At 61.0% G+C, this 44,065-nt stretch carries 38 protein-coding genes, 1 other RNA gene and 7 pseudogenes; 30 read left to right on the forward strand and 16 right to left on the reverse strand.

Annotation, left to right across the window (positions count from 1 at the left end; translation table 11 throughout):
• From HLUSI_RS29605 to HLUSI_RS0118930, 3 genes are all read left to right on the forward strand, one after another.
• Positions 1-357: TOBE domain-containing protein (locus HLUSI_RS29605; protein WP_040503676.1), on the forward strand; the 357-nt coding region annotated here is incomplete at its 5' end.
• A gap of 20 nt (positions 358-377) precedes the next feature.
• The gene (locus HLUSI_RS0118925; RefSeq protein WP_238534040.1) at positions 378-1,268 is read left to right on the forward strand and encodes an ABC transporter permease; all 891 of its coding nucleotides are present in this window, start codon (positions 378-380) and stop codon (positions 1,266-1,268) included.
• The gene (locus HLUSI_RS0118930; protein WP_016835444.1) at positions 1,258-2,076 is read left to right on the forward strand and encodes an ABC transporter permease; all 819 of its coding nucleotides are present in this window, start codon (positions 1,258-1,260) and stop codon (positions 2,074-2,076) included. Before HLUSI_RS0118925 ends, HLUSI_RS0118930 begins: the two co-directional genes overlap by 11 nt.
• Positions 2,077-2,134: 58 nt before the next feature.
• Here the strand turns inward: HLUSI_RS0118930 and HLUSI_RS0118935 are convergent, their stop codons facing one another.
• Positions 2,135-3,562 (reverse strand): ATP-binding protein, encoded by a 1,428-nt coding sequence (locus tag HLUSI_RS0118935; RefSeq protein WP_016835445.1) that lies wholly within the window; start codon positions 3,560-3,562, stop codon positions 2,135-2,137.
• Between the two features lie 2 nt (positions 3,563-3,564).
• Positions 3,565-4,254 (reverse strand): response regulator transcription factor, encoded by a 690-nt coding sequence (locus HLUSI_RS0118940; protein WP_029363764.1) that lies wholly within the window; start codon positions 4,252-4,254, stop codon positions 3,565-3,567.
• A 92-nt stretch (positions 4,255-4,346) separates the two neighbouring features.
• On the opposite strand from HLUSI_RS0118940, the gene HLUSI_RS0118945 reads away from it, so the two are divergent.
• Together HLUSI_RS0118945 and HLUSI_RS0118950 are read left to right on the forward strand one after the other, a co-directional pair.
• Positions 4,347-4,637: a hypothetical protein gene (locus tag HLUSI_RS0118945; RefSeq protein WP_157137918.1), complete on the forward strand. Its 291-nt coding sequence runs from the start codon at positions 4,347-4,349 to the stop codon at positions 4,635-4,637.
• A gap of 18 nt (positions 4,638-4,655) precedes the next feature.
• Entirely contained in the window at positions 4,656-6,242 is a 1,587-nt protein-coding gene (locus HLUSI_RS0118950; RefSeq protein WP_016835448.1) for a tetratricopeptide repeat protein, read from the forward strand.
• A gap of 36 nt (positions 6,243-6,278) precedes the next feature.
• On the opposite strand, the gene smpB is transcribed toward HLUSI_RS0118950, so the two are convergent.
• Complete coding sequence (gene smpB, locus HLUSI_RS0118955) at positions 6,279-6,728, reverse strand: SsrA-binding protein SmpB (RefSeq protein WP_016835449.1); 450 nt, start codon at positions 6,726-6,728, stop codon at positions 6,279-6,281.
• Positions 6,729-6,796: 68 nt separating this feature from the next.
• Between smpB and HLUSI_RS0118960 the strand changes: the two genes are divergently transcribed.
• The 5 genes from HLUSI_RS0118960 (at position 6,797) to guaA (ending at position 10,947) form a co-directional block, all read left to right on the forward strand.
• Positions 6,797-7,228, forward strand: coding sequence for a type II toxin-antitoxin system RatA family toxin (locus tag HLUSI_RS0118960; protein ID WP_016835450.1), 432 nt, complete (start codon positions 6,797-6,799; stop codon positions 7,226-7,228).
• Positions 7,221-7,526, forward strand: coding sequence for an RnfH family protein (locus tag HLUSI_RS0118965; protein WP_013234182.1), 306 nt, complete (start codon positions 7,221-7,223; stop codon positions 7,524-7,526). Before HLUSI_RS0118960 ends, HLUSI_RS0118965 begins: the two co-directional genes overlap by 8 nt.
• A gap of 130 nt (positions 7,527-7,656) precedes the next feature.
• On the forward strand, positions 7,657-9,117 hold the full coding sequence (gene guaB, locus HLUSI_RS0118970; protein WP_016835451.1) for an IMP dehydrogenase: 1,461 nt from the start codon (positions 7,657-7,659) through the stop codon (positions 9,115-9,117).
• Between the two features lie 62 nt (positions 9,118-9,179).
• Positions 9,180-9,265, forward strand: a non-coding RNA gene (locus tag HLUSI_RS31880) — sX9 sRNA.
• 101 nt (positions 9,266-9,366) lie between these two features.
• Complete coding sequence (gene guaA / locus HLUSI_RS0118975; RefSeq protein ID WP_016835452.1) at positions 9,367-10,947, forward strand: glutamine-hydrolyzing GMP synthase; 1,581 nt, start codon at positions 9,367-9,369, stop codon at positions 10,945-10,947.
• Between the two features lie 221 nt (positions 10,948-11,168).
• Here the strand turns inward: guaA and HLUSI_RS0118980 are convergent, their stop codons facing one another.
• Positions 11,169-12,053, reverse strand: a complete 885-nt coding sequence (locus tag HLUSI_RS0118980; protein WP_016835453.1) for a LysR family transcriptional regulator — start codon at positions 12,051-12,053, stop codon at positions 11,169-11,171.
• Between the two features lie 100 nt (positions 12,054-12,153).
• Between HLUSI_RS0118980 and HLUSI_RS0118985 the strand changes: the two genes are divergently transcribed.
• The 9 genes and pseudogenes from HLUSI_RS0118985 to HLUSI_RS29625 all read left to right on the forward strand — a co-directional run.
• On the forward strand, positions 12,154-13,089 hold the full coding sequence (locus HLUSI_RS0118985) for an NAD-dependent epimerase/dehydratase family protein (RefSeq protein WP_016835454.1): 936 nt from the start codon (positions 12,154-12,156) through the stop codon (positions 13,087-13,089).
• Positions 13,086-13,826, forward strand: a complete 741-nt coding sequence (locus tag HLUSI_RS0118990; RefSeq protein ID WP_016835455.1) for an SDR family NAD(P)-dependent oxidoreductase — start codon at positions 13,086-13,088, stop codon at positions 13,824-13,826. Before HLUSI_RS0118985 ends, HLUSI_RS0118990 begins: the two co-directional genes overlap by 4 nt.
• A 204-nt stretch (positions 13,827-14,030) precedes the next feature.
• On the forward strand, positions 14,031-16,235 hold the full coding sequence (locus tag HLUSI_RS0118995; RefSeq protein WP_016835456.1) for an OsmC domain/YcaO domain-containing protein: 2,205 nt from the start codon (positions 14,031-14,033) through the stop codon (positions 16,233-16,235).
• Positions 16,236-16,247: 12 nt separating this feature from the next.
• Positions 16,248-16,856, forward strand: coding sequence for a 2'-5' RNA ligase family protein (locus HLUSI_RS29610; protein ID WP_016835457.1), 609 nt, complete (start codon positions 16,248-16,250; stop codon positions 16,854-16,856).
• Between the two features lie 154 nt (positions 16,857-17,010).
• A complete protein-coding gene (gene queE, locus HLUSI_RS0119005) occupies positions 17,011-17,646 on the forward strand; it encodes a 7-carboxy-7-deazaguanine synthase (protein WP_016835458.1) in 636 nt (211 codons plus the stop codon).
• 93 nt (positions 17,647-17,739) lie between these two features.
• Positions 17,740-18,186 (forward strand): 6-carboxytetrahydropterin synthase QueD, encoded by a 447-nt coding sequence (gene queD, locus HLUSI_RS0119010; protein ID WP_016835459.1) that lies wholly within the window; start codon positions 17,740-17,742, stop codon positions 18,184-18,186.
• 46 nt (positions 18,187-18,232) lie between these two features.
• Positions 18,233-18,762: pseudogene (gene tadA / locus HLUSI_RS29615) on the forward strand (tRNA adenosine(34) deaminase TadA).
• A pseudogene (locus tag HLUSI_RS35000) lies at positions 18,755-18,955 on the forward strand (muramoyltetrapeptide carboxypeptidase); the annotation flags it as partial. The pseudogenes tadA and HLUSI_RS35000, both read left to right, overlap by 8 nt.
• A gap of 188 nt (positions 18,956-19,143) precedes the next feature.
• A pseudogene (locus tag HLUSI_RS29625) lies at positions 19,144-19,872 on the forward strand (LD-carboxypeptidase); the annotation flags it as partial.
• Positions 19,873-19,881: 9 nt separating this feature from the next.
• Here the strand turns inward: HLUSI_RS29625 and HLUSI_RS0119025 are convergent.
• Complete coding sequence (locus tag HLUSI_RS0119025; RefSeq protein WP_016835460.1) at positions 19,882-20,475, reverse strand: DUF1439 domain-containing protein; 594 nt, start codon at positions 20,473-20,475, stop codon at positions 19,882-19,884.
• Positions 20,476-20,698: 223 nt separating this feature from the next.
• Here HLUSI_RS0119025 and HLUSI_RS0119030 point away from each other — a divergent pair, with 223 nt between their 5' ends.
• The 5 genes from HLUSI_RS0119030 (at position 20,699) to HLUSI_RS0119050 (ending at position 26,699) form a co-directional block, all read left to right on the forward strand.
• Positions 20,699-22,297 (forward strand): ABC-F family ATPase, encoded by a 1,599-nt coding sequence (locus HLUSI_RS0119030; protein ID WP_029363766.1) that lies wholly within the window; start codon positions 20,699-20,701, stop codon positions 22,295-22,297.
• 48 nt (positions 22,298-22,345) lie between these two features.
• On the forward strand, positions 22,346-23,485 hold the full coding sequence (nadA, locus tag HLUSI_RS0119035; protein WP_029363767.1) for a quinolinate synthase NadA: 1,140 nt from the start codon (positions 22,346-22,348) through the stop codon (positions 23,483-23,485).
• Entirely contained in the window at positions 23,482-24,369 is an 888-nt protein-coding gene (nadC, locus tag HLUSI_RS0119040; RefSeq protein WP_016835463.1) for a carboxylating nicotinate-nucleotide diphosphorylase, read from the forward strand. The genes nadA and nadC overlap by 4 nt, the downstream gene beginning before the upstream one ends.
• Positions 24,370-24,597: 228 nt before the next feature.
• Positions 24,598-25,893, forward strand: a complete 1,296-nt coding sequence (locus tag HLUSI_RS0119045) for an MASE1 domain-containing protein (protein WP_040503678.1) — start codon at positions 24,598-24,600, stop codon at positions 25,891-25,893.
• Positions 25,890-26,699, forward strand: coding sequence for an alpha/beta hydrolase (locus tag HLUSI_RS0119050; RefSeq protein WP_016835465.1), 810 nt, complete (start codon positions 25,890-25,892; stop codon positions 26,697-26,699). The genes HLUSI_RS0119045 and HLUSI_RS0119050 overlap by 4 nt, the downstream gene beginning before the upstream one ends.
• A gap of 6 nt (positions 26,700-26,705) precedes the next feature.
• Here HLUSI_RS0119050 and HLUSI_RS0119055 read toward each other — a convergent pair whose 3' ends face one another.
• The 7 genes and pseudogenes from HLUSI_RS0119055 to HLUSI_RS0119085 form a co-directional block, all read right to left on the reverse strand.
• Entirely contained in the window at positions 26,706-28,982 is a 2,277-nt protein-coding gene (locus tag HLUSI_RS0119055) for a patatin-like phospholipase family protein (protein ID WP_193365587.1), read from the reverse strand.
• Positions 28,983-29,096: 114 nt separating this feature from the next.
• Positions 29,097-29,375 (reverse strand): putative quinol monooxygenase, encoded by a 279-nt coding sequence (locus HLUSI_RS0119060; protein WP_016835467.1) that lies wholly within the window; start codon positions 29,373-29,375, stop codon positions 29,097-29,099.
• 100 nt (positions 29,376-29,475) lie between these two features.
• Positions 29,476-31,043 (reverse strand): annotated as a pseudogene (gene nadB, locus HLUSI_RS29630) (L-aspartate oxidase).
• Positions 31,044-31,209: 166 nt separating this feature from the next.
• A complete protein-coding gene (purT, locus tag HLUSI_RS0119070; RefSeq protein ID WP_016835468.1) occupies positions 31,210-32,421 on the reverse strand; it encodes a formate-dependent phosphoribosylglycinamide formyltransferase in 1,212 nt (403 codons plus the stop codon).
• A 178-nt stretch (positions 32,422-32,599) separates the two neighbouring features.
• The gene (locus HLUSI_RS0119075) at positions 32,600-32,911 is read right to left on the reverse strand and encodes an AtuA-related protein (protein WP_016835469.1); all 312 of its coding nucleotides are present in this window, start codon (positions 32,909-32,911) and stop codon (positions 32,600-32,602) included.
• 1 nt (position 32,912) lies between these two features.
• Positions 32,913-34,253, reverse strand: a complete 1,341-nt coding sequence (locus tag HLUSI_RS0119080; protein WP_016835470.1) for an acyclic terpene utilization AtuA family protein — start codon at positions 34,251-34,253, stop codon at positions 32,913-32,915.
• Between the two features lie 37 nt (positions 34,254-34,290).
• Positions 34,291-35,607: a CitMHS family transporter gene (locus HLUSI_RS0119085; RefSeq protein WP_016835471.1), complete on the reverse strand. Its 1,317-nt coding sequence runs from the start codon at positions 35,605-35,607 to the stop codon at positions 34,291-34,293.
• A gap of 181 nt (positions 35,608-35,788) precedes the next feature.
• On the opposite strand from HLUSI_RS0119085, the gene HLUSI_RS0119090 reads away from it, so the two are divergent.
• Positions 35,789-36,694: a LysR family transcriptional regulator gene (locus HLUSI_RS0119090; RefSeq protein ID WP_016835472.1), complete on the forward strand. Its 906-nt coding sequence runs from the start codon at positions 35,789-35,791 to the stop codon at positions 36,692-36,694.
• 90 nt (positions 36,695-36,784) lie between these two features.
• Here the strand turns inward: HLUSI_RS0119090 and HLUSI_RS0119095 are convergent, their stop codons facing one another.
• Entirely contained in the window at positions 36,785-38,446 is a 1,662-nt protein-coding gene (locus HLUSI_RS0119095) for an MFS transporter (protein ID WP_016835473.1), read from the reverse strand.
• A gap of 183 nt (positions 38,447-38,629) precedes the next feature.
• Complete coding sequence (locus HLUSI_RS0119100) at positions 38,630-39,247, reverse strand: 3'-5' exonuclease (RefSeq protein WP_016835474.1); 618 nt, start codon at positions 39,245-39,247, stop codon at positions 38,630-38,632.
• A gap of 152 nt (positions 39,248-39,399) precedes the next feature.
• Here HLUSI_RS0119100 and HLUSI_RS0119105 point away from each other — a divergent pair, with 152 nt between their 5' ends.
• From HLUSI_RS0119105 to HLUSI_RS0119125, 5 genes and pseudogenes are all read left to right on the forward strand, one after another.
• Positions 39,400-39,702 (forward strand): Dabb family protein, encoded by a 303-nt coding sequence (locus tag HLUSI_RS0119105; RefSeq protein ID WP_016835475.1) that lies wholly within the window; start codon positions 39,400-39,402, stop codon positions 39,700-39,702.
• 12 nt (positions 39,703-39,714) lie between these two features.
• A complete protein-coding gene (locus HLUSI_RS0119110) occupies positions 39,715-40,152 on the forward strand; it encodes a PaaI family thioesterase (RefSeq protein ID WP_016835476.1) in 438 nt (145 codons plus the stop codon).
• A gap of 48 nt (positions 40,153-40,200) precedes the next feature.
• A pseudogene (locus HLUSI_RS29635) lies at positions 40,201-40,508 on the forward strand (GNAT family N-acetyltransferase).
• A 271-nt stretch (positions 40,509-40,779) separates the two neighbouring features.
• A complete protein-coding gene (locus HLUSI_RS0119120; RefSeq protein WP_016835477.1) occupies positions 40,780-42,072 on the forward strand; it encodes a dicarboxylate/amino acid:cation symporter in 1,293 nt (430 codons plus the stop codon).
• Between the two features lie 61 nt (positions 42,073-42,133).
• Positions 42,134-42,403: pseudogene (locus HLUSI_RS0119125) on the forward strand (cation:dicarboxylate symporter family transporter); the annotation flags it as partial.
• 458 nt (positions 42,404-42,861) lie between these two features.
• On the opposite strand, the pseudogene HLUSI_RS29640 reads toward HLUSI_RS0119125, so the two are convergent.
• Both HLUSI_RS29640 and HLUSI_RS0119140 read right to left on the reverse strand, forming a co-directional pair.
• Positions 42,862-43,603, reverse strand: a pseudogene (locus HLUSI_RS29640) (NRDE family protein).
• Positions 43,594-43,881, reverse strand: coding sequence for a DUF4936 family protein (locus HLUSI_RS0119140; protein WP_016835481.1), 288 nt, complete (start codon positions 43,879-43,881; stop codon positions 43,594-43,596). The pseudogene HLUSI_RS29640 and the gene HLUSI_RS0119140 overlap by 10 nt, the downstream one beginning before the upstream one ends.
• Between the last annotated feature and the right edge of the window lie 184 nt (positions 43,882-44,065).

Raw genomic sequence — 44,065 nt, forward strand, 5'->3', positions numbered from 1 at the left:
GCACATTTTTCCCGCAAAGGCGTGCCGCTGCAACTTGCAAGTTCGCATGCGGCTGGCGGCGATGCCTTGTTCCTGTTGCGACCGGAGCGGATTCGTTTGTCGGCATCGTCGACCGATGCGCAACAGACCAACCCGGCCAACCCGGCCAACAGCGTCGCCGGCGTGGTGCGCGACGCCAGCTATACCGGTGCCGAACTTCACGTGACCGTCACGTTGCCGGGCGGCGGCGAGCTGGTGGTGGAAGCGCCCGAGGCCCACTTCGTCGAGGTGCCGCAAGCCGGCGCGCCCGTACAGCTTGCCTGGAATGCCGACGATCTCGCGGTGCTGCCTGCCGAAAGCAAGGGTGCGCGAATATGAGATTACCTATGCGCTTCCCCGTGAGCCTGACTTTGAGCCGCGTCTCCACCTCAGGCAATTCTCTTTTCTCCTGGCTGCTGCTGGCGCCGGGCATGCTGTTCCTGGCGGCGTTCCTGGTGGTGCCGGGCATCCTGCTGATCGTGCTCAGTTTGCATGACGTCGACGGCATGCTCATGGTATTGCCGACATACAGTTTTTCCCACTACATCGAAGCCTTCACTTCGGCCGGATATATCCGTGCGCTGGGCACCACGCTGTGGGTGGCGGCGCTGACGGCGGTGCTGTGCGTGCTGCTGGCGTATCCGGCCGCCTGGCTGCTGGTGAGTACGCGCAGCCGCGCCTGGCGCACCGTGCTGTACGTGATCCTGATTTCACCTTTGCTGACCAGCGTGGTGATCCGTACGTTCGCGTGGATCGTGCTGCTGGCCCAAAACGGCCTGATCAACGACGTCCTGCGCCGTCTTGGTCTGATCGATGCGCCGCTGGCGTTGCTGTGGAACATGAAGGCGGTCATCGTCGCCTACGTGCAGGTCATGCTGCCGTTCGCGGTGTTGCCGCTGGCGACGTCGCTGGGCGAGATTCCCGCCGCCTTGCCGCGCGCCTCGCAAAGCCTCGGGGCGGGCGCGCGTCATACCTTCCTGCATGTGGTGTTGCCATTGACGATTCCGGGCATGATGAGCGGCGCCATCATCGTGTTCGCACTGGCGGCAGGCAGCTACGTGACGCCGTTGTTGATTGGCGGACGCCTGCAGCCGTTGCTGCCGATCGGGATTTACCAGCAGGCCTTGCAGATCGCCAACCTGCCGCTGGCGGCGGCGCTGTCGCTTACGCTGTTGGTGGTGACAGCGGCGATTGCCGGGCTGATGAGCTACGTTCAAAAACGTTGGGAGCGGCGCGTCTATGGCCACTGATCGCGATTTCACGGCGCCGGTTTCTTCCATCGGATGGCGTTGGCTCGGCAGGGCGGCAGGCGGGCTGGTGTACCTGTTCCTGATCCTGCCGGTGCTGGTGATTTTCCTGTCGGCCTTCAGTCCCGGGGCGTATCCGCAATTTCCGCCTGAGTCGGTGTCGCTGCGCTGGTTCCAGGCCTTCTTCGACAACCGTGCGTGGCTCAAGGCCTTGCAGGTGAGCGCCTGGCTGTTGCTGGTGGTGACGCCGCTGACGACCTTGCTTGGCACCACGGCGGCGTATGCGTTGGCGCGGCTGCAGTTTCGCGGGCGCGACGTGCTGCAGGCGTTCGTGCTGTCGCCGCTGATCATTCCGCAAGTGGTGCTCGGTATCGCCTTGCTGTACGTGCTGACCGGGATGGGCTTGTCGGGTTCGCTGACGGGACTGGCGATCGGCCACATCCTGGTGGCGCTGCCGTACGCCGTGCGCACCGTGAGCGTGAGCCTGGCCAGCATGGACCGCCGGCTGGAGACGGCGTCGATGAATCTTGGCGCGACGCCGGCCTACACCTTCCGTCACGTGACCTTGCCGCTGATCAAGCCGGGCATCGTCGCCGGCGCGGTGTTTGCGGCAGTGACCTCGTTCGGCGAAGTGTCGGTCAGCCTGTTCCTGACCGCACCGGGAACCGTCACGATGCCGGTGCGCATCTTCACCTACATCGATCAGACCTTCGATCCGGTGGTCAATGCGGTGTCAGCGATCTTCATCGTGCTGGCGGTGCTGGCGCTGGTGTTGATCGAACGGACCATCGGCCTGACCAAGGCGATGTAGCAAGCGGATGGATGCAGTCAAGAAAAAGCGCCTGAGGGAAATCCCTCAGGCGTTTTTTTTATGCATCGTCGCCGGATAGTGTTGGCGGTATTTCGGATGAGCTCTCGATGGCGTCATACGGCAGGATGATATCCACGCACAGTCCGCCGTCGACGCGGTTGAAGGCACGGATGCGGCCGCCGTGTGCTTCGATGATGCGGCGCGCGATGGTCAGGCCGAGGCCGTAGCCGTTGCTGTTTTCCCGGGTGCGGCTGCTGCGGAAAAAGGGCTCGAAGATCAGCTGCAATTCTTCTTCCGGCACGCCCGGGCCGTGGTCGATGACCGACACCAGCAGCGACTGCCGGTCCTTGTCGACCTGGGTATTGATGGCGATCGTGGTGTCAACGGCGGTTTGCTTGATGGCGTTGCGCACGACGTTTTCGATGGCGCGGTAGAGCAGCTCGGCGCCGCCCTTGATCACGACGTCGCAGCGGACCATGCCTTCGATATGGCGATCAACCGCTTCCGCTTCGAAGCGGGCGTCGTCGATGATTTCGGTCAACAGGTCTTCCATGCGGATGTGATCTTCCATGGCGCCGGTGACACCTGTTTCCAGCCGCGACAAGGTCAGCAGTTCCCCCACCAGCTTGTCCATGCGCACGCCTTCGCGCTCGATGCGTTCCAGCGTGGCGGCGGTTTTTTCCGGTTGCAGGCGCGCCAGTCCGATCGAGGCCTGCAGGCGTGCGATCGGCGAGCGCAGTTCATGCGAGACGTCGTGCAGCAGGCGGCGCTGGCTATCCATCAAGGCGCGCAGCTTGTCGGTCATGCCGTCGAAGTCGCGGCCGAGGTCGGTCAGTTCGTCGTTGCGCTTGCCCATCTGCGGCGCCAGACGATCGTTCAGATTGCCGGACGAGGCGCGCGCGAAGGCCGACTTGAGCAGACGGATCGGTTGCGAAAAATACCAGGCCAGCAGCATCGCGAAAAACAGGCTGGCGACAGTAGCCACCAGCATCGGCATCATCGGGAAAAAGAACGGCGGCGGTTGCATGCGGCGCGGTCCGCGCTCTTCGTGCGGCGGCGGTCCGCCGAATTCCGGATTGACGGGAGAGGGCAGGAACAGCAGATAGGTATGGCCGTCGGCGGCTTTGACTTCTTCGACCACGCGGCGACGCGTCTCCTGCTTTTCGGCGCCGAGCAGGGTGCGTGCTTCTTCGATCAGGCGCGGATGGACTTCGCGGCCGAGCAGTTCATGCTGTTGTTCATCCACGGCGTAGACGTGATGGCGTTCGGAATTGAGCACTAGTTTACGCAAGGCTTCCGTGCCGCCGTATTGCAGCGTGGCGGCGGCGGAGCGGATCATGAAAGCGGCCGGAGGGCTCTGGTCGAGATCGCTGGTGCGGCGGTCTCGTTCGCGATTCTCCAGCGAGAACATGATGCCGACACCGATCGTCGCGGTCAGTTGCGCCACCATGATGAAGAAGAAGAACTTCCAGAACAGCCGACCCACCGCTATTCCTTGATGAACTGATACCCCAGGCGGTAAACAGTCTGGATGCAGGATTTGTCGCTGCCGAGCGTAGCGATTTTCTGGCGGATGCTGCTCAGGTGAACATCGATATTGCGGTCGAAGCGCGCCAGCGGACGGCCCAGGCCTTGCTCCGAAAGATGCTGCTTGCTGACCGGTTTGCCGGCGTTGCGGGCCAGCACTTCAAGCAGGTTGAATTCGCTGCTGGTCAATTCCAGCGGGCGGCCGGACCAGGTGGCCCGACGTTGCTCGGGCCACATCGACAGCGCGCCCACGGCCAGCGGCGAGTAGGGGCTGTGGTCGGGATTGTCGATCACGGTGCGGCGCAGGATGGCGCGCACGCGGGCGGTCAGTTCGCGCGGCGTGCACGGCTTGGGAACGTAATCGTCGGCGCCCAGCTCGAGGCCGATGATGCGGTCGGTGTCGTCGCCCTTGGCGGTCAGCATGAGCACCGGAAGATTGCTCTTGGCGCGGATGCGGCGCAGGGTTTCCAGTCCGTTCAGGCGCGGCATCATGACGTCGAGGACGACGATGGCGTACTGGCCGGAGAGGGCCTCGACCACGCCGCTTTCGCCGTCGTAGGCGACGCGTACTTCAAACTTCTCCTGCTCGAGGTATTCCTTGAGCATGTCAACGAGTTCAATGTCGTCGTCTATCAGCAATACTTTGGACATCGTCGCTTGTTTCACTTTCTCTGATTTGCGGTGCTTCGGATTGCGCAATCATATGCGCAAAAGACCGCCGCACGGTACTGCGGTAACGATTGGTGGCTGCATCTTTACAATCTTTTACCGCGCTTTTGCCGGGCGTAAATATCGGAGCGGCGGCGAAGATTGCCCTTTTGAAACGCATGGTCGTTTACCGCCGCCCCGCAGCAAAACCCGCGCCGCCGGAATTTACCCGGTTTTACACAAAGAGGTGGCCTTTGTATCAGGCTATAGCCGATACTGCGGCCTTGTTGATACATGCCGCCAACACCTTCGCGGTTTTGGTTGCCGATGCAAATGACGGTAAAAGAGAGGCCGCGGCGCGTGAGGAAATAATGTGCACGACATAGATGAGACGGACTTGAACCATGTTGCATGAAAAACTTTTGCACGACCCGGGTCACCTGCAGCAACTGATGACGTTGTTGACGCAGAGCATTGCGGCCGATCTTGAGGGCCGGCCGGATGAAGCGCTCGACGTCATCGGACAGGCCATCGTGCTCGACCCCGCTTTCGTACCGGCGCTGATGCGTCGCGCCTATCTGTTGATGGCGCAGGAGCGCTATGCAGAGGCGATCGTTGCCTACGACGATTGCCTGCAGCGCTTTCCCGCTCTGGAAGAAGCCGCGCAGTCGCGCCATCGCGCCGTGATCCTGGCGCTGGATCATTGCCGGATCATGCTGGAGGAGCGGCCGCAGGACGCGGGTCTGCTGTGCGGGCAGGCGGCATTGCTGGAGCGGCTCGGGCGTTTCGACGAAGCGCTGGCGAGCCTGGACCGGGCGCTGGGATACGCGCCGACGCATCAGCAGGCGTTGAATCAACGCGGCAACGTGCTGCTGCATCTGAACCGCCATGAAGAAGCGGTGCTGTGCTACGACCGTATCCTGGCACAATCGGCGGTCAACGCGGCGGCGATTTTCAATCGCGGCAACGTGCTGCAAAAGATGAACTGCATCAACCAGGCGCTGTGGTGCTACGAGCAGGCGCTCACCTTGCAACCGAATTTCCCCGAGGCGGAGATGGCGCAGAGTCATTGCCTCCTGCTGCAAGGCGACTTCGCCGGCGGCTGGCAGCATCACGAAGCGCGCTGGCGGACGTCGCAGCTGCGCGACCAGGGCCTGTTCCCGCATGAGCCGGCCTGGCTGGGCGAGCCGTCGCTGGCAGGGCGCAGCATCCTGTTGTGGGCCGAGCAGGGGCTGGGCGACACGATCCAGTTCGCGCGCTACATTCCTCTGGTAGCCGACTTGGCCGCGCAGGTGACGGTCTGCGTACCGGAGAGCTTGCGACGGCTGCTGGCTTCACTGACGGCCTTGCCCAATGTCACGCTGGTCAGCAACGACAAGGCGCTGACGCCGCACGATTTCCATTGCCCGTTGATGAGCTTGCCGCTGGCGCTGAGCTGGACGCTGGCGACGATTCCGGCGGCGGTGCCGTATCTGCATGCCGACATCGAACTCAAACAGCAGTGGTCGGCCGTGCTGGGGCCGGCATCGCCGCGACTGCGTGTCGGCCTGGCCTGGGCCGGACGACAGTACGGCGAACGCAATCACACACGCGATATTCCACTGAGTCATCTGCGCCCGCTGGCAGAGATCGAGGTGGAACTGGTCAGCCTGCAGCAGCAGATTCCCGCCGGCGATCTCGCCGAACTGGCGCAGTGGGCGCGCATGCACCGGCTGGAGGCGGCCATGACGGACATGGCCGAGACCGCGGCGCTGATTGACAACCTGGATCTGGTGATCAGTGCGGATACGGCGGTGATCCATCTGGCCGGCGCGCTGGGCAAGCCGGCCTGGTTGCTGCTGCGCTATGAAAGTGAATGGCGCTGGGGCTGGCAGACCGGCAGCTCGCGCTGGTATCCGACGGTGAAAGTGTTCCGCCAGCAACATCGCGGCGACTGGTCGGGCGTGGTGGAAGAGGTGGCGGAGTGTCTGCGGCTGGCGGCAGGCGGATAAAGAAACGCCGCGCTGATGGCGCGGCGTTGATGTTGTTTAACGGCGGTGGGTTTTCATCGCAGCCTGGATTTCACGCTGGCTGTCGCGTTGCTTCTCGGTCTCGCGCTTGTCGTGCTGCTTCTTGCCCTTGGCCAGGCCGATTTCGCATTTGATGCGGCCTTTGCTGAAATGCAGGTTCAGCGGCATCAGCGTGTAACCCGAACGTTCGACCTTGCCGATCAGTTTGTCGATTTCGGACGCATTGAGCAGCAGCTTGCGGGTGCGCGTGGTTTCCGGATGGACGTGCGTGGATGTGCTGGTCAGGGCGCTGATGTGCGCGCCGAACAAAAAGATCTCGCCGTTGCGGATCGTCACGTAGGCTTCCTTGATCTGCGCCTTGCCGGCGCGGATGGCCTTGACTTCCCAGCCTTCCAGGACGATCCCGGCTTCGAAGCGCTCTTCGACGAAGTAATCGAAAAATGCTTTTTTATTATCAACAATACTCATCTGGTCGGAAAATCCGTGGTCTCGGTTAAAATTTCAACTTTGCGATTTTATCAAACGGACCACCTTTCATGGCAGTCGTACATAAAACAGTCCTGATCAATTACAGCGCCGAGCAGATGTTCAAGCTGGTCGACCGCGTCGAAGACTATCCCGAATTCCTGCCGTGGTGCGGCGGCGTCGACGTTGAAGAACGTCAGGGCGACAAGCTCAAGGCCAAGCTGAAGATCAACTATCACGGCCTCAAGCAATCCTTCACCACCGAAAACACCAACACGCCGCCGGCCAGCATGACCATGCATCTGGTGGAAGGTCCGTTCAAGCATTTCGAAGCGCGCTGGAACTTCAAGGCCTTGCGCGAAGATGCCTGCAAGATCGAATTCGACATGGAATATGAATTTTCCAGCCGCATTCTTGAAGGCGTCATCGGACCGGTCTTCAGCATGATCGCCAACAGCTTCGTCGATTCCTTCTGCAAGCGCGCCGAACAGATATATGGCTGATGTGTCTGTTTTGCAAGTGCAGCTGTGCTACGCAGCGCCCGGCCTGCAGATACTGCGCGACCTGGAAGTCCAGTCGGGCTGCACCATCCAGCAGGCCATCCTGGACAGCGGCCTGCTGCGCCAGCATCCTGCCATCGATTTGTCGGCCTGCAAGGTCGGCATCTTCGGCAAGGTCAAGCCGCTCGAGACCCCCTTGCGCCAGCGCGACCGTATCGAAATCTACCGCCCCCTGATCGCCGATCCCAAACAATCGCGCCGTCGTCGCGCCCAGGGGAAGGAGCCGACCACTCAATCTTGAGTGGGGCGGGGCTTGTCGCGATTTCAATCCATCCAGCGTTTTTGCCACGCCTGGATGGATAAACGCAAGCAGGGCAAGACGCAAGTTCAAGTTTTCTGTATAATTCGCTTTTGCGCCTATAGGAAATGCTATGCGTCTTCTCCAAAAAGCACTCACATTCGATGACGTGCTCCTCGTCCCGGCTTATTCGGACATCCTCCCTAAAGATACTTCCCTTGCCACGCGTCTGACACGCAACATTCGCCTGAACATTCCGCTTATCTCCGCGGCCATGGACACCGTGACTGAAGCGCGCCTGGCAATTGCCATCGCACAAGAGGGCGGCATCGGTATTGTCCACAAGAACCTCACGCCGAAGGAGCAGGCGCGCGAAGTTTCCAAGGTCAAGCGTTTTGAATCCGGCGTAGTGCGCGATCCGATCACGATCCCGCCGACGATGAAGATCCGCGAAGTCATCGCCTTGTCCGAATTGCACGGCATCAGCGGCTTCCCGGTCGTCGAGGGCAGCGCCCTGGTCGGTGTGATCACCAACCGCGACCTGCGCTTTGAAGAAGATCTGGACGCCGAAGTGCGCGCCAAGATGACGCCGCGCGACAAGCTGGTCTACGTCAAGGACGGCGCCGGCCTGGAAGAAGCCAAGCGCCTGATGAACAAGCACCGCCTCGAGCGCGTGATGGTCATCAACGACAACTTCGAATTGCGCGGCCTGATCACCGTCAAGGACATCCAGAAATCCACGGCTCACCCGTTCGCCAGCAAGGACGACCAGGGCAAGCTGCGCGTCGGCGCCGCCGTAGGCGTCGGTCCCGACAATGACGAACGCATCGAATTGCTGGTTGCCGCGGGCGTTGACGTGCTGGTGGTCGATACCGCCCACGGCCACTCGGCCGGCGTGCTGAACCGCGTCAAATGGGTCAAGACCCGTTACCCGCATGTTGACGTGATCGGCGGCAACATTGCCACCGGCGCAGCCGCCAAGGCGCTGGTCGAACACGGCGCGGATGCGGTCAAGGTCGGCATCGGCCCAGGCTCGATCTGCACCACCCGCATCGTTGCAGGCGTCGGCGTGCCGCAGATCTCGGCCATCGCCAACGTCGCCAAAGCACTCGAAGGCACCGGCGTACCGGTCATTGCCGACGGCGGCATCCGCTTCTCGGGGGACGTTTCCAAGGCATTGGCGGCGGGTGCTTCCACCGTCATGATGGGCAGCATGTTCGCCGGCACCGAAGAAGCGCCGGGCGAAGTGATCCTGTTCCAGGGCCGCAGCTACAAATCCTATCGCGGCATGGGCAGCGTCGGCGCCATGACCGACGGTTCGGCTGACCGTTATTTCCAGGACGGCGAAAACAACGCGGAAAAACTGGTGCCGGAAGGCATCGAAGGCCGCGTCGCCTACAAGGGCAGCGTGCTGGCGATCCTGTATCAACTGGTCGGCGGCGTGCGTTCTTCGATGGGGTATTGCGGTTGCGCCACCATCGACGAATTCCGCGAAAAAGCCGAGTTCGTCGAGATTACTTCGGCGGGTATGCGCGAGTCGCATGTCCACGATGTGCAGATCACCAAGGAAGCTCCTAACTACCGCGCCGACTAAGAACCTGTTCGCGCTCTTACTGCGAGGCCATGATCCGGCGTCGGGCGGTGCTCCGAATCCTCATGTACTTAAGTACATTCCGGTTCGTCCGCTCCGTCCGCCACCGGCTGATGGCCTCTCGCTACAGAGCGCAAACAGGTTCTGAGCAAGGTGACGATAGTGAAAAAAGGCCGCGCTCCTTTTCGAGCTGCGGCCTTTTGACTTATTTTTGCCGCTGAAATAATTTCAAACTTGCCTACCATCACAGCCATGCACTCAAAAATTCTGATCATCGATTTCGGTTCCCAGGTCACTCAGCTGATCGCTCGTCGCGTGCGCGAAGCCGGCGTGTTTTCCGAAGTTTTCCCCCACGACGTGAGTGACGAATTCGTCCGCAACTACGGTGCCTCCGGCGTGATCCTGTCAGGCGGCCCGAACAGCGTGACCGAAGGCGATACGCCGCGCGCGCCGTTCGCAGTGTTTGAACTGGGCGTGCCGGTGCTGGGCATTTGCTACGGCATGCAAACCATGGCCGAGCAGCTTGGCGGCAAGGTGGAAAACGGTACGCTGCGCGAATTCGGTTACGCCGAAGTGCGCGCCCATGGCCACACCGCACTGCTGAAGGACATCGCCGACTTCACCACGGCCGAAGGCCACGGCATGCTGAAGGTATGGATGAGCCACGGCGACAAGGTCAACGAAATGCCGCACGGCTTCAAGCTGATGGCCTCGACCGGCAACTGTCCGGTGGCAGGCATGGCTGACGAAGAACGTCGCTTCTATGCGGTGCAATTCCATCCCGAAGTCACGCACACGCTGCAAGGCAAAGCGCTCCTGAGCCGATTCGTAATCGACATCTGCGGCTGCAAGTCGGACTGGAACATGCCCGACTACATCGCCGAAGCCGTCGAGATGATCCGCCAGCAAGTGGGCAGCGATGAAGTCATCCTTGGCCTGTCGGGCGGTGTGGACAGCAGCGTGGCAGCGGCCCTGATCCACCGCGCCATCGGTGACCAACTGACCTGCGTGTTCGTCGACCACGGCCTGCTGCGCCTGGACGAAGGCAAGATGGTCATGGAAATGTTCGGCAAGAATCTCGGCGTCAAGGTCATCCACGTCGATGCGACCGATCAGTTCATGGGCCACCTGGCCGGCGTGACCGATCCGGAAGCCAAGCGCAAGATCATCGGCCGCGAATTCGTCGAAGTCTTCCAGGCCGAATCGGGCAAGCTGAAGAACGCCAAATGGCTGGCGCAAGGCACCATCTATCCGGACGTCATCGAAAGCGCCGGCAAGGGCAAGAAGGGCGCGCACACCATCAAGAGCCACCACAACGTCGGCGGCCTGCCGGAGACGCTGAACCTGAAGCTGCTCGAGCCGCTGCGCGAACTGTTCAAGGATGAAGTGCGCGAACTGGGCGTGGCGCTCGGCCTCCCGCACGAAATGGTCTACCGCCATCCGTTCCCCGGCCCGGGCCTGGGCGTGCGCATCCTCGGCGAAGTGAAAAAGGAATTCGCCGACCTGCTGCGCCGCGCCGATGCGATCTTCATCGAGGAACTGCGCAACACCAAGGATGCCGACGGTCAAAGCTGGTACGAAAAGACCAGCCAGGCATTCGCCGTGTTCCTGCCGGTCAAATCGGTAGGCGTGATGGGCGACGGCCGCACCTACGAATACGTGGTGGCGCTGCGCGCCGTGCAGACGCAGGACTTCATGACCGCACACTGGGCGCATCTGCCGCACGAGCTGCTGGGTCACGTCTCCAACCGCATCATCAACGAAGTGCGCGGCATCAACCGCGTGGTCTACGACATCTCGGGCAAGCCGCCTGCGACGATCGAGTGGGAGTGATTTTACATCAGGCAAGCAGGCGCAATGACAGGCGCTAATACCTCAGAAAGCCCCGTATTTACGGGGCTTTTTTCTTTTTGAGCTGGCGGTAACGGGCCAATAAAAAGCGAACAGCAGTTGGTCAGCAGCTCGCTGCGACAGCGCGCAGCGGTGGCGTTTCCTGGGAAGTCGGGAAACAAAGAGCCAACCCGGTCAGTGAGTCAATAAAAGCCCTTGCAAGGCTAAGTCGATTGGAATCGCTCTAATAACCACCTGCCAGCGGGACCGGGCAGCCGATCACTCAGGTAGGTAGCCTGGAACGGCAACAAGCCTGCCGACGGCCCTTCCAACTCGATGCGTACAAGACGACCTTCCTTTACATCTTCATTGATCAGCCAACGTGGCATGTGACCCCATCCGAGACCTGCACGCAAGAAAGCATGCTTTGCACCAAGATCAGCAAGCCGCCAGATGTTCTTGCCTTGCACGCCGTAGTCCACGCCGCTGGTCAGGGAGGAGCGATCGGTCAGCACCAGCTGTGTTTCGTCCAACAGCTCCCGAAATGCAATGGGGCCTTGTCTGCCGGTCAAGGGCGATCCCGGAGCCACCACCGTCACCATCTCCTCGCTGAATAGTCGTTCAGCTGCAAGCCCCGGTGGCAGGAACGGCAGCGTCCCGGTGATGCCGAGGCTGCACTGACCATTGAGTACAAGCTCCGCAACGCGGCCCAGAGCCTCGACATGGAGCCTGAGCGGAGTGGAACGGAACCGTTCCTTGAAGCTGCCGAGGGCGTCGGTAAGGCACGGGTGCGGAAACATGACATCGACGACGATGGACAGTTCGGACTCCAGCCCGGCGGAGAAGCTGCGTGCCTTGGCTGTCAACGCATCAGCACCCATCACGACGCGGCGCGCATCGGCCAGCAGGTTTGTCCCTTGAGGCGTCAATTTCGGGTAGCGGCCGACCCTCTCGAACAATGCTACGCCGAGCTGCCCCTCCAGGCTGGCGATGGTCTGGCTGACCACCGACTGCGCCCGCCCGATTGCGCGGCCAGCAGCCGAAAAGCTGCCGTGGTCTGCGGCAGCGACGAAAGTCCGCAGGTAATCCAGGGAAATACCGTTCAGCAAAGTATCTACTCCTTGTATGGATGATATCTAATCATATAGGCTTTTCAGAGACATGGATAGGCCCTACGCTACAAACAAAGGAGCAACAAAGGAGCCATTCATGTCACAAAATATCTTCATCATTGGTGCGTCGGGGTTTGTCGGAAGCATGTTGGCAAAGCACTTCCTGGCGGATGGGCAACGAGTGTCGGGACTCGCCCGAACTGATGCCGCAGAAGCTGTCCTGAGAACCGCTGGTACCTCGGTAATTCGCGGCGATCTTGACGCCAACGTCGCACCCGTGCTCGCTGCGGCACGTTCAGCGGATGTGACAATCTACGCCGCGCAAGTTGCCTTCGAGCGCGAGCCGACCATCATCCGGACGCTGTGCGAAGCACTTGCGGGAAGCGGCAAGACGTTCATCTTCCTTTCGGGCAGCGGTGTTTTCATGCAGCGCACGGGCGGCGCGTGGAGTCCGGACAGCTTTGCCGAAGACGACCCCTTTGTGCCGGAGCCACTGGCACTTCCTCGGGTGGAGGCAGAGGCCATCGTCCGCGCTGCTGCCGAGCATGGCTTGCGAAGCATGGTGATCCGGCCCCCGGTGATTTGGGGACCGGGCGACAAAGGACCTTTAGCGAGCGTGTACCGCTCCGTTGCGGTCACCGGCGCCGCCTGCTACGTCGGCTCCGGACTTGCCGCCTATTCCAACGTGCACAGCGCCGATCTGGCGCAGCTATTTTCTCTCGGCGTCGAACGCGGGCGGGCTGGCGCGCTGTACCACGCCGCTGCCGGGGAAATCCCATACCGCTGGATTGCCGAGGCCGTGGCGCGCGACTTAGGCGTCAAAACGCGCAGCCTGACGATGGACGAGGCCTCCGGGGTATTCGGCCCATTCGGGGCGCTACTGCTGTCGGCATGCAGCCGCTCGCGCGATCCGCGGACACGATCCGATCTGGGCTGGCAGCCTACCCAATTCGATTTTCTGTCACAGGTGGGCGAGCCACGGCTGCGTGCGCTCGCAAACCATAATCAATTCAACCAAGGAGCAAATCCATGAAGACACATGAAAACAAGGTCGCTATCATCACTGGTGGCAAGCAGGGCATCGGACACGGCATCGCCAAACTTTTGGCCCGGCGTGGGGCGAAAGTCGTCCTCGTCAATCGCCAGGATGCGGCGGAGGAAGCGGCCCGGATCGGCAATGGCGCGATTGCCATCGCCGCTGACGTGACGAGTGAGGCCGACTGGGCGCGGGTCGCCGCCGAGGTGGAGCAGAAATTCGGTCGTGCCGACATCCTCGTGCATGCGGCCGGTATTTACCCGATCACCGGACTCGACCAGATGACGCAGGACGAATGGCGCCGCGTCATGGCTGTGAACCTCGATGCGCATGTGATCGGCGCCCGGGCGATCGTGCCGCTGATGCGCAAGGCCGGTGGCGGGGCGATCGTCGCCGTGGGTTCCGACGCCGTCGGCATGGTGACACCGCCCGGAATGGGCTTCTCCCATTACATCACGTCGAAGATGGGCGTGGTCGGTCTCGTCCGCGCTCTCGCCAATGAGCTTGCGGCCGACAACATCATCGTCAACGCCGTCCATCCTGGCATCACCGACACGGAAGGCGCGAGCGGCATGCCGAACGAGCAGAAGGCGCAGGTCTACATGATGCAGGCGATCAAGCGTCTCGGCACGCCGGCCGACATCGCCGGACCGGTCGCCTTCCTCACCAGTGAGGACGCGCGTTTCGTGACGGGGCAGACGCTGGTGGTTGACGGTGGACTGATGCGGCTCTGAAAAGGGAAGGTGATTGCCTAAAACATTGCAACTCGCGACTTGGGCCGGACCGGTGAGCGATGACGCATGGGAGTGCTCCGAGAGACCCGCGCGGACTTATTCTTCCATCGCGTTCGCTTTCGGATGCGCCCCTGGCACCGGTCCGATCCAGGATGACGGATAATAGCGGCCACATCTTTTAGGCATCATTTTTGGAATTCCCCCATGGAAATTAAAGTCAACTTCCTCGACAAGCTGCGTCTCGAAGCCAAATTCGATGATTTCACGGTCATCGCCGACCAGCCTATCCGCTACAAGGGCGATGGCTCGGCGCCCGGACCCTTCGATTATTTCCTGGCATCGTCGGCCTTGTGCGCAGCTTATTTCGTGAAGTTGTATTGCAACACGCGCAACATCTCCACCGAAAATATCCGTCTGTCGCAGAACAATATCGTCGATCCGGAAAACCGCTATCAGCAGATTTTCAAAATCCAGGTCGAGTTGCCGGCGGATATCGAGGAAACCGATCGTCGCGGCATCCTGCGCTCCATCGAGCGCTGTACGGTGAAAAAAGTGGTGCAGGCCGGCCCCGAATTCATCATCGAAGAGGTCGAGAGCCTGGATGCCGATGCACAGTCCTTGCTGACCCTGAAGCCGGATTCGGACGCCAGCACCTTTATCCTGGGCAAGGATTTGCCGCTGGAGCAGACCATCGCCAACATGTCCGGCATTCTGGCCGGCCTGGGCATCAAGATTGAAATCGCTTCGTGGCGCAATATCATTCCCAACGTGTGGTCGCTGCATATCCGCGATGCGCATTCGCCGATGTGCTTCACCAACGGCAAGGGCGCGACCAAGGAGAGCGCGCTGGCTTCGGCGCTGGGTGAATACATCGAGCGGCTCAACAACAATCATTTCTACGCCGGTGCATTCTGGGGCGAAGACATCGCCGAAGCGGCGTTTGTCCATTACCCGAACGAGCGCTGGTTCCAGCCCGGCCGCAAGGATGCGCTGCCGAAAGAAATCCTGGATCCGTACTGCCTGGAAATCTACAATCCCGACGGCGAGCTGCGTGCTTCGCATCTGGTCGATACCAACTCCGGCAACGTAAAGCGGGGCATCTGTTCGCTGCCGTACGTGCGGCAGTCGGACGGCGAGACGGTGTATTTCCCGTCCAACCTGATTGAAAACCTGTTCGTCAGCAATGGCATGAGCGCCGGCAACACGCTGGCCGAAGCACAGGTGCAATGTCTGTCCGAAATTTTCGAGCGTGCGGTCAAGCGCGAAATCCTGGAAGGCGAGATCACCTTGCCGGACGTGCCGCAGGAAGTGCTGGCGAAATATCCCGGCATCCTGGCCGGCATCAAAGGCTTGGAAGAGCAGGGCTTTCCGGTGCTGGTGAAGGATGCGTCGCTGGGCGGGATTTACCCGGTGATGTGCGTCACCCTGATGAACCCGCGCACGGGCGGCGTCTTTGCCTCGTTCGGCGCACACCCGAGCTTTGAAGTCGCGCTGGAACGCAGTCTCACGGAGTTGTTGCAAGGTCGCAGCTTTGAAGGCCTGAACGATTTGCCTGCGCCGACCTTCGAGAGCAACGCGGTGACCGAGCCGAACAACTTCGTTGAGCACTTCATCGATTCCAGCGGCATCGTGTCGTGGCGCTTTTTCAGTTCGAAAGCGAACTACGAATTTGTCGAGTGGGATTTTTCAGGCCAGGGTGAAAATTCAAATGCCGAAGAAGCCGCGACCTTGTTCGGCATTCTGAAAGAGATGGGCAAGGAAGCATACGTGGCCGTGTACGACCAGCTGGGCGCCATGGCCTGCCGGATTCTGGTGCCAGGATATTCAGAAGTCTATCCGGTGGAAGATCTGATCTGGGACAACACCAACAAGGCGCTGTTGTTCCGCGCCGATGTGCTGAACCTGCATCGCCTGGATGATGCCGCGCTGGAAGCGCTGCTTGAGCGTCTGGAAAACAGCGAGCTCGATGAATACTCCGATATCGCCACGCTGATCGGCATCGAATTCGACGAGAACACAGTCTGGGGGCAACTGACGGTGCTCGAACTGAAGCTGCTGATCCAGCTTGCCCTGCAGCAATTCGAGGAGGCGCAGGATCTGGTCGGCGCCTTCCTGCAATACAACGACAACACGGTCGAGCGCGGCTTGTTTTACCAGGCCTTGAAGGTGGTGCTGGAAGTGCAGCTTGATGACGACCTGGAACTGGACGATTACGTGCTCAACTTCCGCCGCATGTTCGGCGACGCCCGCATGGACGCGGTCATGGGCTCGGTGGACGGCAGTGTGCGCTTCTTCGGCTTGACGCCGACGAGCATGAAGCTGGAAGGCCTTGACAGGCACCAGCGCCTGATCGACAGCTACAAGAAGCTGCACAAGGCGCGCGCCAACGCCGCGGCTGCAGCAAGCTAAGGTAGCGGGGCCATGGCTGAACAGGATCTGTTTGGAGAGGTACCGGCACCGGCCGCGCGACCGCGCCAGTCCCGCCCACGCCCATCGGTAGCACCGCCGCAGCACACCTGGTTCTTCGCGTTACGTCCTGCGGTCGCGGACGCCGTGCGTCTGGATGCATTCGCTGAAAAACTGCTGGCATTGCATGGCGTCACCGGCAAACGTGTCGGACCGGAGCGGCTCCACATCACGCTGGAACTGGTTGGGCACGACAGCGACGAGCGTGTGGTGGAGGCGGCATGCCGTGCGGCCGATGCGGTTCGGTTTGCGGCCATTGACGCGCGTTTCGACGCCGCCATGACTTTCTCCGCGCCCAGCGGGCCGTTCGTGCTGCTTGGCGGCAAGGGGCTCGATGGCGTGCGCGAGCTGCGCACGGCGCTGGGTTGTGCGATGGCCGAGCATGGTTTTACGCCGCAGCGTTCCTATGAACCGCACATGACCCTTGGCTACGATCCGCGTCACCGTGTGGAACGCATTGCCATTGATCCCATCGGCTTTCGGATTGCCGAATTCGCGCTCGTCAAAAGCCACATCGGACTGTCGCGGCATGAAGTGTTGCGCGTATGGCCGCTTGGCGGCTGAGCTCGTCCGCCCGGCGAGATTCGCCACTTTCACCGCCGCACGCGGTCGTCACGGGCAGACACGCTATAATGCCGGCTTACGGACAACGCACGGCGCAAGCCTGCTCGCACAGCTCCGAAACCCGCGGCGCACACGCCGCCAGCTTCCTATCATCGTGACTTACAGCATCAAAGAAATCTTCTATACCTTGCAAGGCGAGGGCACGCACGCCGGTCGTCCGGCGGTGTTTTGCCGTTTCAGCGGCTGCAACCTGTGGACCGGCCGCGAAGAAGACCGCAGCAAGGCGATTTGCCAGTTTTGCGATACCGATTTCGTCGGCACCGACGGCGAGGGCGGCGGCAAGTTCAAGACCAGCGACGCGCTGGCGCAGACCATCAACAATCTCTGGCCGGAGACTTATGCCGCCAGCAAGTATGTGGTGTTCACCGGCGGCGAACCGCTGCTGCAGCTCGACGAAGCGCTGATCGCCAGCATGCATGCGGTCGGCTTCGAGATCGCCATCGAAACCAACGGCACGATTCCGGTGCCGCCGGGCGTTGACTGGATTTGCGTCAGCCCCAAGATGGGCTCCGAGCTGAAGGTATTCAAAGGCAGTGAACTGAAGGTCGTGATTCCGCAGCAGGCGCAGGTTCTGGCCGACTATGAGAAGCTGGATTTCGCGCATTTCCTGCTGCAGCCGATGGACGGCCCCGACGCCGCGCGCAATACAAAAATGGCGATCGAGCTGGTCAAGAATAATCCAAAGTGGAAGCTGAGCATCCAGACGCACAAGCTGTTGCAGATACCGTAAGCGCTTGCGATATATCGGTTATCGGCTCGCGCCCCTGTTGCCGGGCGCGCGTTTGTTTACAATCCATTTCTATTTTCAATCCGTAAGGCGTTCATGCTGACCATCACCCGTAAACTCGAATTCGATGCAGGCCATCGCATCCCCGACCACAAGAGCCAGTGCCGCAACCTGCATGGCCATCGCTATACGCTGGAAATTACCTTGGTCGGCAAGGTCATCGAAGTCGAAGGCAGCTCCGACAACGGCATGATCATGGACTTCTCCGACATCAAGACGCTGGCCAAGCAACATCTGGTCGACGTCTGGGACCACGCCTTCCTGGTCTATGAAAAAGACCTTCCCGTGCGCGACTTCCTGGCCAGCCTGCCGGACCACAAGACGGTCGTGATCGACCGCATTCCGACCGTGGAAAACCTGGCGCGCACCGCCTTCGACATCCTCAACGCGGCCTATAAGGACGCGTATGGCACTGGCCTGCATCTGCAGAAGCTGGTGCTGCACGAAACGCCCAATTGCTGGGCCGAAATCACGGCCGACTGAGGCGCGAGCGATCATGACCGACACGTTCATGGCCTCGCCGTCGCACATGCACATGCAGATGGCGCTGGTGCAGGCGCAACACGCGTGGGACCTCGGCGAAGTACCGGTCGGCGCGGTGGTGGTCAAGGACGGCGAAGTCATCGCCACCGGCTACAACCAGCCCATCGGCAAGCACGATCCGACCGCGCATGCCGAGATCATGGCCTTGCGCGCGGCGGCCGAGATTCTCGGCAACTATCGTTTGCCCGGCTGCGAACTGTATGTCACGCTGGAGCCTTGCGTGATGTGCGCCGGCCGGGGGGGGCCATGATGCATGCACGCCTGGCGCGCGTGGTCTACGGTGCCACCGATCCCAAGACCGGCGCCTGCGGTTCGGTGGTCAACCTGTTCGCACAGGAGCAACTGAACCATCACACCGAGCTGGTTGGCGGCGTGATGGCGGAGTCCTGCGGACAGATGTTGAAGAGTTTTTTTTCGGAACGGCGTGAACAGCTGAAACAGGAAAGACTGCAGCGCCAGGCAATCGCCCACGCGCATGCCAATGCCCATTCAATCGACGATGAAGCCAATGACTGAGACCTTGCTCGCTCCCGATATCCACGTGCCGGCCGGCGCCTGCGTCGCCATCGTCGCCCCTGGCGGTTATGCCCCCGACGAGGCGGCGGTCGCACGCGGCATCGCCTTGCTGGAAGCGCAAGGCTGCAAGGTCAAAAGCTACTACGATCACGCGGCGCGCCACCAGCGTTTCGGCGCTACCGATGCCGGCCAGCAAGCGGCTGCCGATCCCGAAGTGCAGGTCGTCATCGCCTTGCGCGGCGCCTACGGCATGTCGCGCATCCTGCCGGTGCTGAATTATGAAGCGCTGGCCGCCAGCGGCAAATTGTTCGTCGGCTACAGCGACATCACTGCCTTGCACCTGGCCTTGCTGGCGCAGACCGGCGCCCCGCCCATTGGCCCAAGCAAGCGGCTGCCGATCCCGAAGTGCAGGTCGTCATCGCCTTGCGCGGCGCCTACGGCATGTCGCGCATCCTGCCGGTGCTGAATTATGAAGCGCTGGCCGCCAGCGGCAAATTGTTCGTCGGCTACAGCGACATCACTGCCTTGCACCTGGCCTTGCTGGCGCAGACCGGCGCCGGCGGCATTGCGGGGCCGATGCTGTGCAGCGATTTCGGCGCCGAGACGCCGAGCGCGATGACGATGAACAGTTTCTGGCGCACCCTTACGCAGCCGACGCAGACCATTGCCGTGGAAGAGGCGGGCAACCCGGCGCTGAAGGTGTCGGGCAAGTTGTGGGGCGGCAACCTGGCGATGGTTGTGCATCTGCTCGGCACGCCGTACTTCCCGCAGGTCGACGGGGGGATCCTGTTCGTGGAAGACGTCAACGAACATCCGTATCGCGTCGAGCGCATGCTGCTGCAGCTGGAACACGCAGGTGTGCTGGCGCGTCAGAAGGCGGTGCTGCTGGGGGATTTCTCCAATTACCGATTGTCCGACTACGACAACGGCTACAACTTCGAACAGATGCTGGGTTATGCGCGCCAGCATCTGTCTGCGCCGCTGCTGACAGGATTGCCGTTCGGCCACATCGCCGACCGCGTCAGCCTGCCGGTCGGCGCCCATGCCGAGCTGGAATCCGACGCGCGCGGCTTTTCGCTGCGTCTCAGCGGCTATCCGATCCTGTCCTGAGGGACGGACCTACAAAGGCTTGATCTCGACCTTGACGCCATCGCTGAGCACCGTGATGGCGCCCGGTTCGAAACGCTTGCCGTTCATTTCCAATTGTTCCGGCTTGAAGGTGTAGAGCGGGTAATCCTTGAGCACCTGTTCCGCCGCGGCGTTGCCGATGGCATTGAGCTGCGGTGCGTATTGCGCCGGTACGCCGGCGATGTCGACCTTTTCCACCGAGGGCGAATCCAATCGCACCGAACGCGAGGCGGCGTCGTACTTGAGCGCGCTGCTCATCGACAGCGTGCCGTTGACGGGTTTGTTCATGAGCAGCTTGTTGTCGATCTGGGCGTCGACCACGGTGCTCAGGCGATTGCTTTCCGGATTGAGCGCGAGGCGCGGATTGCTCAGGTTGATGTCGAACATGTCCATGTAGCGCAGCTTGCGCGGGAATTGCGTGGCAATGGCCGACTGCAGGTCTTTCTTCGGGAAGGTGTATTCGCTGGTCCAGATGTTGTACGCGGCCTGGCTGGCGCCGGCCGCCGCCAACGCGCCGCAGGCCACCAATGCTGCGCTGGCCAGGGTACGCCAGCGGCTGAATGGGGATGTTGTCGTTTTGATCATCAGTCTTTCCTGTCATCGGGCAAAGCGGTTGGAACCGTTGCCGGGCAAATAATTCAAAGCGTTTGCCCCCGAATTACCTCCGTTCCGGGGCGCAGTCATGCCGGACTCGGCCTGCAATGGTAAAATCACGCGTTTACACCTGACTTGGCGGGTTGGCTTGGTTTCCGGCAACTTGCCGGGGCAACTCCTCAGGCAATATCTAAATACGTAAGGGCTTTTTTCAGTGTTATCCACGGCAAACATCACGATGCAGTTCGGCCCCAAGCCGCTGTTTGAAAACATTTCGGTCAAATTCGGCGACGGCAACCGCTACGGTCTGATCGGCGCCAACGGCTGCGGCAAGTCGACGTTCATGAAAATCCTCGGCGGCGATCTCGAGCCGTCGGCCGGCAACGTCAGCCTGGACACCAACGAGCGTCTCGGCAAATTGCGTCAGGACCAGTTCGCCTACGAAGAGATGCGCGTGCTGGACGTGGTCATGATGGGCCATACCGAAATGTGGGCGGCGATGGCCGAGCGCGATGCGATTTACGCCAATCCGGAAGCCACCGACGACGACTACATGAAGGCGGCCGACCTGGAAGCCAAGTTTGCCGAGTACGATGGCTACACCGCCGAAGCGCGCGCCGGCGAGCTGCTGCTGGGCGTAGGCGTGGCGATCGAACAGCACCAGGGCCCGATGAGCAACGTCGCGCCGGGCTGGAAGCTGCGCGTCTTGCTGGCGCAGGCGCTGTTCTCGAATCCGGACATCCTGCTGCTCGACGAACCGACCAACAACCTCGACATCAACACCATCCGCTGGCTGGAAGACATGCTCAACGAGCGCAACTCCACCATGATCATCATTTCCCATGATCGCCACTTCCTGAACCAGGTCTGTACGCACATGGCCGACATGGACTACGGCACGCTGAAGGTCTATCCGGGCAACTACGACGAATACATGCTGGCGTCCTCGCAAGCGCGTGCGCAGCAACTGTCGGTCAATGCCAAGGCCAAGGAAAAGGTCGCGGAGTTACAGGATTTCGTGCGCCGCTTCTCGGCCAACAAATCCAAGGCGCGCCAGGCCACATCGCGCGCCAAGCAGATCGACAAGATCAAGGTCGAAGACATCAAGCCGTCCAGCCGCGCCAATCCGTTCGTGCGTTTCGACGGCGAGAAGAAGCTGCATCGCCTGGCGGTGGAAACGCAAGGCATCAGCAAGACCTATGACCGTCCGATATTCAAGAACTTCAGCATCATGGTGGAAGCCGGCGAGAAGATCGCCATCATCGGCGCCAACGGCGTCGGCAAGACCACCTTGCTGCGCAGCATCGGCGGCGACGTCACCGGCTTGCATCCCGATGGCGGTCTGGTGAAGTGGGCCGAAAACGCCAACGTCGGCTACATGCCGCAGGATCCGACCGAAGAATTCGCCAAGGGTGAAATCCTGACCGACTGGATGGGCCAATGGACCCAGGAAGGCGACGACGACCAGGCGGTACGCTCGATCCTCGGTCGCCTGCTGTTCTCCGGCGACGACGTCAAGAAGTCGGTCCAGGTGCTGTCCGGCGGTGAAAAGGGCCGCATGATGTACGGCAAACTGATGCTGGGTCGCCATAACATCCTGCTGATGGATGAGCCCACCAACCACATGGATATGGAATCGATCGAATCGCTCAATATCGCACTTGAAAAATATGCCGGCACACTGATCTTCGTGTCGCACGACCGTGAGTTCGTTTCGTCGCTGGCGACGCGCATTCTGGAAGTGAAGGAAAACGAGATCATCGACTTCCGCGGCAGCTACGAAGATTATCTGTCCAGCCAGGGCATCGAATAACTTTTTTCAGGCGATCGATTTTTCGATCGCCTTTTTATCGTCCAAGCCATGCAAGCAACCGCAATGAAGGTCGTCGAATTTGAACGACCGCAGATGGAGACAGGCAGCAGCTGCACAGCCAACGCGTGGGCCAAGGTCCCGGCCACGCCGACGGCCGATGAGCGCCAGGCGTTGAAGGCGCGCATCAGACAGTTGCTGAAGGAAAAACAGGCAGTGCTCGTCGCGCATTATTACGTCGACGGCGACCTGCAAGACCTCGCCGAAGAAACCGGCGGTTGCGTCTCCGATTCGCTCGAAATGGCGCGCTTCGGCCGCGACCATGCCGCGCAGACGCTGGTGGTCGCCGGCGTGCGCTTCATGGGCGAAACCGCCAAGATACTGAGCCCGGAAAAGCGCATCCTGATGCCGGATCTGGACGCCACCTGTTCGCTCGACCTCGGTTGCCCGACCGATGAGTTCAACGCCTTCTGCGATGCTCATCCGGACCGCACCGTGGTCGTGTACGCCAACACCAGCGCCGCCGTCAAGGCGCGCGCCGACTGGATGGTGACCTCGTCGATCGGTCTGGATATCGTCAAGCACCTGCATGCGCAAGGCAAAAAAATCCTGTGGGCTCCCGACAAGCACCTGGGCGGCTACATCCAGAAGCAGACCGGCGCCGACATGCTGCTGTGGCAGGGTTCCTGCCTGGTGCACGACGAGTTCAAGGGCGTCGAACTGGAACTGCTGCGCAAGGAATATCCCAAGGCCCTGATCCTGGTGCATCCGGAGTCGCCCGAAGGCGTGGTGGCGCAAGCCGACGTGATCGGCTCGACTTCGCAACTGATCGCCGCGGTGCAATCATCGGACGCGAAGGAATTCATCGTCGCCACCGACAACGGCATCCTGCACAAGATGCGCGCCGCCGCGCCCGGCAAGGTCTTCATCGATGCGCCGACCGCCGGCAATTCCGCCACCTGCAAGAGCTGCGCGCATTGCCCGTGGATGGCCATGAACGGTTTGCAGAACCTGCTGCACGTGCTGGAAACCGGCAGCAACGAAATCCACGTCGATCCTGCCATCGGCAGGAAGGCCGTGGTCTGCATCGACCGCATGCTGGATTTCGCGGCGCAGAAAAAAGCCAATGTGCGCCCGACCGGCGCATTGGAAAACGAACAAACACTGTTTGCAGGAATCGGCCCAGCATGAGTCTCACCGTCAGCAGCACCAGCAATCTGCGCAATCCGTTTGCACCTTTCGATCCGGCCTTGTCGGCGGCCTTCGACGCCAACGTCAACCTGGCGATTGCCGAAGATGTCGGCAACGGCGACCACACCGGCAAGCTGGTGCCGGAAAACGAACACGTCAAGGCCCGCGTCATCGTGCGCGAACAAGCCGTGCTGTGCGGCGCGCCCTGGTTTGAAGCCGTCATGGCGCGGCTCGATCCGCGCCTGCGCGTTGACTGGAAGTTCGGCGAGGGCGACTTGATGCCGGCCGATGCCGAAGTCTGCCGCATCGAAGGCCCGGCGCGCGCCTTGCTGACTGCGGAACGCGGCGCATTGAATTTCCTGCAATTGCTGTCCGGCGTGGCGACCGCCACGCATCGCTACGTCGATCTGATCCGCGATACCCGCGCGCGCATCCTCGACACCCGCAAGACCTTGCCGGGCCTGCGCCTGGCGCAGAAGTACGCCGTGCGCGTCGGCGGCGGCATGAACCAGCGCCTGGCGCTGTACGACGGCATCCTGATCAAGGAAAACCACATCGCCGCAGCCGGCGGCATCACCGCTGCCGTGACGGCGGCGATCAAGCTCAACGCCGGCGTCAGCATCCAGGTCGAAGTCGAAAGCATCGATGAGCTTGGCGAAGCGCTGGCGGCAGGCGCCACCTCGATCCTGCTCGACAACTTCTCGCTCGACATGATGCGCGAAGGCGTCATGATCAACGCGCGCCGCGCCGTGCTGGAAGCGTCCGGCGGCATCAACATGGAAACCGTACGCGCCATCGCCGAGACCGGCGTGGACCGCATTTCGGTGGGTAGCCTGACCAAGGATCTGCAGGCGATCGACTACTCGCTGCGAATCATCGGCTGAGGTTGGCTGAGGTCGGTTGGCCGGCTTTCTTCCTTCTTTCGATATAGCCTCTCGACACAGCCCGCGTGCCTTCACGGCAGGCGGGCTGTGTCGTTTTGCAGCTGCGCTTGCTGCGTGCGCTGATAGAATGCGCCATTGCATCGGGCGTCAGGCAAGGCAATTGGACGGCTGCACATACTGATACTGCACGTACGCCCGCGCCGGCACGCCATCTTCGGGGAAACCATCGTGAAATCAAACAATCTCGCTGCACCGCTGCTATGGGCCGCTCTGTACTTCGTGTTCGGTTTCGTCTCGCATGCGTTGAACGGCTCTTTCGTCGCCACCGGCTATATCTGGCTGCCGGCCGGCATCACCGTTAGCGCCTTGTTGCTGACGCCGACCGTGCGCTGGTTTCCATTACTGGTGCTGTTGTTCGCTGCACAGATTCTTCTGGGCTGGCTGGAGCATCGCGAGCTCTGGCGCATGGCCTTGTTTTGCCTGGATGAAATCGGCGTCGCGGCGGTGGCGGTGTGGCTGGTCCGGCGCGCGCCTTTCCCGATGGAAGGCTTGTATTTCGTCCGTGGCCTGCTGATGGTCGGCGTCGGCGCCAGCGTCGTCAGCGGCCTGTTCGGCGCGGCCTGGTTCGCGGCAACGCAAGGCACGTCATTCTGGCCGACCTTGCGCGTCTGGGCGTTGTCGGACCTGGTCGGCATCCTGATCATGACGCCGGTGCTGGCGAGCTGGTCGCAGTTCCGGGCGACGCGCTCGGGCGGGATCGCGCGTACCGAATTCCTGCTGGGGCTGGCTTGCTTCATTGCCGTCATTGCGACCGGTTACCTTGCATTCGACAGCGACCTTGACCGTATCATTTTCGATATCGATTTTTCAACGACGTATCTGCCGCTGTTTTTCATCGCGCTGGTCGCCTTGCTGTGGGGCGGTCGCGGCGGCGCCTTGTCGGTCGCGGTATTGTCCTTGATGGCGTTTATCTACAACTCGCTGGGACGCGGACCGTTCGTCGAGCTGGTCCGGCTGAATTCCAGCAATGCCTTGCTGGAGTTGCAGATCTATCTGGCGGTGGCGTCGTTGCTGTCGCTGCTGATCAGCGCATTGAAGACCACGCGCGAGCAACTGCATGAAGATGTCGCGCGCTGGAAGAGTAACGTCGAGCTGGCGCTGACGGTGAGTCGCCAACTGGTGTACAGCATCGATCCGGGGAAAAAGACCATCGCCTGGAGCGGCGACGTGCAAAGTTTGCTCGGTCTTTCACCGGACAAGCTCGCGACGCTGGACCATGCATTGAAGCTGGTGCATCCGTTGGATCAGCATCGCCTGCGTCAGCGTTGGCTGGAAGAAGAGAGCGGCGGCAGCGACGACGCCCGCGAAGACATGCCGTTCCGCTTGCTGCTGGCCGACGGAAAAATCATCGGCGCAATTGACATGAGCCGCAGTTTGCGCGATCCCGACGGCAGTCTCGTCATGGTCGCCGGCACGTGGCATTTCGACGGCGCAGATCTCGCGCAGGGCCGGAGCGAAAAATGACAGCCCGCGTCGGCGTCATCATGATTCACGGCTTGGGCGGCACGCAATACGATTTGGGAGCCATGCACAAGATCCTGCAAAAAGCGGGCGCCGATACGCATGCCGTGACCTTGCCCGGACATGGGACCAGGCCGGAGGATCTCATCCCGATCCGCGCCGAGCAATGGATCGACTTGCTCATTGCGCAATATCGTGAATTGCAGCCGCAGTACGAGCAGTTGCATGTCATGGGCATGTGCATGGGAGCATTGCTGGCGCTGGCCTTGTGCGAGCGCGTCGGGCATACGGCAAAGCAGGGCAAGCTGGTCACGCTGGCGCCGCCGATCTACATCGACGGCTGGTCAACGCCGTGGTATGCCAATTTGCGCCGGCTGTTCTATCTGATTCCGGGTGTCGCCTCGCGCATGAAGGTGGAAGAGGGCGAGCCTTACGGCATCAAGAACACGCTGGTGCGCGCCGTGGTCAAGGCCAAGTTCGAGCGCGGCGACAATTTCCACTATCCGTGGGTGCCGATGGCCTGCATCCGCCAGGTTGACCGTCTGCGCGGCTGGGCCGCTGCCGGCGCGAAGAACATCAAGGCGCCGACGCTGATCGTGCATGCGCGGGAAGATGAGCTCACCAGTTTACGCTCGGCGGAATTCCTGCAGGCGCGCATTGCAGATGCCCGCACCGTGGTGCTGGAGAACAGCTATCACATGATCTGCGTCGACAATGACCGCGACCAGGTCGCCAACAGCGTGCTGGAATTTTTCGGCTTTCCACCGATGGCGGAGCGGATACGCCGGCAGCGCGGCGCGGCTGCCTGAGGCATATCAGAACACGCGTCCAAGCTGCAGATAGACGTTCCACACGCCCTGATCGCCCAACGCGGCGCCAAAGTACAGCGGTCCGACCGGACTGCTGCCGCCGAGGAACAGGCTGACGCTCTTTCGATACGGACCGTCGCCCATGGCGCTGCGCGACTGCCACACATTGCCGGCTTCGAGGCTGGTGCCGAGCACCGGATTGCGCAAGCCCGGTACGGCGAAGTCATTGAGGTCGCGCAAGTAGGTCAGCCTGCTGTAGAGCAGATAATTGCCGTAGAACTGGTCGGCCGCGTATGCCGACAGACGCTGGAATCCACCCAGGAAAAAGCCCGGTCCCGCGCTGTTGGAAGACAGGTTGCTGGCTGCTTCCAGCGCCACGTTAACGGTATTGCGGTCATGGCTGAAGGCCCACAGGCTCTTGAACTGGGCGTCGCTGTAGCGATCTTCTTGCTTGCCGAAACCGCGATGCGCTTCGGCGAACAGGTAATAGCCCTTGCGCGGGAATAGCGGATCGTCGAGCTGGTCGATGGTCAATCGTGCGCGCGCCACCGGCTGGTTGCTTTGCGCGGCGTCATAGAGTGAACCGAACGCAGGATCCGACAGGTTGTAGGACGGCGTGTATTTGTTGTGCTGGTAATTGACACCCAGCCGCACTTCGCCCAGCCGCGCCAGCGGCATGCCGAGGTCGACGCCGGCAGTGTAGGTGTCGATGCGGTATTGCGTTGCCGGCGATGCTTTGGCGTCGCTGCCGTCGAGGTAGATGTCGACATAGCGGCGGCTCAGGTCGACATACGGCGACAGGTAAATGCCGCTGGTGCCGAAGACCGGCTGGCGCAGTTCGCTGTGCAGGCTGGCGCGGTTGTTGCCGAGCACCAGGTCGTTGCGCCATTCGAGGCCGCTCTGGTCGATCCATGGATAGCGATGGCCGATCTGCAGATTGACGCCGCCGCGACCGTTGAAATTATTGGACAGGCCGAGGCCGAACAGCAGGTACTGCGGTCCCCAGGACTTTTCTTCGGCGTCGATCAGCAGCACATTGCGGCCATCTTTTTCGACGATCTCCTGCGTCAGCGCATTGAAGTCGCCATTGGTCGCCAATTGCGACAACTGCTGGTTGATCTTGTCGGCGTCATAGACGTCGCCTTCCTTCACACTGAGCCGGCTGCGCACATACGCTGCGGGGATTCGTCCGGTGGTCTTGATTTCGATGGCATCGACGCGGGTGTCGTGCGCCAGAACCACCCCGGTCCGGCGCGCCGCCAGATAGGCTTGCCACTCGGTCGGTGACAGCGACAGTTCGGTGAGCCGGGCGCTCTGTGCCTGCGCTGCGTTCCAGCCGGCGTTGACGCCATCCTTGCCGCGTGCAAAATCGGTGAAGGACATGCCGCTCAGCTCCGGTTCGATCAGCACGTCGTTCTTGCCGAGCAAGGCCTTCTGCGCCTTGACGTTCTGCTGGATCAGGATGCCCACCATCTGCTGCGCGACGGCGGTGGGGGATTGCAGATTGGCGGGATCCTGCAGGGGCGTGGCGATGTTGACCGCGATGATGACGTCGGCGCCCATGTCGCGCGCTTCCTGCACCGGCAGGTTGCTGACCAGGCCGCCGTCGACCAGGGTGCGGCCGTCGATCGGATACGGCGCAAACAGCCCCGGCACCGCCATGCTGGCGCGCATGGCGCGTGGCAACGAGCCTCGCTCCAGGATGACTTCGGTGCCTTTGCCCAGATCGGTGGCGACGGCGCGAAACGGAATCGGCAACTGGTCAAAGGAGATGTTGGCCGGCAACTGCGCCGTCCAGTTCTGCAGCAAGGTCAGCAGGTTGTTTCCCTGCACCAGGCCGGGGGCGAGCTTGAGCTTGCCGTCGTCGTAACCGGCGGCGATCGAGATCGGATACTGGAAGTCGTCTTCACGTTGCGATTGCGGCAGCTTGGCGCGTTCGTTGCGGTCGAAGGCGATGTCGGACAGATTGGTGGCCGCCAGCCGCCGCTCCAGCTCCCCGGCATCCAGCCCGCTGGCGTAGAGCCCACCGATGAGCGCTCCCATGCTGGTGCCGGCGATGCAATCGATGGGGATATGCAGCTGCTCCAGGTATTGCAGTACGCCCAGGTGGGCGTAGCCGCGCGCGCCGCCGCCGGACAGGACCAGGCCGATGCGCGGACGCGGCTTGGCTGCGGTTGCGGAGGAAGCGTCTGCTGCCGATGAAGATGCGGTAGTAGCAAGGAATGCAACCCCCGCCAGCAGGCAGAGCAAGCGAAGGGGGATAAGGTCGGCGGGGCGTGTCACGATGTCGGGAGGGGAGGCGAAGATTGGCGATGGCCCAATAGTAAATCGGGCCGGACCAAACAGGCAACGCAACACGTTCAGAGTGTCTTCATTCCGAAGACGCGTGATGAGCTTTTATTGGTAGTAACCGCCGACCGGTGGTGACGCCAGCATGGTTTTCACTTCCTCGATGCTTTCGTGCGGCACGTGTTGCAGCGATTGGTGATGGGCGTCGATGCTGTCCCAGACTTCGATGATGACCATGCGTGCCGGGATGGTCTGGTCCTGCAGCAATTGACAGGACTGGCAACCGGATGACGCGCGGATGGCCGGCAACAGGGCAGTCAGGAACTTCTTCAGCGCGTCGACCTGGTCGTCGAGCGCACGGAATGTATTGATACGCGTAATGCTCATCGTCTCCTCCTTGGGCAGGCTGCATTCAATGACGTGGCGAGCTGGTCGTTGCTGTTCCTGCGGCCATTATGAACCGAATTGCCGAGCGATTGTTCCTACGTCATTTTTGCTGCGTCAGCACCGTCGGCACGGCTTCCGCCAGCGTGTCCGGATAGTCGAGGCTGTAATGCAGGCCGCGGCTTTCTTTCCGTGCCAACGCGCTGTTGACGATCAGCGAGGCGACTTCGACCAGGTTGCGCAGTTCCAGCAGATCGCGCGTGATGCGGAAATTGGCGTAGTACTCGTCGATTTCTTCGCGCAGCAGACGGATGCGGTGCTGCGCCCGTTCGAGGCGTTTGTTGGTGCGCACGATGCTGACGTAGTTCCACATGAAGCGGCGCAGCTCGTCCCAGTTGTGCGAGATCACGACTTCTTCGTCTGCGTTGGTGACGCGGCTTTCGTCCCAGGCCGGCAAGGCGATCACGGGCGCCGCGGCTTGCTGTTCGATGAACTGCGCGGCGGCGCGGCCCAGCACCAGGCATTCCAGCAGCGAATTGCTGGCCAGGCGGTTGGCGCCATGCAGGCCGGTATAGGCGGTCTCGCCGACGGCGTACAGGCCGGGCAGGTCGGTGCGGCCGGACATGTCGGTCACTACGCCGCCGCAGGTGTAGTGCGCTGCAGGCACGACCGGGATCGGTTGCTTGGTGATATCGATGCCGAACTCCAGGCAGCGCGCCTGGATGGTCGGGAAATGTTCCTTGATGAATTCGGGCGGCTGGTGGCTGATGTCCAGGTCCACATGGTCCAGGCCGCGCTTTTTCATCTCGAAGTCGATGGCGCGTGCTACCACATCGCGCGGCGCCAGTTCGGCGCGCTCATCATGTTCCGGCATGAAGCGCTGTCCGGCTGCTGCACCGGCCGACAGCGGCAGCTTCAGCAGGGCGCCTTCGCCACGCAGCGCCTCGCTGATCAGGAAAGACTTGGCGTAAGGGTGGTACAGGCAGGTCGGATGGAACTGGATGAACTCCATGTTGGCGACGCGGCAACCGGCGCGCGAGGCCATGGCGATGCCGTCGCCGGTGGCGGAGTCCGGGTTCGACGTGTACAGGTAGACCTTGCCGGCGCCGCCGGTGGCCAGCACGGTATGGTCGGCCGCGATGGTGACGACCTTGCCCTGTTTGATGTCCTGCACGTAGACGCCGACGCAGCGCGGCGTGCCTTCTGCAGCAGGATCGAGCTTCTTGGTGGTGATGACGTCGATGGCGCAGTGATGCTCCAGCAGCGTGATGTTGGGATGGGCGCGTACGCGTTGTTCCAGCGTGACCTGGACGGCGTGGCCGGTGGCATCGGCGGCATGGATAATGCGGCGCTGGCTGTGGCCGCCTTCGCGGGTGAGGTGATAGCCGAGTTCGGCGCTGGCGTCGCGCGTGAAGGGCACGCCCTGTTCGATCAGCCATTCGATCGCTTCGCGGCCATGCTCGACGATGAAGCGATCAGCGTGTCGTCGATGTGCTGGTCATGACTATCGCCCGAATCGAGCACCGCGGCGATGCCGCCTTGCGCCCAGTTGCTGGCGCCGTCGAGCAATTCGCCCTTGGAGACCACGACCACGTTTTTCTTTTCGGCAAGATGCAGGGCGACGGACAAACCGGCAAGTCCGCTGCCGATGATGGCGACATCGCACTTCATGATCGTAAGCAAAGCTGCTGTAGTGGAGGGAGGCGACGATTATAACCAGTCGCGGCCAGGATATTGTTTATATCGTTTTCCCGTCCCGGCGCAGCCGGCCCGGGTAAAAGCAAAACGGGCTCCGATGAAGCATCGGAGCCCGTCAGTACGCCGATGACGTGCAGCCTTATTCCGGGATCACCGGCTTGACCTTGGCCGCAGCCTGCTTGGCGCGGATGCGGGCGGTCTCGACGTTGTCGGCGCTGGCCAGGGCCACGCCCATGCGGCGGCGGGCAAAGGATTCAGGCTTGCCGAACAGGCGGATCTCGGCGCCGGGAATGCGCAGCGCCTCAGCCACGCCATCGAAGGCGATGCCGCGGGCTTCATGCTGGCCATAGATGACAGCCGAAGCGCCGGGTGTGCGCAGCGCCGTGTTGACGGGCAGCCCCAGGATCGCCTTGGCATGCAGTTCGAATTCGCTCTGCACCTGACTGACCATGGTGACCATGCCGGTGTCGTGCGGACGCGGGCTGACTTCGGAGAACCAGACCATCTCGCCCTTGACGAACAGCTCGACGCCGAACAGGCCCAGGCCGCCGAGGTTTTCGGTGACTTTGCGGGCGATGTCGCGCGCCTTGTCCAGCGCGGCCGGATGCATCGGATGCGGCTGCCAGGATTCGACGTAATCGCCCTTGACCTGCACGTGGCCGATCGGATCGCAGAAGCTGGTGATGGTGTCGCCGTTTTCGTTGAGCGAACGCACGGTCAGCAGCGTGATTTCGTAATCGAAATCGATGAAGCCTTCGACGATCACGCGACCGGAGTCGACGCGGCCGCCGGCAGCGGCGTAGTTCCACGCGGCTTCAACTTCGGCGGCGCTGTCGATCTTCGACTGGCCCTTGCCGGAAGACGACATGACCGGCTTGATCACGCAGGGGAAGCCGATTTGTTCGGTGGCGGCCTTCAGTTCTTCGAGGCTGTCGGCAAAGCGGTAAGGCGAGGTCGCCAGACTCAGCGTTTCACCGGCCAGGCGGCGGATGCCTTCGCGGTTCATGGTCAGCCAGGCGGCGCGGGCGGTCGGGATGACATGCGCCTTGCCGGCTTTTTCCAGTTCGACCAGGGTTTCGGTGGCGATGGCTTCGATTTCAGGCACCACCAGGTCGGGTTGCTCCTTGGCGATCAGCGCAGCCAGCGCGGCGCCGTCGGTCATGTTGATGACATGCGAGCGATGCGCGACCTGATGGCCCGGCGCATCGGCGTAACGATCCACTGCAATCACTTCCACGCCCAGGCGTTGCAGGGCAATGATCACTTCTTTGCCAAGCTCGCCGGAACCGAGCAGCATGACTTTGGTGGCGGAAGGGGACAGCGGGGTGCCGAGGCGAACGGGTGTCTTCATTGGATAAATGCGGAAAGGAAAGGATGGGAAAGTCGGGGAATCGCGCGACGATACCAAATCCTGGCGGTTTTGGACAGCCAAAATTGCGCCGCCGTTAGCAAATCGGAAAGCTCTTGAGAGAATGCTTGAAGAAAGGCGGATAAGTGCAAGCAATCCTTAAAAACGCCTCAGCTGCTCCTTATTTCCGTTCGGGCAAGGTGATGGATAGCATCGCCCCGCTCAGACTCTTCCCATGCGCATCCAGCGCCAGCGAGCGCGTCACGCCGCCGCCCAGCGCGTGCTGCATGACGAAGTTGAGTGCGCCAAGGTGTGGCAGCTCGTAGCGAACCACGTCGCCTTGCACCACGCCGGCGAAATGCGCCTTCACGCGTTCCGTGGTCAGGTGCTTTTCCAGCAGGGCGTAGTCCTTGAGGTCGTAGGCGATGACGGAGATGTTGGATATGTCGCCCTTGTCGCCGGCGCGCGAATGCGCGATGTCTCGCAGCAGCATCTCAGTTCTCCTCGAAATGGATGGCCGGCGCGACCAGTTCGCGCGGCAGCAGCATCGATAATACGGCAATGACTTCGCGCGCCGATTTGGTGGCGCCGCCGCCGCCGGCCGGGCCGCAGGTGTAGAGCGTTTCGACTTCGTTGCCGATGCGTATGGCTTCGCGCAGGCTGGCGGTTCTGCCGGCGACGCGGGCGCGCACTTCGTAGGGTTCGTTGACGGCGGCAGAGAGTTGCGCGCCGTGGATGGCGTTGACGCCGATGAGGTCGTAGCGCACTTCGTCGGTCTGTACGCCGGTGAGGGCGAGGCGCTCCCTGACGATGTCCAGCGCCAGCTGGCCGCGTGCTTGCGCTCCGGGACCGGCATAGGAAATCTGGCCTTCGCCGACGTAGCTGTCAATGTAGCCGAGCGTGGTCTTGAGCGTGGCGGGACGGGCGCGACCGTTGCCGCCGCTGATGGCGACGCGGTCGGGGCCAACTTCGGTGATCGTCACTTGGGAGAAGTCAGCGATCACGTCGGGCGTGAAGTACGCCGCAGGATTGTGGATTTCGTACAGCAGCTGTTCCTTGCAAGTGGCCGCAGTGACTTGTCCGCCCGAGCCGGCGACTTTGGTGATGACGACGCTGCCGTCTTCGCTGACTTCGCCAATAGGAAAGCCGAGACGCGCCAGATCCTTGACATCTTTCACGCCGGGATCGGCAAAGTAGCCGCCGGTGATCTGACCCGCACATTCGAGCAGATGGCCGACCACGGTGCCTTGGCCAAGTCGTTGCCAGTCGTCCATCGCCCAGCCGAATTCATGGATAAGCGGTCCCAGTGCCAGTGCCGGATCGGCGATGCGACCGGTAATGACGACATCGGCACCGGCTTTCAGCGCGTCAACAATCGGCTGCGCACCGAGATAGGCGTTGGCGGATATCAGTTTGTCGCCGAGCGACTTGACCGGGAGCCCGTTGTCTTCGACGCGGTAGTCTCCTTGTTGCAGAATCTCCAATACGTCATCGCCGCAGATGGAAGCAATTTTCAGGTGGGATAGTCCGAGTTGCAGCGCGATTTCACGGATCCTGGCGGCACCTGCGAGCGGATTGGCGGCCCCCATATTGGTAATGATTTTGATGCCCTTGTCGGCGCATAATTTCAACACTGCGTGCATGCGGTCAGCCAGCAGAGGATCGTAACCTTTTTGCGGATCGGCGCGGCGTGCCTGCTGACCAATGGCGATGGTGCGTTCTGCCAGGCATTCGAAAATCAGATAGTCAAGCTCGCCTTTTTCGACGAGCTCGACGGCGGGTTCAATACGGTCGCCGGAATAACCGGCGCCAGCGCCGATGCGGATGGTTTTCATGGATGCTGGAGGTATCACGTGTCAGGTATCTGAGCGGTCAGAGTGGAAATAAGCCCAGCATAATCGCCACGATGGTCATGAAGATGGTGGTGGCGAACAGGAAGGGGATGGTGAATTTTTGATGGTCGCTGAGTTCAATGCCGACCAGCCCGATCAGCAGGAAGGTCGCCGGCGTCAACGGACTGACCGGAAAGCCCGTGGTCATTTGTCCCAATAGAGACGCTTGCGCCATTTGCACCGATGGCACGCCGAGGGCGCTGGTTGCTTCGGCCAACACGGGCAGCACGCCGAAGTAGAACGAGTCGGGGTCGAACAGCAGGCTTAAGGGCATGGAAATTACCGCCAACGCGGCCGGCAGATGGTGTGCCATATCTACAGGGATGCTGCCAGCGACAAACTTGGCCATCGCGGTCAGCATACCCGTGCCTTTCATGATGCCGGTGAACACACCGGCCGCCAGCAGGATGCTGGCCATCATGAGAGCTGCTTTCGCATGTGCATCGATGCGGGCGCGTTGCTGCGCCATATCTGGATAGTTGATGAAAAGGGCTAGTACCGTGCCGATCATGAAGCACACAACCGGATCGACTTTGCCGGTGATCATCGTCCCTAGCACGACAAGCACCAGAGCGACGTTGATCAGAAAGCGGCCGGGACGACGCAGCTCCTGCTGATCTTCGCTTAGTTCCTGTTGATGATGACTGATGCCCTGGTACTTTATGGCGGCGTTTTCACTGGTAAGGCCGAGGCGACGTTCCTCTTTTTTTCCGAGCAGCCAGGCGCAAGTGAAGACAAAAAGCATCCCGCAAATTTGTACCGGCACCAGCGGCAGGTATAGATCAGCCACCGGAATGTGCAGCGCGGCGGCTGCGCGCAAGGTCGGGCCACCCCACGGCAAGGCATTGGCTACGCCAGCTGCCATGGCGACTACGCAGGCCAAGATGCGCTTGTCCATCTGTAGCCGTTCGTACAACGGCAGCAGCGCCGGAATCGTCACCAGGAATGTCACGGCACCGGAGCCGTCGAGATGCACTACTGCCGCCAGAACAGCGGAGCCAAGCACGATGCGCGACGGCCGCATGCCGACAACTTTGAGGACTTTGTTGATGATTGGATCGAGCATGCCAGCGTCCTTGAGGATGCCGAAGAACAGAATGGCGAAGACGAACATGCCGACAATCGGAGCAATGCTCTTGATCCCATCGACCATGAATTTCCCGACGCCGAGGCCGAAGCCGCCGATCAGCGCGGCGGCAAATGGAATGGCAATGAGGGCCGCCAGCGGTGACATTTTTTTTGTCAGGATGGCGGTGAGTAAAACAATGATCGTGATAAAACCGAGCAGGGCAAGCATGCGTGTCTCCGGTATTTTTGTTGACGGAATTACCGGTAGCCGGTTTCCGTGGATTCTTGTTGATCCGTCTGGATACGTCTGTTCCAGACGCAGTGCAATGTGGGGCGAGTGTAGGTGCCGGGCAATTTTGTTGTAAAGTTCATTTTTTCGATTGATTAATCGGTTTTGTGAATGAATCCATATGCAAGCAAATATCTCGACCCGGCTGTTGCAGGGCTTTCTCGCACTTAACGACTGCCGCCACTTCGGCCACGCTGCTGAACGCTGCCATGTGTCGCAATCGGCGTTCAGCGTGATGATCCAGAAGCTGGAAGCCGCTGCCGGTGCGAAGTTGTTTGTGCGCGACACCCGCAACGTGACGCTGACAGCGGAAGGCGAGTTGTTCGTCGAAGTGGCGCGCCAGCTGATGACCGATATCGAGGCGGCGTTTTCCAACATGAGCGACTACGTTGCTCGCCGCAAGGGCAAGGTCTCCATCGCCGCCTTGCCGTCGTTGGCGGCAGGATGGCTGCCTCCGGTGCTGGCTGCATATCGCGCGCAGTATCCGGGCGTGACGGTGGAGCTGTTCGATGCGCTGTCGGATCATTGCCTGAACTATCTGCGGCAGGGCAAGGCTGATATTGCGCTGACCGCGCCGGGGCCGAACCTGATGGAGTTCGACACGCAACCGTTGTGCGAGGATCCGTTTTACCTGGTCTGCCGGCGCGACCACAAGCTGGCGAAGAAGCGCGTCATCCAGGTGCCGCAGCTGGCCGGCTGCGAACTGATCCACCTGGCGCGCTCCACCAGCGTGCGCCAGCATCTCGACGCGCTGCTGCAGCCGGTCGGGGTGGTCAATACGGGATTGGAGGTGGAGCATCTGGCGACGGTCGCCGGCCTGATCGAAAGCGGGCTGGGCGTGAGCCTGGTGCCGGAGCTGACGCTGTTCCAGTTCCGTCATCCGAACCTGGTGGCGATACCGTTGAATGCACCCGATCTGGTGCGGCCGCTGCTGATCGTCAAGGCCAAGGAACGCAGCCTGTCGATTGCGGCGCAAGGTTTGCTGGAGCTGATACAAGAAAAAAGCCGGTCAGGATTTGCACCCTGACCGGCTCGACGTACTCTCTCACTTGTATTTGCAGATTCTGCAGACTCCTTGCAAGCGAGGGAGCCGTCCGGCTTCCCCCTCTTGATGCTTTTAGTACTCTTCGGCGTTGATGTTGTTGTCCTTGGATTCCTTGACGAAGAGCAGACCGATGATAAATGTCGCCAGCGCGATCACGATCGGATACCACAGACCGTAATAGATGTCGCCCTTGTACGCCACCAGCGCGAAGGCCGTGGTCGGCAGCAGGCCGCCGAACCAGCCGTTACCGATGTGGTAAGGCATGGACATCGAGGTGTAGCGGATGCGGGTCGGGAACATTTCCACCAGCGCGGCAGCAACCGGACCGTAGACCATGGTCACGTAGAGCACCAGGATGAACAGCAGCAGCAGGACCATCGGCTTGTTCATCTGATCAGGATCAGCCTTGGTCGGGTAACCGGCAGCCTTGATATCGTCAGCCAGTTCCTTGGAGAACGCCTTGTCCTTCGCTGAAGCATCTTCCTTGGACAGGCCTGCGGCATCATACGAAGTGAGGATCTTCTCGCCGATCTTGATGGTGGCGACGGAGCCCGGGGCGCCAGCCACGTTTTCGTAGTTCACCGAAGCGGCGGACAGCTTGGCCTTGGCGATATCGCAAGACGAAGTGAATTTCTTGGTGCCGGTCGGGTTGAACTGGAATTGGCAAGTTGCAGGATCGGCGGTGACGATCACAGGCGCTTTTTTCAGGGCTGCTTCCAGCGCCGGGTTGGCGTAGTGAGTCAGGCCCTGGAAGATCGGGAAGTAGGTCACTGCAGCGATCAGGCAGCCGCCCAGGATGATAGGTTTGCGGCCGATCTTGTCGGACAGCGAACCGAACACCAGGAAGAACGGTGTTGCCAGCAGCAGCGCCAGCGCGATCAGGATGTTGGCCAGCGGACCGTCGACCTTCAGCGTTTGCGTCAGGAAGAACAGCGAGTAGAACTGACCTGCATACCAGACCACGGCTTGACCCGCAGTCATGCCGATCAGCGCCAGGATGACCAGCTTCAGGTTCTTCCATTTGCCGAATGCTTCGGTCAGCGGCGCCTTCGACAGCTTGCCTTCGGATTTCATCTTCAGGAAGGCCGGCGATTCATTCATCGACAGGCGGATCCAGACGGAAATGCCCAGCAGGATGATCGAGACCAGGAACGGAATGCGCCATCCCCAGTCGGCGAATGCGGCTTCGCCGACGGCGGTGCGTACGCCCAGGATCACCAGCAGCGACAGGAACAAGCCCAGCGTCGCTGTCGTTTGAATCCATGCCGTGAACGAACCGCGTTTGCCTTCCGGCGCGTGCTCGGCGACGTAGGTCGCTGCGCCGCCGTATTCACCACCCAGCGCCAGGCCCTGCAGGATGCGCAGGATGATCAGGATGATCGGAGCGGCAATGCCGATGGAGTTGTAATTCGGCAGGATGCCGACGATGAAGGTTGACGCACCCATGATCAGGATGGTCACCAGGAAGGTGTATTTACGTCCGACCAGGTCGCCCAGGCGGCCGAACACCAGCGCGCCGAACGGACGCACGATGAAGCCTGCGGCAAATGCCAGCAGCGCGAAAATGAAAGCGGTGTTTGGATCCGTGCCGGCGAAGAACTGCTTGGCGATGATCGCTGCCAGCGAGCCGTACAGATAGAAGTCGTACCATTCGAAAACAGTACCCAGCGAAGACGCGAAAATGACTTTGCGCTCTTCGGGAGTAATGGTGTGCGCAGTGGAAGCTGTCGCCATGCTTGTCTCCTAGATTTATTGATGTAATTGGATGTACAAACGGGCGACCGGGACGACCCAAACTGCGCAGGCGCCATTTGTGCACGGATGGAGTGTGCGACGCGAACCTTACGCAGGACTTGCTTGAAACTTACATAAGCTTACAGGGAATTTTCCGCATTGCAGCGTAGACGGCGATGACGATCAGGCCGCTTGCTGTTGCAGGAAAACCGGCACTTTGGCGGCAGGCAGGCGGTTGATTGCCGCCAGCAAGGTGGGGTCGACGCGTGTGCATTTGTGGTGGCCGCGCAGGCGCTCGCTCAAGTGCAGCAGCAACTCGGCGGAGACTTCGGCATCGGCTTCCGCTCTGTGGGCATGGCCGCTGAAGCGGATGCCGAGGCTGTCGGCCAGGCTCGACAAACGATAGCTGGACAGGCCCGGCAGCAGCCGGCGCGACAGCAGCAGTGAGCAGACCAGCTCGGAATAACCGGCCTGCAAATCAAGGCGTTCGGCTTCGGCGGCGAGGAATTTGGCGTCGAAACTGGCGTTGTGCGCTGCAAGAGCGTCGCTGCCGATGAAACGCAACAATTCCGGCAATACGCGTTCCACCGGCGGAGCGGAATCGACCATGTCCTGGGTGATGCCGGTCAGTACGGTGATTTCGTAAGGCACTTCGGCGCCACAGTTGATCAGCGAGACGAAACGCTCGACCACGCGGCCGTCGACAATGCGCAGCGCAGCGACTTCGGTGATGCGGGCGCCTTGCGCAGGACTCAGGCCGGTGGTTTCGAAGTCCAGCATGACGACAGGTTGGTTGATCACGGCAACGGCAATTCAAAAGATGACGAAGGACGAATTTTAATACGGCGTGAGGTTTCGCTCTGAAAATCATCCAGGAGAAGCACGCGTCCAGAGCATCTCGGACGGCCTTCGCTTATCATTACGGCTTTGCTTATTTTGCCGGGAGACTCGCCATGCTGAAACACATCGTCATGTGGAAACTGAAAGACCAGGCCGAAGGCGGCGACAAGGCGACCAATGCGCGCAAGATGAAGGAGCTGCTGGACGGTTGCAAGAACCTGGTGCCAGGCATCCTGAAGTTCGAAGCGGCGCTGGCGCAACCGGGGCTGGAAGCGACTTACGACGTGGTGCTGTATTCAGAGTTCGAATCGCAGGCGGCGCTCGATGCCTATCAGGATCATCCCGACCACATCGCCATCAAGCCTTTCATCGGCGCGGTCCGCGAGGCGCGTCAATGCATGGACTATCTGGCCTGAACACGCGCGGACATGACTCATTCACTCTCTGAAGTTTTCACCAACGGCAATCCCTATCTGGAGAGCCTGGGCGTCGAGGTCCTGGAATACGGCGACGGCAAGGCCTCCATGGCATTGCTGCTGCGCCCCGAATTCATGAACAGCTGGCTGGTCGCACAGGGCGGCATTTCGATGACGCTGATGGACGTCGCAATGGGACTGGCGGCGCGCACCGCGATTCCCGACGCCAAGTCGTCCGCCACGGTCGACATGAGCACCAGCTTCCTGCTGCCGGCGGGCAAGGCCGGCGAAACCATCGTTGCCAAGGGCGTTGCCTACCATCGCTCGACCACCATGTGTTTTTGTGAAGCCGAGCTGTGGAACGGCGACAAGCTGGTCGCCAAGGCCATGGGCACCTTCAAGGCGATCAAGCGCCTCGACATCGCCAAGAAGCTGACGGACGAGTCGTAATTCGTCATTGACCTCACCGACATCACCAGAACAACAGAGATTCCGAACATGAGCTACAACATCAAGATTGCCGCCTGGGACGTGCTGCGCGAGGACGCCGCAGTGATTCGTAATGAAGTCTTCGTCATCGAACAAAACGTGCCGGCCGAACTGGAAATGGACGAGATGGATGCGGTATGCGTACATGCCGTAGCCTACGATGCCGCCGGCGTGCCGGTGGCGGCGACAGTGAAGTGGCGTTGAACGCACAAACGCATGCAGCTTCCTTCTACGGCAGCCACGGTTTCACCCGGGAGGGCGCCGAGTTCATGGAAGCCGGTATCCCGCACATCCACATGCGCGCTGCGTTGGGCTGATCCCGCTGTCAAGCCCGGGGTGAGGGCGGTTCTCGTCCTTGCCCGCATTCCCCGATTTTTGTTTATTTTCGGTACGCGCCTGCTGTCCCATGTGGATGGCAGCGTGGTGTTGTCGTGGGGAAATGAATTGTATTTTGTTGTGGTTTCCCACAATATCTAGAGGTATGCCGGTCGGGCATACTTGCGCCCGCAGCGACTCATGCCGTGTTACATACCTTGCGACGTCGACTGCAGACAGTTTCCTGGATTTCATAATAAACGGAGAACCGCAATGGCCGCCAAAACGCCGATTTACAGATCCCTCTACTTCCAGGTACTGGTGGCAATTGCCATCGGCGTGCTGCTGGGCCACTTCTATCCACAGTCGGGCGAGGCGATGAAGCCGTTCGGCGACGGCTTCATCAAGCTGATCAAGATGATCATCGCGCCGGTGATTTTCTGCACCGTCGTGCTCGGCATCGCCGGCATGGAAGACATGAAAAAGGTCGGCAAGACCGGCGGCCTGGCGCTGCTGTACTTTGAAGTCGTCAGCACCCTGGCGCTGATCGTCGGCCTGATCCTGGTCAACGTGCTGCAACCGGGCGCGGGCATGAACATCGATGCAAGCACGATCGACACCAAGAGCATCGCCGCCTACACCGCACCGGGCAAGATGACCAGCACGACAGACTTCGTGATGAACATCATCCCGACCAGCATGTTCGATGCGTTCGCCAAGGGCGACGTGTTGCAGGTGCTGCTGATTTCGGTGCTGTTCGGTTTCGCGCTGCATAAGTTCGGCGGCCGCGGCACGCTGGTGTTCGATTTCATCGAAAAAATCTCGCATGTCCTGTTCTCGGTCGTCGGCACGATCATGAAGGCTGCTCCGATCGGCGCATTCGGCGCGATGGCATTCACCATCGGCAAGTACGGCGTCGGCTCGCTGCTGTCGCTGGGCAAGCTGATGGGGACGTTCTACCTGACCTGCCTGTTCTTCATCTTCGTCATCCTTGGCACCATTACGCGACTGCACGGTTTCAGCGTGTGGAAGTTCGTCAAGTACATCAAGGAAGAACTGCTGATCGTGCTGGGCACTTCGTCGTCTGAATCGGTGCTGCCGCGCATGCTGGCCAAGATGGAAAACCTGGGCGCCAAGAAGACCGTGGTCGGCCTCGTGATTCCGACCGGTTATTCGTTCAACCTGGACGGTACTGCGATTTACCTGACCATGGCGGCGGTGTTCATCGCCCAGGCGACCAACACGCCGATGACGTTGGTGCAGGAACTGACCTTGCTGGCCGTGCTGCTGCTGACTTCCTTCATCGTGCTGGCGGCGACGCTGTCGGCGGTCGGCCATGTGCCGGTTGCGGGCCTGGCGCTGATTCTCGGCATTGACCGCTTCATGTCCGAAGCGCGCGCGTTGACCAACACCATCGGCAATGGCGTCGCGACCCTGGTCGTGGCGAAGTGGAGCAACGAGCTTGATGAGAAGCGCCTGCATGCCCAGCTCAACAATGAGACATCGGAAGAGGCCGACGAGCCGGAAGCGGTCCTGGATCGCACCGAAGCCAAGATCCATCATTGACGTGGTTGTCGCTCGCTGATGCGGGCGGCGCAAAAAAAGGCGGCGAGACTAATGGTCTCGCGGCTTCATCGTGCTGGCGGCGACGCTGTCGGCGGTCGGCCATGTGCCGGTTGCGGGCCTGGCGCTGATTCTCGGCATTGACCGCTTCATGTCCGAAGCGCGCGCGTTGACCAACACCATCGGCAATGGCGTCGCGACCCTGGTCGTGGCGAAGTGGAGCAACGAGCTTGATGAGAAGCGCCTGCATGCCCAGCTCAACAATGAGACATCGGAAGAGGCCGACGAGCCGGAAGCGGTCCTGGATCGCACCGAAGCCAAGATCCATCATTGACGTGGTTGTCGCTCGCTGATGCGGGCGGCGCAAAAAAAGGCGGCGAGACTAATGGTCTCGCCGCCTTTTTTATTGTCATCGGCCGCACAAAAGAAAAGACCCATAACGGATGGGGCACGTTACGGGTCCGGGTCTCCTCGCAGCCTCTTGAGGACTGGATTTATTTGGACCTATTGTGTGCCGTTTGACGTGATTAGTCATTCTGCAGTGCAGCATTATTTATAGTGAGGAGAGCGGTGGAATGCGGGTTTGCGCGCAGGTGGCCGAAATTGGCAAACCGAAAAGGCAAAAAAAAAGCCCGCGACCTGACGGTGCGGGCTTAAATCCAATTCTTTAAGGAGGAAATTGGAGGAGACAGGTGCAACTTTAATGCTCTGCACAAAAACCATCTACTTTATTTCTCAAATATCAGATATGCGTTTTGGTGATAATGCCAGTATTTTCGCCCGAGGCCAGCCTTAGCTGGGGCTTTCAGGACGCTCGATTTCCGGTTGGAGCTTGAGTTTGCAGGGTGATTTCTTTTGTTGCGGCTCGGTGGCCGGGGGCGACTGGCAAGACGTGATCGGATCCGATACGTGCTCACTCAGGACCGGTTCGCCGACGATGGGTACGCGCACGACCGTGGAAGCGCGGGTGCCATAGTCGGGCGAGCAGATGAAGATGGAGGAGAGGACGCGCTCCCATTCCTGGCTGACGCCGGTGCTCGGGAGGCGGCAGTCGTTGGCGCGCGTGCTGTCGCTGAGCAGCTCGAAAAAGGTTTCTTCCGGCGCGCCTTGGCACAACAGGCTGGCGAATTGCGCCTTGGCGCGGGTCAACTTGGGCCATGGCGTGTCGAGCAAGGCATTGGACAGGCCGTAGACGCCATAGCCCAGCGGTTTGCCGTTGCGCGGATCCTCCTCTCCCTTATTGGAGTACCAGAGCAGGGTTTCGCGATCGCCGACGATCAGGTTGAAGCCGTTGTATTGGCCGGCATCGGCACGGATGTGCTCGACGTATTGTTCCGGCGTCAATGCGCCCGCCAGATAATCCGACACCAGTTTGCCGCGCGTGGGCGCATCCGGGCGTTTTTCAGTCGGTGCACGCACGTTGGTCAGCGCCGCGAAACGGCCGTGGCCCTGCCGCCAACGCGTGTGCGCGATTGGCCGCCGCAATCAGCGGCATGCCGGGGATGACTTTCCACGCAAAAATGATCAGGCACATGGTGAAAAATCCAGGAAGTATTCGGTGTGGCGCGGTCCGTCGATCAGTGCGGGCAAGCCGGAGCTTGTGACTGCCGCTTCAAGGACGCTTTCAAAGCCGTCCGGAGTATCGAGGTAGACCTCCATCCACGTATGCAAGCCGTCCTTGTCCTGCGGCCGTCGCTTCAGTTCGGTGGCGACCTGATACTGCTGCGACAGGCGTGCTTGCAAGGCGATTGCCTGTTGCTCCAGCTGTGCCGATTTTCCGGCAGGGACGCGGTAGTAAATATAAAGATCCATCGACGGGCTCCGGTCGCTTATGTCGCGGGTGCCGCTTACTGCGGGTCCGTCAATTCATACGGCAGCGTCTGCAATTGCAGCGCAGGGCCGTCGACACTGCCCAGATGGATGCTGCCGGATTCCGCCGCAGCCAGTTTGATTTCCACCAGGCAGGCCGAATTTTTTTTTTTTTTTTTTTTTTTTT

Origin of the sequence: Herbaspirillum lusitanum P6-12 (assembly GCF_000256565.1) — a bacterium.
Taxonomy (GTDB): domain Bacteria; phylum Pseudomonadota; class Gammaproteobacteria; order Burkholderiales; family Burkholderiaceae_D; genus Herbaspirillum; species Herbaspirillum lusitanum.

Bases quoted from the DNA above. Each gene is read 5' to 3' on its own strand.
- HLUSI_RS0118930 (WP_016835444.1), top strand. From the start codon at position 1,258: ATGGCCACTGATCGCGATTTCACGGCGCCGGTTTCTTCCATCGGATGG.
- nadC (WP_016835463.1), top strand. From the start codon at position 23,482: ATGAGTCTCACCGTCAGCAGCACCAGCAATCTGCGCAATCCGTTTGCA.
- HLUSI_RS0119075 (WP_016835469.1), bottom strand. From the start codon at position 32,911: ATGCTGCTGCGAGACATCGCGCATTCGCGCGCCGGCGACAAGGGCGAC.
- HLUSI_RS0119095 (WP_016835473.1), bottom strand. From the start codon at position 38,446: ATGGCGACAGCTTCCACTGCGCACACCATTACTCCCGAAGAGCGCAAA.
- purT (WP_016835468.1), bottom strand. From the start codon at position 32,421: ATGAAGACACCCGTTCGCCTCGGCACCCCGCTGTCCCCTTCCGCCACC.
- HLUSI_RS0118960 (WP_016835450.1), top strand. From the start codon at position 6,797: ATGGCAGTCGTACATAAAACAGTCCTGATCAATTACAGCGCCGAGCAG.
- HLUSI_RS0118985 (WP_016835454.1), top strand. From the start codon at position 12,154: ATGTCACAAAATATCTTCATCATTGGTGCGTCGGGGTTTGTCGGAAGC.
- HLUSI_RS0118995 (WP_016835456.1), top strand. From the start codon at position 14,031: ATGGAAATTAAAGTCAACTTCCTCGACAAGCTGCGTCTCGAAGCCAAA.
- guaB (WP_016835451.1), top strand. From the start codon at position 7,657: ATGCGTCTTCTCCAAAAAGCACTCACATTCGATGACGTGCTCCTCGTC.
- queD (WP_016835459.1), top strand. From the start codon at position 17,740: ATGCTGACCATCACCCGTAAACTCGAATTCGATGCAGGCCATCGCATC.
- HLUSI_RS0119060 (WP_016835467.1), bottom strand. From the start codon at position 29,375: ATGAGCATTACGCGTATCAATACATTCCGTGCGCTCGACGACCAGGTC.
- HLUSI_RS29610 (WP_016835457.1), top strand. From the start codon at position 16,248: ATGGCTGAACAGGATCTGTTTGGAGAGGTACCGGCACCGGCCGCGCGA.
- HLUSI_RS0119050 (WP_016835465.1), top strand. From the start codon at position 25,890: ATGACAGCCCGCGTCGGCGTCATCATGATTCACGGCTTGGGCGGCACG.
- guaA (WP_016835452.1), top strand. From the start codon at position 9,367: ATGCACTCAAAAATTCTGATCATCGATTTCGGTTCCCAGGTCACTCAG.
- smpB (WP_016835449.1), bottom strand. From the start codon at position 6,728: ATGAGTATTGTTGATAATAAAAAAGCATTTTTCGATTACTTCGTCGAA.
- HLUSI_RS0119025 (WP_016835460.1), bottom strand. From the start codon at position 20,475: ATGATCAAAACGACAACATCCCCATTCAGCCGCTGGCGTACCCTGGCC.
- HLUSI_RS0119140 (WP_016835481.1), bottom strand. From the start codon at position 43,881: ATGGATCTTTATATTTACTACCGCGTCCCTGCCGGAAAATCGGCACAG.
- HLUSI_RS0119110 (WP_016835476.1), top strand. From the start codon at position 39,715: ATGACTCATTCACTCTCTGAAGTTTTCACCAACGGCAATCCCTATCTG.
- HLUSI_RS0118950 (WP_016835448.1), top strand. From the start codon at position 4,656: ATGTTGCATGAAAAACTTTTGCACGACCCGGGTCACCTGCAGCAACTG.
- HLUSI_RS0119090 (WP_016835472.1), top strand. From the start codon at position 35,789: ATGCAAGCAAATATCTCGACCCGGCTGTTGCAGGGCTTTCTCGCACTT.
- HLUSI_RS0119085 (WP_016835471.1), bottom strand. From the start codon at position 35,607: ATGCTTGCCCTGCTCGGTTTTATCACGATCATTGTTTTACTCACCGCC.
- HLUSI_RS0118965 (WP_013234182.1), top strand. From the start codon at position 7,221: ATGGCTGATGTGTCTGTTTTGCAAGTGCAGCTGTGCTACGCAGCGCCC.
- HLUSI_RS0119080 (WP_016835470.1), bottom strand. From the start codon at position 34,253: ATGAAAACCATCCGCATCGGCGCTGGCGCCGGTTATTCCGGCGACCGT.
- nadA (WP_029363767.1), top strand. From the start codon at position 22,346: ATGCAAGCAACCGCAATGAAGGTCGTCGAATTTGAACGACCGCAGATG.
- HLUSI_RS0118940 (WP_029363764.1), bottom strand. From the start codon at position 4,254: ATGTCCAAAGTATTGCTGATAGACGACGACATTGAACTCGTTGACATG.
- HLUSI_RS0119105 (WP_016835475.1), top strand. From the start codon at position 39,400: ATGCTGAAACACATCGTCATGTGGAAACTGAAAGACCAGGCCGAAGGC.
- HLUSI_RS0118990 (WP_016835455.1), top strand. From the start codon at position 13,086: ATGAAGACACATGAAAACAAGGTCGCTATCATCACTGGTGGCAAGCAG.
- HLUSI_RS0119120 (WP_016835477.1), top strand. From the start codon at position 40,780: ATGGCCGCCAAAACGCCGATTTACAGATCCCTCTACTTCCAGGTACTG.